The sequence below is a fragment of the Pseudomonas asturiensis genome (genome assembly GCF_900143095.1).
In the GTDB taxonomy this organism is placed as follows: domain Bacteria; phylum Pseudomonadota; class Gammaproteobacteria; order Pseudomonadales; family Pseudomonadaceae; genus Aquipseudomonas; species Aquipseudomonas asturiensis.
Genome location: NZ_FRDA01000019.1, coordinates 31,140 through 73,951, shown reverse-complemented (window position 1 = coordinate 73,951; position 42,812 = coordinate 31,140). Strand labels below are relative to the sequence as shown.

32 protein-coding genes and 1 pseudogene are annotated in these 42,812 nt (G+C 61.3%); 19 read left to right on the top strand and 14 right to left on the bottom strand.

Annotation, left to right across the window (positions count from 1 at the left end):
• Window positions 1-151: 151 nt before the first annotated feature.
• Window positions 152-1,561 carry an MBOAT family O-acyltransferase gene (locus BUB69_RS24485; RefSeq protein WP_024694771.1) on the top strand — a complete coding sequence of 470 codons (1,410 nt, stop codon included), beginning with the start codon at window positions 152-154 and terminating at the stop codon, window positions 1,559-1,561.
• Window positions 1,562-1,581: 20 nt separating this feature from the next.
• Window positions 1,582-2,580, top strand: a complete 999-nt coding sequence (locus BUB69_RS24480) for a hypothetical protein (protein ID WP_245825322.1) — start codon at window positions 1,582-1,584, stop codon at window positions 2,578-2,580.
• A 282-nt stretch (window positions 2,581-2,862) separates the two neighbouring features.
• Here BUB69_RS24480 and BUB69_RS24475 read toward each other — a convergent pair whose 3' ends face one another.
• The 8 genes from BUB69_RS24475 to BUB69_RS24440 all read right to left on the bottom strand — a co-directional run bounded on the left by BUB69_RS24475 (window position 2,863) and on the right by BUB69_RS24440 (window position 12,652).
• Entirely contained in the window at window positions 2,863-4,011 is a 1,149-nt protein-coding gene (locus tag BUB69_RS24475; RefSeq protein WP_073171810.1) for a glycosyltransferase family 4 protein, read from the bottom strand.
• Between the two features lie 74 nt (window positions 4,012-4,085).
• A complete protein-coding gene (locus tag BUB69_RS24470; protein WP_073171807.1) occupies window positions 4,086-5,042 on the bottom strand; it encodes a GDP-mannose 4,6-dehydratase in 957 nt (318 codons plus the stop codon).
• Entirely contained in the window at window positions 5,014-6,147 is a 1,134-nt protein-coding gene (locus BUB69_RS24465; RefSeq protein ID WP_073171803.1) for a glycosyltransferase, read from the bottom strand. Before BUB69_RS24465 ends, BUB69_RS24470 begins: the two co-directional genes overlap by 29 nt.
• On the bottom strand, window positions 6,144-7,721 hold the full coding sequence (locus tag BUB69_RS24460) for a class I SAM-dependent methyltransferase (protein WP_073171800.1): 1,578 nt from the start codon (window positions 7,719-7,721) through the stop codon (window positions 6,144-6,146). Before BUB69_RS24460 ends, BUB69_RS24465 begins: the two co-directional genes overlap by 4 nt.
• Window positions 7,705-8,943, bottom strand: coding sequence for an ABC transporter ATP-binding protein (locus tag BUB69_RS24455; protein ID WP_073171797.1), 1,239 nt, complete (start codon window positions 8,941-8,943; stop codon window positions 7,705-7,707). The genes BUB69_RS24460 and BUB69_RS24455 overlap by 17 nt, the downstream gene beginning before the upstream one ends.
• Before the next feature lie 235 nt (window positions 8,944-9,178).
• Window positions 9,179-11,233, bottom strand: a complete 2,055-nt coding sequence (locus tag BUB69_RS24450; RefSeq protein ID WP_073171793.1) for an ArnT family glycosyltransferase — start codon at window positions 11,231-11,233, stop codon at window positions 9,179-9,181.
• 76 nt (window positions 11,234-11,309) lie between these two features.
• Window positions 11,310-11,666 carry an EamA family transporter gene (locus BUB69_RS24445; RefSeq protein ID WP_024693968.1) on the bottom strand — a complete coding sequence of 119 codons (357 nt, stop codon included), beginning with the start codon at window positions 11,664-11,666 and terminating at the stop codon, window positions 11,310-11,312.
• The gene (locus BUB69_RS24440) at window positions 11,663-12,652 is read right to left on the bottom strand and encodes a glycosyltransferase family 2 protein (RefSeq protein WP_073171789.1); all 990 of its coding nucleotides are present in this window, start codon (window positions 12,650-12,652) and stop codon (window positions 11,663-11,665) included. The genes BUB69_RS24445 and BUB69_RS24440 overlap by 4 nt, the downstream gene beginning before the upstream one ends.
• A 612-nt stretch (window positions 12,653-13,264) precedes the next feature.
• On the opposite strand from BUB69_RS24440, the gene BUB69_RS24435 reads away from it, so the two are divergent.
• A complete protein-coding gene (locus BUB69_RS24435) occupies window positions 13,265-15,604 on the top strand; it encodes a beta strand repeat-containing protein (protein WP_073171786.1) in 2,340 nt (779 codons plus the stop codon).
• Window positions 15,605-15,920: 316 nt separating this feature from the next.
• On the opposite strand, the gene BUB69_RS24430 is transcribed toward BUB69_RS24435, so the two are convergent.
• Together BUB69_RS24430 and BUB69_RS24425 are read right to left on the bottom strand one after the other, a co-directional pair.
• Complete coding sequence (locus tag BUB69_RS24430; protein ID WP_073171783.1) at window positions 15,921-16,805, bottom strand: DUF4214 domain-containing protein; 885 nt, start codon at window positions 16,803-16,805, stop codon at window positions 15,921-15,923.
• Window positions 16,806-16,848: 43 nt separating this feature from the next.
• Window positions 16,849-17,754: a DUF4214 domain-containing protein gene (locus tag BUB69_RS24425; protein WP_073171779.1), complete on the bottom strand. Its 906-nt coding sequence runs from the start codon at window positions 17,752-17,754 to the stop codon at window positions 16,849-16,851.
• Window positions 17,755-18,027: 273 nt separating this feature from the next.
• Between BUB69_RS24425 and BUB69_RS24420 the strand changes: the two genes are divergently transcribed.
• Window positions 18,028-19,446, top strand: a complete 1,419-nt coding sequence (locus BUB69_RS24420) for a mannose-1-phosphate guanylyltransferase/mannose-6-phosphate isomerase (RefSeq protein WP_073171776.1) — start codon at window positions 18,028-18,030, stop codon at window positions 19,444-19,446.
• A 39-nt stretch (window positions 19,447-19,485) separates the two neighbouring features.
• Here the strand turns inward: BUB69_RS24420 and BUB69_RS24415 are convergent, their stop codons facing one another.
• Window positions 19,486-20,238, bottom strand: a complete 753-nt coding sequence (locus tag BUB69_RS24415; RefSeq protein WP_175561844.1) for a class I SAM-dependent methyltransferase — start codon at window positions 20,236-20,238, stop codon at window positions 19,486-19,488.
• A 214-nt stretch (window positions 20,239-20,452) separates the two neighbouring features.
• On the opposite strand from BUB69_RS24415, the pseudogene BUB69_RS29750 reads away from it, so the two are divergent.
• The 3 genes and pseudogenes from BUB69_RS29750 to BUB69_RS24405 all read left to right on the top strand — a co-directional run.
• A pseudogene (locus tag BUB69_RS29750) lies at window positions 20,453-21,337 on the top strand (PAS domain-containing protein); the annotation flags it as partial.
• Window positions 21,320-21,925, top strand: a complete 606-nt coding sequence (locus BUB69_RS29745) for a methyl-accepting chemotaxis protein (protein ID WP_419198405.1) — start codon at window positions 21,320-21,322, stop codon at window positions 21,923-21,925. The pseudogene BUB69_RS29750 and the gene BUB69_RS29745, both read left to right, overlap by 18 nt.
• Window positions 21,926-22,015: 90 nt before the next feature.
• Complete coding sequence (locus BUB69_RS24405) at window positions 22,016-23,266, top strand: TerD family protein (RefSeq protein ID WP_073171773.1); 1,251 nt, start codon at window positions 22,016-22,018, stop codon at window positions 23,264-23,266.
• A gap of 117 nt (window positions 23,267-23,383) precedes the next feature.
• Here BUB69_RS24405 and BUB69_RS24400 read toward each other — a convergent pair whose 3' ends face one another.
• Window positions 23,384-23,857: a Dps family protein gene (locus BUB69_RS24400; RefSeq protein ID WP_073171770.1), complete on the bottom strand. Its 474-nt coding sequence runs from the start codon at window positions 23,855-23,857 to the stop codon at window positions 23,384-23,386.
• 392 nt (window positions 23,858-24,249) lie between these two features.
• Here BUB69_RS24400 and mltA point away from each other — a divergent pair, with 392 nt between their 5' ends.
• The 10 genes from mltA (at window position 24,250) to bcsC (ending at window position 39,849) form a co-directional block, all read left to right on the top strand.
• Window positions 24,250-25,413, top strand: coding sequence for a murein transglycosylase A (gene mltA / locus BUB69_RS24395; RefSeq protein WP_073171766.1), 1,164 nt, complete (start codon window positions 24,250-24,252; stop codon window positions 25,411-25,413).
• 547 nt (window positions 25,414-25,960) lie between these two features.
• On the top strand, window positions 25,961-27,502 hold the full coding sequence (gene bcsE / locus BUB69_RS24390) for a cellulose biosynthesis protein BcsE (protein WP_141121898.1): 1,542 nt from the start codon (window positions 25,961-25,963) through the stop codon (window positions 27,500-27,502).
• Window positions 27,499-27,699 (top strand): cellulose biosynthesis protein BcsF, encoded by a 201-nt coding sequence (gene bcsF, locus BUB69_RS24385; RefSeq protein ID WP_073171763.1) that lies wholly within the window; start codon window positions 27,499-27,501, stop codon window positions 27,697-27,699. Before bcsE ends, bcsF begins: the two co-directional genes overlap by 4 nt.
• A complete protein-coding gene (gene bcsG, locus BUB69_RS24380; RefSeq protein ID WP_073171908.1) occupies window positions 27,680-29,320 on the top strand; it encodes a cellulose biosynthesis protein BcsG in 1,641 nt (546 codons plus the stop codon). The genes bcsF and bcsG overlap by 20 nt, the downstream gene beginning before the upstream one ends.
• Complete coding sequence (bcsR, locus tag BUB69_RS24375) at window positions 29,290-29,553, top strand: cellulose biosynthesis protein BcsR (protein WP_084537172.1); 264 nt, start codon at window positions 29,290-29,292, stop codon at window positions 29,551-29,553. The genes bcsG and bcsR overlap by 31 nt, the downstream gene beginning before the upstream one ends.
• A complete protein-coding gene (gene bcsQ, locus BUB69_RS24370) occupies window positions 29,550-30,272 on the top strand; it encodes a cellulose biosynthesis protein BcsQ (protein ID WP_073171757.1) in 723 nt (240 codons plus the stop codon). The genes bcsR and bcsQ overlap by 4 nt, the downstream gene beginning before the upstream one ends.
• A complete protein-coding gene (gene bcsA, locus BUB69_RS24365; RefSeq protein ID WP_073171904.1) occupies window positions 30,269-32,842 on the top strand; it encodes a UDP-forming cellulose synthase catalytic subunit in 2,574 nt (857 codons plus the stop codon). Before bcsQ ends, bcsA begins: the two co-directional genes overlap by 4 nt.
• A 14-nt stretch (window positions 32,843-32,856) precedes the next feature.
• On the top strand, window positions 32,857-35,178 hold the full coding sequence (bcsB, locus tag BUB69_RS24360) for a cellulose biosynthesis cyclic di-GMP-binding regulatory protein BcsB (RefSeq protein WP_073171752.1): 2,322 nt from the start codon (window positions 32,857-32,859) through the stop codon (window positions 35,176-35,178).
• Window positions 35,168-36,289, top strand: coding sequence for a cellulose synthase complex periplasmic endoglucanase BcsZ (gene bcsZ, locus BUB69_RS24355; protein WP_084537170.1), 1,122 nt, complete (start codon window positions 35,168-35,170; stop codon window positions 36,287-36,289). Before bcsB ends, bcsZ begins: the two co-directional genes overlap by 11 nt.
• Window positions 36,280-39,849: a cellulose synthase complex outer membrane protein BcsC gene (gene bcsC / locus BUB69_RS24350; RefSeq protein WP_073171897.1), complete on the top strand. Its 3,570-nt coding sequence runs from the start codon at window positions 36,280-36,282 to the stop codon at window positions 39,847-39,849. Before bcsZ ends, bcsC begins: the two co-directional genes overlap by 10 nt.
• A 66-nt stretch (window positions 39,850-39,915) precedes the next feature.
• On the opposite strand, the gene BUB69_RS24345 is transcribed toward bcsC, so the two are convergent.
• Together BUB69_RS24345 and parS are read right to left on the bottom strand one after the other, a co-directional pair.
• Complete coding sequence (locus BUB69_RS24345) at window positions 39,916-40,377, bottom strand: RES family NAD+ phosphorylase (protein ID WP_073171749.1); 462 nt, start codon at window positions 40,375-40,377, stop codon at window positions 39,916-39,918.
• Window positions 40,374-40,823: a type II RES/Xre toxin-antitoxin system antitoxin gene (gene parS / locus BUB69_RS24340; RefSeq protein WP_024686784.1), complete on the bottom strand. Its 450-nt coding sequence runs from the start codon at window positions 40,821-40,823 to the stop codon at window positions 40,374-40,376. Before parS ends, BUB69_RS24345 begins: the two co-directional genes overlap by 4 nt.
• 346 nt (window positions 40,824-41,169) lie before the next feature.
• On the opposite strand from parS, the gene BUB69_RS24335 reads away from it, so the two are divergent.
• Together BUB69_RS24335 and BUB69_RS24330 are read left to right on the top strand one after the other, a co-directional pair.
• Window positions 41,170-42,177: a response regulator gene (locus tag BUB69_RS24335; RefSeq protein ID WP_024686783.1), complete on the top strand. Its 1,008-nt coding sequence runs from the start codon at window positions 41,170-41,172 to the stop codon at window positions 42,175-42,177.
• 4 nt (window positions 42,178-42,181) lie between these two features.
• Window positions 42,182-42,661, top strand: coding sequence for a PAS domain-containing protein (locus BUB69_RS24330; protein ID WP_073171746.1), 480 nt, complete (start codon window positions 42,182-42,184; stop codon window positions 42,659-42,661).
• Window positions 42,662-42,812: the final 151 nt, after the last annotated feature.

Sequence of the window (42,812 nt, the reverse complement as noted above, 5' to 3'; positions counted from 1 at the left end):
CGTTTGTCATGCCAACATGTGGGAGCGAGCTTGCTCGCGAAAGGGCCGTTACAGGCGCAGCAGATGGGTTGCCTGACACAACGTCTTCGCGAGCAGGCTCGCCGCCACGGATAACAATAAATTCCATGCCGTCATTACGTAGTGTCGTTCTATGATTTTCAGCTCCTACGCCTTCCTGCTGGTGTTTTTCCCGCTGGTCTATCTGTTGTTTCTGGTGCTGCGGGCCTGGCGGCTGGAGCGGGCGGCGTTGGCGATGCTGGTCGTGGCGTCGCTGGTGTTCTACGGCATGTGGAGCTGGAAGTACCTGGGGCTGCTGCTGGGCCTGATTGTGATCAACTTCGTGCTGGGCAAGCAGCAGGTGCGCCATCGCGCGCAGGCGAAGGTGTGGCTGATCGTGGCGGTGGTGTTCAACCTGTCGGTGCTGGCGTATTTCAAGTACGCCGGGTTCTTCCTCGGGTTTCTGCCCGAGTCGGCCACCTGGCACATCATCCTGCCGCTGGGCATTTCGTTCTTCACCTTCCAGAAGATCGCCTGGCACGTCGATCTCTATCAGCGCCGCCTGCCGGACACCGGCACCGTGCTGCAATACAGCTTTTTCGTGTGTTTCTTCCCGCAACTGATCGCAGGCCCCATCGTGCACGCGCGCACGCTGTTTCCGCAGATTTCGGCCGGCTGGTTCAATCGCCCGCTGACCTGGCAACTGGGCCTGTGCCTGCTGACCCTCGGGCTGATGAAGAAAGTGCTGCTGGCCGATCCGCTGGCGCCGGGCGTGGCGATGCTGTTCGACAGTGCGCAGGCCGGCCACGCCCTGTCAGCGCCTGAAGTGCTGTTGGCAGGCCTCAGTTACGGCCTGCAGCTGTACTTCGATTTCTCCGGTTACGCGGACATGGCCATCGGTCTTGGTCTGATGTTTGGCATCAAGCTGCCTGCCAACTTTCGCTCGCCGTACAAGAGCGCGTCGATTGTCGAATTCTGGCGGCGCTGGCACATCACGCTGTCGGGGTTTCTGCGTGACTACCTGTACATCCCGCTGGGCGGCAATCGCCACGGGCGGCTGCGCGCCAATGGCAACCTGCTGATCACCATGCTGCTGGGCGGCCTGTGGCACGGCGCGGGCTGGCAATTCATTCTGTGGGGCGGGGTGCATGGCGCCTTGCTGGTGATCAACCATTACTGGCGGCACCTGAGCCGCTGGCGTCTGCCGCGGCTGATTGCCGTGCCGCTGACGTTGCTGGTGGTGATGCTGGCGTGGATTCCGTTTCGGGCCGACTCGCTGACCACCAGCCTGCACATGTTCCAGGGCCTGACGGACTGGCGTCTGGGCGGCGCGTTCGACCTGTCGCAGCTACTGACGGAAGTGGCGACCATGCAGGTGGTCAAGACGCTGCCCTGGGTCTGCGCCGCGCTGCTGGTGCTGGTGCTGGTCACGCCGGGCAGTCGTCGCCTGAGCCTCAAGCTGGGGGCGACCGGTCGTGGTGTGCTGGTAGCGGTCGGTCTGTTCATGGTGCTCAAGGCCCTGGCCGGTGCGCCGGACCGCGCCTTTCTGTACTTCAACTTTTGAGCCGGATCATGAAGCGATCAGTGAAAACGACGCGTTTTGTCTGGGGGCTGGTGCTGGGCCTGGTGCTGGTGGTGGGAGCGTGGCTGGCGCTGCTGGCCGGGCAGATCGGTCGCGAAGTACCCAGCACGCAGTGGGTCGAGCAGGCCTACGCGCACAAACTGGCCGTCGCCGACGCCATCCGGCAGCCCAAGCTGGTGGTGGTGGCAGGTTCGGCGTCGATGTTCGGGGTTGATTCAGGCGCGCTGGAGCAGGCGTTCGGCCGGCCGGTGGTGAATCTGGGGGTCAACGCGGGCATTCTGCCGCCGTACATCCAGCAGTACGCGCGGCAGGCGATCAAGCCCGGCGACTGGGTGCTGATGCCGGTCGAGTACCCGATGTACCACGAGCGCTATTCGATCAATCAGTCGTTCATTGATTACTGGTGGACGCACCCTGGCTTTCGGCGTCTGGACGTTAATGTGCCGCAGCTGGCCCAGGTGCTGTGGCTGACGTCGGTGTACCGCGCACTGGCGGGTTATCGCGGCCTGCCGCAGGGTTTTGCCGTCAGCGGGCTGTACGGCCCGCAGAACCTCGATCAGCGCGGCGACCAGGTCAACAGCCAGGCGGCGCAGCAGCAGGTCTGGATGCGTGAGCTGGTCGAGCGCTCGAGCGTGCAGGACTACGGCGCCAATGCGCGCACCTGGAACGCCAACTGGGCGGGCTGGAAGGCCCTGGCCGATCAGGTCACGGCCGCAGGCGGCTGCGCGGTGTTCGTGCCGCCACCCATGCTGGACCGCGAGGCCTATCACCGGGGCGAAGAGTTGCGTTATTACCAGTCGCTGCCTGACGTCGCACGTCAGCAAGGGTTGAACTACATCGGCTCACCTTTGCAGACGATGTACCCCATGGACAGGTTTTTCGACACCAACTACCACCTGAACGCTGAATCCCGCGCGATCTACACCCGGCAGCTGCTGGAATGGACACGCCCGGCGTTCGACGCGTGCCGCTCATCGACCCCGACACGCCCTACCGAATAGTGGGAGATACCGCCGCCTTTTCGGTGCTGCGCGATCTCCCGGCAAACACCAGGTTTGAGTTGCACCCGATAGTTTGGGCAGGGCACCTATCCCGGTGGGAGCGGACTTGTCCGCGAATACGGTGTTTCAGCCGCTGAATAGTTGTCGGATGTACGGCTCCCTTCGCGGACAAGCGGAACGCCGCCCGGTCCGCTCCCACGGGGTTTGTTGCGCGAAAACGCGGTTTCGTGGGAGCGAGCTTGCTCGCGAAGGGGTCAGCGCTGCGTCGGAGATGCCGGAGCCTCAGCGCCCCAGCACGTTGCGATAGATATCCAGCGTCTGCTGGGCGCAGCTGTTCCAGGTGTACTGACGAGCCCTGGCCAGGCCGAGTTCGACGCGTTGCGCACGCAGCGTTTCATCGGCCAGCAGGTCGCGCATGGCCGCACTGATGCTGTCGACGTCGTAGGGATCCACTGCCCAGGCCGCGTTGCCCGTCACTTCCGGCAACGAGCTGCTATTTGAGGTGATCACCGGGCATTGTGCCGCGAACGCTTCAATCACCGGCAGACCGAAGCCTTCGTACAGAGACGGGAACATCAGGGCGCCTGCGCTTTGCAGCAAGGCCATGACCTGCGCCTGGGGCAGGTAGCTGAGCCAGCGGCCTTCGCCACGTGCCTCAAGTGCCTGCAACTGAGGCATCAGGTCTTCGTTATTCCAGCCGTCACGGCCCACGATGATCAGCGGGTGTTCCTTGCGCACGTCGGCCGGCAGCTGCTGAAACGCCTGCAGGATGCGTGGCAGGTTCTTGCGCGGTTGCAGCGTGCCTACAAATAGAAAGAAGCCGGGACGCAGGCCGTGCTGGCTCAGGACGGCTTCACACTGCTGCTCGTCGATGCGTTCGAAGTACACCGGATCCACACCCAGTGGCGTCACGCTGATGCGTTCCTCGGCCAGGCTCAGGTGCTCGATCATGTCGCGCTTGCTGTGCTCGGAAATGGTGATGACGTGGTCGCACTGACGAATGCTGGTGTTGAACAACCAGCTCTTGAGGCTGCGCAGGTCGTTCTTGATCCATTCGGGGTGCAGCATGGGGATCACGTCCATGACCGTGGCCACAGTGGGCACCCCGGCAATGCGCGGAATATGGTGGTCGGTGGCGTGAAACAGGTCCACGTCGCGGCCGATGGCCATCGAGTTGGCCAGGGGCAGTTTGAGGAAGCCGCTCAACAACGCGTGGACCGGAAACCGCACGGCCAACGGTTTGGGGATGCCGCAATCAAGCGCTGGCAGGTCGCGACCAAACGCATAGGGTTTGATGTGCAGGTTGCGCTCGCTGCTGTGCGCCAGGTCGTTCAGACCGTGCCACAGGGCTTTGGAATAGGTGCCGATACCGTCCAGATGCCCGGCGCGTTCGCCACCCGACCAGACGCTACAGCTAAAGCCAATGTTCATTCTTCGTTGCTTCTCGATTCGGCGGAGAGGGAGCGTCGCGGGGCCCGACGTGTCGGGCCTTACTCAGGGTCAGGTCAGGCGCTGTGCAGAACCTGTTGTCGCCAGTAATCGAGCAGTTCACGCAAGGTGTCCTGCAAGGCGATCTGCGGTTGCCAGCCTGTGGTTTCACGCAGCAGACGGGCATTGCCTACGGCCACCGGAATGTCCGACGGGCGCAGGCGTTCAGGGTCCAGTTCGACGTCGATGTGCGCCGTGCTCAACGCCAGCAACTGGTCGAGCATGTCGCGAATCCTGCGCGAGTGGCCGCTGGCAACGTTCAGGCACGCCGGATGGCCGGGCTTATCGGTCAGCTTCAGCAGTTCGAGGTAGGCGCTGCACACGTCCTGTACGTCCAGGAAGTCGCGTATGGCGTCCAGGTTGCCGACCTTGAGCACCGGCGCCTGTTTGCCAGCCTCGATCAGGGCGATCTGGCGGGCGAACGAGGCCGTCACGAAGTCCGCACTCTGTTGGGCGCCGATGTGGTTGAACGGCCGCGCAATGACGCCTTTGACGCCCTGGCGGAAATACTCGCGAAACGCGGTCTCGGCGGCCACCTTGCTGGCTGCGTAGGGGTTCAGCGGCTGCGGCGGGGTGTTTTCGTCCACGCTGTCGGCGGTCTTGAACGCTGCGCCGTAGACTTCCGAGGAGCTGGGAAACAGCACGAAGGCCTCGGGCGCGTGCTGTTTGACGGCCTCAAGCAGGTTCATGCTGCCCATGACGTTGGTCTGCCAGGTCAGCAAAGGGTTCTTGAAGCTGGTGGGCACGTGGGAAACCGCCGCCAGGTGCACAACGTATTCAGGGCGGACCCTGGCCACGGCACTGGCCAGCGCTTCGGTGTCGCGGATGTCGCATTGCAGGTGGTCGTCCGCCGTGCTCTGGGCCGGGCTCGACTGGCCGCTCAGGGCGGTGACGTGGAAGCCTGCCTGTTGCAGACGGCCGGTCAGGATCTTGCCGACAAAGCCGTTAGCACCTGTGAGTAGTAAGGGTCGCATCGAGTTGTACTCCTTCACGGGGCTGTAAAAAATCCAGTTGGGCGAGCCAAAGCACTAACGCCTGCTTCAGGTTCTCGCGCTCGTAGCGCATCAGGTTGCGATGCCCGGCATCGATCAGCTTTTCACGCAGGCCAGGCTCGGTGTTGAGGAAATGGCAGGCCATCGCGAAATCGACCGGGTCGTCGCTTTCCAGCAGTAAGCCGCCTTCACCCAGCGTGTCGGGAATATTGGAACGCGCTTGTGTGACAACAGGCAGTGAGGCGTAGTTGGCTTCCAGCAAGGGCATGCAGAACCCTTCATGGGCACTGGCGCACCAATACTGATGGGCGTTGCTGTACAGCCAGCGCAGCTCGGGCTCCGAGCATTTACCGACCAGCAGCACGTGCTCCTGCAGGCCCAGGTTCAGGATGTGCATCTGCAGGCCGCGGGCGTAGGCTTCGCTGGTTGTGCCGCCGACGATGATCAGGCGCTGCGGCGACTCTTCAGAGGCCTGCTGGTTCTGCAACAAATGATAGAACGCTTCGATCAGCAGGTACTGGCGCTTGTTCTCGGCCAGGCGTCCGACTGCCAGGTAAAAGCGGGTACCGGCGGGCTGGTCGGCCATAAATGCTGGCTGGCTCATCGGGCCTTCCAGGCGACGGGTGTCGACCAGCAGCGGCAGTGTCTTGCTGCGCTCGTACCCGGCCAGCTCCAGCTCGCTCTGGTTGAGCGGCGAGTCGGCCAGGGCGTGAACGAATTCTTCGCGCCAGTCACGCAACTGGGTCAGGCCCAGTTCGGCATAACGGCGCAGGCCGCTGCCTTCGGGGAAAAACGCCGGCGGCGTGATGTTGTGATAGACCAGCGCCTTGGGGCATTGCTGCAGCATCAGCCACGGGCCGTGATCGTGGCCCATGGAGTGGTGGTACATCAGCAGGTCGCAACGCGAGGCGTGGAAGGTGCGGGCAGGCAGCACCTGACCGATCATCTGTTCCGGGATCGAGAAGCTGTAAATGTCCGATTCGTAGCCCAGGTCGTGCAACAGGCTGCGGGTGAACAGCAAACCGTTGGTCACGCCGTCGCCAGCGGCGACGGAGGGTGCAAATTGATCGATCCGCAGTGGTTTCATGACGCGCTCTTGCTCGCCGTGACCGCGTAATCCTGCGGGCCGTAGAACAGCGCGTCGCAACGGCGTGCCACTTCGCTGTCTTCGTTCAGGGCGTATTCGCGCGGAATCGGGTTCAGGCGGTGGATCTGCACGTCACTGAAGCCTTTGAACTGCACCAGAAATTCGGTGAAGGCCGGCGGCAGCGGATGGATGTGGGTCGGGTCGGTGTAGAAGTGCGTGGCCGCAGACACAATGTTTTCCGGGTTCGGCGTTTCGAAGATGATCACACCGCCCGGCGCCAGAACGCGCTGGCACTCGTCGAGCAGGGTGTTGAACTGCTCGAAGCTCAAGTGCTCGATCACGTGGAACGCCGACACTGCTGCGACGCTGTTTTCCGGCTGGTTGGCCAGCCAGACCAGTGCGTCTTGCTGCACGGCCTCTAGACCCTGCTCGATGCACGCTTCGACGTTCATCGAGTTGAGGTCGATGCCGATGCGCGCAAACGGCGTGGGCAGCATGTTCAGCCATTCGCCACGGCCACAGCCGATGTCCACCAGTGGCAGACCGGCGTTGAGCGGGGCCACGCTGTCGAGGATCGGCAGGTAGTAAGACTGACGCTCGCGGATGGTTTCGGCGTCGCCGCGGAAACGGTTTTCGAACGCCAGGTAGAAGCTGTCCGGAATGCTGCTCGGCACGCCCGACGAAGCGGCGGCCGGCACCGTGGCAACCACGCTGGCCTCGGCATTGCTGCTGGCACTGGCGGCCACCTGACGCGGCTGGCGTTCAAGGTGAGCGAGGCGGGCGCGCAGTTCCTGCTGGGTGCTGCGCTCCTGATTCAGCTCGGCTTCGAGGCGCTTGAGTTCCTGTTCTTTGTGTTCGAGGGCGCGCTGGTGCTCATCAAGCAAGGCCCGCTGCGCGTTGACCTTGAATTCATGGGCATCCAGTGAATCCTGCTGGGCCTGCAACGCACGCTGCTGGGATTGCAGGAAGCTGTTGAGCTCGTCCAGGTGCAACTGCTGACCGCGTTGCAGATCCAGTTGCGCATACAGCTGGGCCTGCAGGACGTTGAACTGGTCGCGGCTGGCGAGCAGGCCATCGCTTTGCAGTTTGTTCTGACGGCTGAGCAGGTCCAGACGCGCCACGTAGTAGCGGTTGCGCGACTCGATGGACGCCACGCTGTAGGCACTGAGCAGCAGTTTGCCCAGCACAGGAATGCGGCGCAGGGTGTTCTTGAGTTTGGCGCGGCGCAGGCCGTGCACTTCGGTGTTGTGTGCGTTGCCTTCCGGCGAATAGCGCAGGGCGGCAAGGATTTCGAACTTGTCGAAGCCCGAACGCAGTTGATGCAGGCCGTGCTGGATTTCACTGGCCTCGGCCTTGCGCCCCAACAGGGTCGGGTAGGCGGCACGCATCAGCGCTTCGTCGTCGAGCTGGATCAGCTCCATCCATTGGTACGGACGGTCGTAGACCTCGGCCGGTGACGGGTCGAACGCTGGCAGCGCACGCTCGCGGGTGTCGAGCTTATAACGCTGAACCTCTGCTTCGATGCGACGGTTGAGTTCCTGGAAGTCGAGGTCAGGGTTATTGGGTATGAGCATTGCGTGCAATTCCGTTAGAAATATCTGTTGGCGCGTGCAGTTCTTCCAGCGTGGCTGCCAGGTCGCAGATGCCGCCAAAGAAGGTCCCGGTGATACCGGCCACTTCAAAGCCAATGGCGTTGTCGTGCCAGTGGAAACAGTTGATCGTGTGATCCGCCCCGTCGTGCAAGGCCAGGGTGATGGTGTATTTGCCAGGTGCCAGGCGCATCGGGAAGCGATAACGCAGGGTCTTGCGCTCGCCGGCGAGCATGGCGATCGGATGACCCAGGTAATGGCTGTTGGTGCCGAAGATGTCCTGACCGAAGCGGTCGCGGATCATCAGGCCCAGGGACACGTCGGGCAGGTCGACCTGCGCGGCGACGGTCACTTCCAGGACGCCGGTGTCACCGTTGGCCAGGATCGTGCTCTGCGAGTTCAGGCCCTTGAACACGACGTTTTCCATGGCCGCCTGACGCGAGCCATAGCCATGCTGCTCGACCTGCAGGCGTTCGCTGTAGTCGTCGTCATCGGCGCCGAGCAGCTGGTTGTAGATGTTCACGGCGTCTTCGGGATGGCCGTCGGCAACCACTTTGCCTTCGCTGAGCACGATGGCGCGGTCGCAGATCATCTTCACCGCGTTCAGGTCGTGGGAGACGAAGATGATCGAGCCGCCCTTGGCACGAAACTCCTTGATGCGGCGCATGCACTTCTGCTGGAAGTGACCGTCACCCACCGACAGGGCTTCGTCGATCAGGAAGGTGTCCGGGTCGGCATGGATGGCGATCGAGAACGCCAGGCGCATGTTCATGCCCGAGGAATAGGTGCGGATCGGCTCGTGAATGAACGCGCCCAGCTCCGAGAACTCGACGATCGAGGCGCGACGCTCCTCGATCTGCTGGCGTGTCATGCCCAGTAGCAGGCCGTTGCCGACGATGTTCTGTGCGCCGCTGAGGTTGGGGTCGAAACCGGTGCCCAGCTCCAGCAGGCCCGTGACCCGGCCGGTGATCTTGATCTGGCCGGCGTCGGGCAACAGCACGCCATTGAGCATTTTGAGCAGGGTGGATTTACCCGCACCGTTGCGGCCGAGAATGCCCAGCGTTTCTCCGCTGGCCACGCTGAACGTAATGTTATCCAGCGCCTTGTGGGTGCGGTGGTAACTACGGCGCATGACAATTTCTTTGAGCCGGTGCCAGGGTCTGCTGTAGAGCTTGAACTCCTTACAGACGTTTTCCACTTCAAGCATGCGTACAACTCTTAATTTGGGGTGTGTTGTTCAGAACGAACCTGGCCCGCCGCAGCAGGGGTGGGCGTGGCGACGTGAATCATGGGCGCGAAGCCTAACATGTGTGGCTGTTGTGAGCATTCAAAGTGTGCTTAAGACTCATGCACCGGCGTTTGATTCAACACCCTGTGTATTTAAATACACGGGTGTCAAATCCACGCACTTGAGTGTCAGGCCCGCACAATGACGCACCGCATTAATCGCGCTGTTCTATCGATAAGGTCTGAATACCCAGGCCCAGTTTCCGGTTATCGCCATTCATGCCTAGTTGCGCCGGGCTGACCGCCTGGGGAACCTCGATGATGAGACTGCTTGCCCGTTCCGGGTTATCCAGGTGCAACAGCAGTTCCTGATCCTGTTCGCTCAGGGTGAACGGCACGCGGGTGCTGCCCACACGCAGGATGAAGTCCTTGCCGATGTTGGGCCCGAAGGCGTGAGCGGTCAGGCGCACATCAAAGGTCTCGGGCAGTTGCCGGGCGAACGTCAGCACGACCTCGTCGTCGGTCGACCAGCTGCCCCAGCTCTCGGGCGTGGCCAGGCCCTGCGCCTGGGTGATGACGCCGGGCCATTGGGCGTTGCGCAGGTCAATGATTTCATTGGCGCTGATGCGGGTCAGGGTGAAGCCCGGCATGATGACCTGCGGGCGACCATTGGCCTGCGGTACGTAACTGCCGATGGACAGCAGCCACTTCTTGTTCTCGGGCAGGCCCTTGAAGTCGTAATGATTGCTCTCGTCCACTGGCGCAGGGGACACCTCGGTGTTGTCCAGGTAGAACGAGGCCTTGATCAATCCGCCCAGGTCGGCGCCCATGATTAGCACTTGGGTGCGTTCTTCTGCCGACAGGTACTGGCGCGTGAACAAACCGGCGCGGTCGAAGGTGTCCGGGATCAGGTGCAGGCGCTGTTCTCGGGTGACCCAGTAACTGGTCAGCAGGATAGTCAGCGGCAGCGCCAGGTAGACGAAGAACCTCGCGCCCCAGCGGGTCTGGTAGACCCAAGCGCCCAGCGACAGCACGGCCAGCGCGCTCATGAAGTAGAACGAGCCTGTGTGGAACAAAAAGCCCCGCAGCTCGGGGCTGTCGATGATGCTCGGTTCGAACGGGGCCATGGCCGTGTAGATGGCGTACACCATCGGCAGGCCGATCAAGACGGCCAGCACGGCGCGCCAGCCACGTGCCTGACCTTCTGGCGCGGCATACAGGCGCGAGGCGACCACGATCCAGGTCAGCGGGAAGATGAAGTCGTAATAGCGCATGTGCAGGCGCGTGACCGACTCGTAGACGCTGGTGTTGACCACCGACGCGGTGAACAGGCCGACCACGGCAATCAGGTTGGCGAACAGCAGCGTGGCCAGGATCGCCATCTTTTGCGCGTTGTCAGGTTCACGGCGGGCAAACACAGCCTTGCAGACCGCGTGGATCACCACCGCCATTGGCAGACCGACGATCAGGCACAGGGCGAGCAGGTGACCTCTGACGCTCTCAAGGCCCAGGGTCAGCAACTGGATGATGCGGTCCATCCCGGAGGTCGTGGACGAGGCAATCTTGCTGTACGACGGGCCGAAGAAGGTCAGCCCCGCCGGGCCTGCAATCAAAAAGCTGATCACGAACTTGGCGACCAGCGCGGCCAGCAGAAAAGCCCCCAGGTTGCGCAGGGTCATGCGCAGGCTGCTGTCGCGTGCGGTGGCCGACACGTAGCCGATGTAAATCAGTACCGCAGGCACAAACAACATGGAATGCGGCTTGATGAGCGCCGTGCAGCCCAGCGTGAAACCGGCGATGGCCCAGTCCTGCGCGAACCCCGGCCGGACCCTGAAAATGCTCCACATGAACACCCAGAAGCCCAGGAAATAGAAGGCTTCTGGCATGTAGTTGGTGGTGTAGCTGTTGATCGGCGCGAGCAGCGCGCACACCGTGATGAGCAGGGCTGGCACGGTGTTCATCACCCGCCGCGCGACCAGATACAGGAAGGGCGTGGCGCAGGCAAAGAAGAACGCGTTGAAGATTTTCGCGCAGCCCAGGAAATCGGCCGCGCAGTGGTTGGTCAGGCGATACACCGCCAGGTACAGATACCCCGGAATCATCGAGTCGGACAGCGGAATCAGCCTGGAGTAGCGGCTGTAGGTGTACTCATCGGAGAAGATGAACGGGTACAGGCCGCTGTTTTTCAGCGCCAGGGCAAGGAAGAACGCGATGCCGATGAAAAACAGGATGTAGAGGTTGCTGGGCGATTCCCGGGTGGAGCGATTCATTGCCAATGTCCGTATCAAACGCATTCAAAAATAAAAGAGGTTGCCGACGGCCAGGGCGGCGCAGGGCCGTCAGGTCTCAGGCCCTGTACACCGAGACGCAAACCCCCAGTGCAATCAGTGCCGCGCCGGCGAAGGTGTTCCAGTTCAGGGATTCGCCCAGGAAGAAGTGCGCCAGCAGCGGGACGATGAAGAACGCCATGGCGGTGAAGGGGTAGGCGATGCTCAGCGGCGTGGTCTTGAGCGCGAACAGCCAGAGCACGGTCGCACCGGCGTAGACCACCAGGGCAATGATCAGCTTCACGTTGACCATCGCGCTCCAGAGGCCCGCCATCGAGAACTCGACCGTGGCCGAGGCCAGCTTGAACAGGATCTGACCGGTCGCCAGCGCGATGACGGTCAGGGAGATGAAGACAAATTGCGATAAAGACATCATGGCCTCTTTTCCAGTTGCAGCTGACGGCGCTTCTGGTACTTCTTGTGGATGACGCGATCGGGGACCGAGCTGATGTCATAGGACAGGAACGCCAGCACGAACTGGATACCGATGATGATCGGCAACGCAGAAAACATGATGGTGCCCAACGGCGTCGGCTCGTGGGTGTAGCTGGAACTCGCCCAGTGGTAAAGACCGAACCCGCAACCGAACACGATCATCGCCAGGCCCGTGGGCATCTCGATGGACGCCAGCGACATGTCGCGCAGGTAGTAGTTGTAGAACACCCGCTTGAACGTGTTGCGCGCGTGTTTGCGCAGAAACTCGCCAATGATTTTCGAGATCTTCAGGTTGCTGACCTCGTCTTCGTACTTGGCGTCCATGGGGATATCGACGGCCACGGCACGCAGGGTGTTGAGCCGGAACAGAATGTCGGTCTCGAAAAAGTAGCGCTGGCTGATCTTGTGGAACGGCAGATGGCGCGCCACTTCGCGGTGAATGGCGGTGTAGCCGTTGGTGGGGTCGAACAGGTTCCAGTAACCGGAGGACAGCTTGGTCATGAAGGACAGGACCGCATTGCCGAACAGTCGCATCTTCGGCATGGCGCTGATTTTTTCCAGGTCGTAGAAACGGTTGCCTTTGGTGTAATCGGCTTCGCCGTTGAGAATCGGGTCGACGAAGTTGGTGATCAGCCCCGGGTCCATCTGACCATCGCCGTCGATCTTGACGATGATGTCGACGTTCGCCGCAATGGCTGCCTGATAACCGGTCATCACCGCACCGCCCACACCCTGATTGACCGTGTGGCGCAGAATGACCACGCGTGGATCGATGCAGTGTTCGGCTACGTAATCGCCTGAGCCTTCAGGGCAGCAATCATCGACCACGAAAATGGACGACACCTCCGGGCCGATCTGGGCAATGACCGAGAGAATTTGCTGACGCACCTTGTAGCAGGGGATAACGACGGCGACCTGACCTTGCATGATTACTCCTTTTGCCCTCTGCCCGATTTATCAAGCGACGTTTTATAGAGGGGTATCGCTTTTACGTGTAGGGATATTCCCTATCCTGTGCCAGCAAAAAAGCCACGGATCGTAGCAGATCGCCGAGTTTTTCTTAAATGACTATTTTTATTGTCGGACAATAGGCCTCTTGCAGTTTGTCTGTTTCCAGTATTCGCGGGACAACATCAGAACATCATTGACCGACGCTTATAACCAGGCCGTTTATTTTTTTCAGCATTAAGTTAGTTGAATTTGGTCTAGCGTCGGGTTAGACAACCCGCGCTCATATCGTTAGCGTGGCCCTGTGCAAGTGGGACTTCACGCGCAGACCCTTGAAAAGCCAACCCCCTTTTATAGTCGTAAGGACGTCCGAACTCACCGGATCCTGTTCGATGACTTATGCCTGTCTGAAACACGGCTGATTGCTCGCTATCAGCGATGTGCCGCCTGTTTTCAGAACAACAGGAGACCGTTCGGCGCTTCACGTACATCGTCAGGTGATACCGCGCTGGGCCGTCGTCGATCTGAAATAAAGAACGCGTAATACATCATTAATCACCGCGATTCAGTTGTTCCACTAAGGAGTAGTACATGAGCACGCAAACTGATCTGGCTGAGCTGTACACGACGTTTTTCAACCGCGCACCGGATGCGGGTGGACTGACCTATTGGACGAATGCAATCACGACTGGCCAGTTGACCCTGGCGCAGATCGCTGAGAACTGGACCACCCAGCAGCCCGAAGGGCAGGCTGCCTTTCCTGCGACCCTGACCGATGCTCAGTTCGTCGAAAAGGTTTACGGCAATATTCTGGGCCGCACCTCCGATGCGGACGGTGCCCAGTACTGGCTGGACCAGCTCGGCAACGGCACGCTGAGCCGTGATTCGTTTGCGCTGACCCTGATCAATGGCGCCAAGGCCAATACCTCGGCCCAGGGCGTGCTCGACAACACCCTGATCACCAACAAAGCCACTGTTGGCGTCGCTTACGCCGACAAGGGCCTGAACGATACGACGCTGGGCGCCAAGGTCCTGTCTTCGGTCAGCACCGACGCCGCCAGCGTCTCAGGCACCCTGGCGATTATCTCGTTGATTCCCTCGGCTACCGCCGGCCAGACGGCCGCTGTCCTGGCGTCGGCCAATCAGTTGCTGACCAACCTGGCCACCTTGATCACCACCGCGCCAGGCGAAGTGGCGGATGCCTCGACTTACCTGCAGACCCTGGCCAGCGGCGCGACCAGCAGCACCAACATCGTGACCCTGCTCGACAACGCCAGCACCCTGCTGACCTCCGCCGCCACCAACCCGGCTGCGCTGGACAACCCGGCGGTGCAGGGCAGTGCGGCAGTGGTCGTGGCCACGCCCGGGACGGGCGGTGGCGGTACGCCAACGCCTACTTTCACTGTCACCGAAGACCTCAATGGTGCGCTGACGTTTGGTGGCACGGCAACGGGTGACATCACGTTCACTGTCACGAACGGCGAGGCCACCTTCCTGCGCGGCGGCGTTGCTGCAACGCCAGCCATTGACGTGTCGACGATCACGGACACTGGCGGCGTAGCCGTCAAGCTGGCTGCGAACGTCACAGGCTTGTCGTTTGCAGATGCAACCAAACTGACGTCCCTGACCAATGTCGATCTGAACAACAAAACACTCAGCCTTACGGGTGTGCAAGCGTCTGATGTGGCCGGTGCCCTGGCCCTTACGGGCGTGATTGCCGTCGCTGCCGCGTCCGGCGACGCGGCAACTGCGCTTACACTGAATGCCGAGAGCCTGTCCAAGGTTTCAGGCTTTACCAACATCACACTGGCGGACACCAGTGCGACGATCAATACCAATCTGGCTGCGCTGCTCAGCAATGCAAATGTGCTTGCCATTGATTCGACCGAGAACACGACGGCAATCAACCTCACTGCCGCTCAAGGGGCCCTGACAGCCAATACCGACAAGTTGGCCGCTGGCGATCAGATCACGGTGGTGGACACCTCCGCGAACATCAACAGCAACCTGACCGCACTGCTGGCCGACGCGAAAATCGACAGCATCGATTCGAGCCAGAACACGACGGCACTCAACCTCACCGCCGCTCAAGGGGCTTTGACAGCCAATACTGCCAAGTTGGCCGCTGGCGATCAGATCACGATTGTGGACACCTCCGCGAACATCAACGGCAACCTGACCGTACTGCTGGCCGACGCGAAAATCGACAGCATTGATTCAAGCGAGAACACGACGGCACTCAACCTCACCGCCGCTCAAGGTGCCCTGACAGCCAATACTGCCAAGTTGGCTGCTGGCGATCAGATCACGGTTGTGGACACCTCCGCGAACATCAACAGCAACCTGACCGCACTGCTGGCCGACGCGAAAATCGATAGCATCGATTCGAGCGAGAACACGACAGCAATCAACCTCACCGCCGCTCAAGGGGCTCTGACAGCCAATACTGCCAAGTTGGCTGCTGGCGATCAGATCACGGTTGTGGACACCTCCGCGAACATCAACAGCAACCTGACCGCGCTGCTGGCTGACGCGAAAATCGACAGCATCAACTCCAGTGAAAATACGGTCGCTATCGACCTGACGAAAGCTCAGGCGACCACTGCGAACCTGCTGAAACTGAGTGCTGACGATCTGGTGACATTGAACGCTGCTGGCGGTGACAGCTTCAGCTTTTTGACCAACGTTGACAAAGTGAACACCGGTGCTTCCAACGTGACCGGTGCCGCAAGCACGTCGGCCGCCACCGTCGATGGAACAGCAGGTAACCAATGGTTCTTCGCAGCGAATGTGGGTGGGGTATCGACCGCTGACGAGCTGACGTTCTATAACACCGCTACGTCATCTGCAGAGAAAATAGTACTCAGTGGTGTCACCAGTGTGTCTCTGGACACCGCCGGTGTATTCAACCTGACGCTTGAGGTCGTGTGATAAACAAGAGAGTTATACGGCTGTAAAAGTCACTCTAGATAAATACCCTCACCCTTAATTGGTGGGGGTATTTTTATGTGAGGACATCACTGCTCGGTGATTGATGTATTCAGGGCCGTGTAACGGTTATGGACTCTCCGATTAAAAATAAACCGGCATGGCGGAACACATCTATCTGTCTTTCTGGCCATAGCATCAGGCGCACCACTCCCCGCCTGAGTATTCTGAGCGTCACAGCACATTTACAGGCCCAATAAAAACCCCGCTTTCCAGAAGAAAGCGGGGTTTTTTTACGCCAGCAGATCAGGTGCTGTTGTTACACCAGCCACAGACCGTTGTTCAGGTCGGGGGCCACGTTGGCGATGTTTTCCTGGCTTTCAGAGAACGACACCAGAACTTCAGCCGCCGTCATGCCGCCGCTCATCTGGCCATTCCAGTACTGCAGGCCGCCTGCATCGGCGTCGCGGTGCAGTACGTGCTGGTAGAAGTTGTTGATCAGCGAATTCTGGTCCTGACCCGGGTTCAGAGCCTTGAACTCGGCGCTGTCGACAAAGCCCTTGGCCACTTGCTGCAGGCTGCTGCCTTTGTCCAGATCGTTGATCCAGTATTTGAGGCCGTCGTTGTCCGGCTTGCGGTCGAACGCGGCCTGGTACAGGCGATAACCGGAACCGGCGTTCTGGCCGGCATTGATATCCACTGCCAGGGTGCCGTCGTCGAACTGGACGCGTTCGATGTTGACGAGCGAGTCGGTCTTGCCCAGGCCGTCCAGACTCAGACCGTTGCCGCTGGCCTTGACGACGAAGTCGTTCTTGGACGCGCTGTAGTAGACGGTGTCGGTGCCCGCACCGCCATCGTACTTGTCATTGCCCAGCCAGGCGTTGAACAGGTCGTTGCCGCTGGAACCGATGTACGTGTCATCGCCTTCGTAGAAGGACGTTGGAACCGAGCCCGACAGGTTGTAACCCAGTTCAGAGACGGTCATGTAAGTCGAGCCGTCCTTGGAATAGGAGATCTCGGAGACGCGCCCCATCAGTTGAGTACTGCCGTAGACAAAGATGCCTTTCAGGTCCGCCGAGTAAGAGCCATCGCTGAAGCCGATGTGAGTGCTGGTAGCGTCGGTGACTGTACCGGTCACGCCGACATTGGCGGCTTTGCTCACATCAAAGTTGGTGAACGGCTGATTATAGGTAACGCGTGCCATAAGGATTCCTTATCCTGAAGGTAGAGGTAAAAGTATTGAGGTGTCAGACCAGCCACAGGCCACTGTTGAGTGCCGCGGCGGTGTTGCTGATGTTTTCCTGACTCTCGGAAAACGAAACCAGTACTTCATGTGTGCTCATGCCTTCGGCCATGGCACTTTTCCAATACTGTGCGCCCGCTTCGTCGGCGTCGCGGTGCAGCACGTGCTGGTACAAGTTGTTGATGATCGACGTGGCATCGTTGCTGGGGTTGAGCGTCTTGAATTCGGCGCTGTCGACAAAACCTTGAGCGATTTGTTGAAGGTTGGCGCCTGTGTCCAGTTCGTTGATCCAGTACTTCAATCCACTGGTGTCAGGCTTGCGATCAAACGCGGCCTGATACAGGCGATAGGCCGAACCTGCGTTTTCGCCAGCCTTTACATCCAGCGCCAGAACAGAGCCCGGGCCGAAGTCGATACGCTCGATGTTGTTCAAGGTGTCGGTGCCGCCGTCATGACTGACGGTGTACGTATTACCGCTGGACGGGATCGAGACGTCATGTTTGCCACCGTTGTAATACACGGTGTCGATGCCGGCGCCGCCATCGAACGCATTGTTACCGGCGCCGCCTTTGAGCACATCATTGCCGGCAGAGCCGATAAGGGTGTCGTCGCCTTTGAGTATTTCGGTCAGGGCGCCATTGATGTCGAAGTTACCGATGTATTCGGCCATGACCCCGGCGTCGAGATTCAAACCGCTGACTTCGTAATACGCGCCATTCTGATAAGCGACAGTGGACGTCAACACGCCGCCGGACACTTCGCCATTGCTGAACTGGAAGGAACCGAAGTAATCCTGGGTTCTCACACCGTCAGTGGCTTGTATATGGCCTGCGTCAACAATGGGGAAGGTGCCGTCCCATGCTTGAAGGGCGTTCATGTCGATGGGCTGATAGAGTTTCAGGGTTGCCATTGATCTTCCTTGGTTGAGGCAGACCTTCATGCACGCACCTGGAATACAGTCCCGATGACGCGGCATGGAAGCTGAGGTTGTATCACCGATGATACAAATTGTTTATCAAGTGGGACGTCGGACTTTCTGCGATGGGAATAGTTCCCGAGTAGCGGGGCAATGTTTACCGTTCATCGCGGCGTGTCGCGGGCATCTATCCGTATTGCATCCCCTCTACAGCCCCCGGATAATGCGCCCCTCGCTACGCCCCCGTGGCACAAGAATGGAGCATCTATGTTTACCCCTGTAATCCTGGCCGGTGGCAATGGTTCGCGTCTGTGGCCGCTGTCGCGCCAAAGCTTTCCCAAGCAGTTTCTGGCCCTTGACGGTCAGGATCAGGGAACGATGTTTCAGCGCACACTCGCTCGTCTGCAAGGGCTTGAGCACTCGCCGGCCGTGGTGGTGAGCAACGAGAACCATCGTTTCATCGTCGCCGAGCAACTGCGTGTGGCGAAGATGGCCAGCCGCCGTGTGATCCTTGAGCCACTGGCGCGCAACACGGCTCCTGCCATCGCGCTGGCTGCGCTGGAAGCGACCGCCGACGGCACGGACCCGATCCTGCTGGTGCTGGCCGCCGACCACCACATCCATGACGAAGACGCTTTCCGCCAGGCGGTCCGTGTTGCCCAGGCACATGCCGAGGCCGGTCGTCTGGTGACCTTCGGCATCACACCGACCCACGCCGAAACCGGTTTTGGCTATATCCAGTGCGGTCAGTCCATCGCCCAGGGCGGTTTCGACATTGCCGGCTTCAAGGAAAAACCGTCCCAGCAAATGGCCGAAGAGTATCTGTCTTCGGGTATCTACCTGTGGAACAGCGGCATGTTCATGTTCCGTGCCTCGGTGTTCCTGACCGAACTTGAGCAGCACCGCCCGGATATCCTGGCCGCTTGCCGTGTGGCACTGGAGCATGCCGAGGCGGACAACTACTTCCTGCACGTGCAGGCCGAGCAGTTTGCGCTGTGCGCCGACGAGTCGGTGGACTACGCGGTCATGGAGCACACGGCCGCCGGTCTGGTCGTGCCGCTGGATGCGGGCTGGAACGATCTGGGCAGCTGGGCTGCGATCTGGGACGTGGGCCCGCACGATGCCAACGCCAACCGCCTGGAAGGCGACGTGATGGCCATCGATACCCGCAACTGCCTGGTGCAGTCGCACCACCGCCTGGTGGCCACGGTCGGTGTCGAGAACCTGATCATCATCGAGACCAAGGACGCCATCCTGGTCGCCAACAAGAACGACAGTCAGCAGGTCAAGGACGTGGTCAAGCGTCTGCAGGCCGAAGAGCGTCCGGAGTTTGTCACGCACCCGCTGGTCAACCGTCCGTGGGGCCACTACGACACGATCGACATGGGCGAGCGTTATCAGGTCAAGCGTATCAGCGTGCTGCCGGGCGAATGCCTGTCGCTGCAGATGCACTACCACCGCGCCGAGCACTGGATCGTGGTCTCCGGCACCGCCAAAGTGACGTGCGACGATCAGGAACTGATCCTCTCGGAAAACCAGTCCACCTACATTCCGCTGGGCGTCAAACACTCGCTGGCCAACCCCGGCAAGGTGCCGCTCGAGCTGATCGAAGTGCAGTCCGGCTCTTATCTGGGTGAAGACGACATCGTGCGCTTCGAAGACCGTTACGGGCGTCTGAAGAAGTAATCAGGTGCTGCAACCTGAGCGGACCCTGTCTGCTCAGGCTCAGTCAGGTTGTCGCTGTGCCAGGCAGTAGAAAATATCGCCTGGCAGCAGCCTGAGCATCGGCAGCGCCAGAAGAAGCGCTACATAAGCAGCCTGCTGCGTCAGAGGGCCAAGGCCTTTGACCAGCGCAATGCGGGCATGCAATCCCTTCAGAACCAGCGTAGGCAACCGTCCTCTCTCCATGAGAGTGAACCCCTGCATGCCCAGCAAACGTTCAAGGTTGGCGGGGTTGAAGTAATGCACGTGGGGGGATGGCAGGTCTTTCTGCCAGAGCCTGTTGAATGGACCCTGCATCGAGTGCTGAGCCAGCCATTTTGCCTGTCGGTAGAAGATCCCGTTACTGTTGGGCAGATTCAACACCAGTAATCCGCCTTCGTTCATATGCCGGCGGCAGGTGTCGAGGGTCATCCTGATGTCTGGAATGTGCTCGATCACGTCATTGAAAACGATGACATCGAACGTTTCACCTTCCTCCAGGGCCTGCGGGAAATAGCCGTGCCGCACGGGCAGACGCTTGTCCAGACGTTCAAGCAATTGCTGGTCAGGTTCGATACCCGTCACGTCGAAATCCTGTCGCGCCAGGTCCAGAAACCACCCATGGGCGCAGCCTACTTCCAGCAAGCGACTGCCTTGCTTTTTCAAGGCGTTGATACGGCTGAGCACGGTTTGAAAGTTTCGGGTTCTGAGAGTCTTCAGGCCTGCTTCGCGTTTGCTCTCGTCAATCAGTTCATGAGCAGGGCTGGAGTTGATCACGGGCTCCAGAGTCGAGCCATTCGTAATGGCAGCCCGAACAGGTTAAATGCCAGGTGTAGATACCGCGTTGCAGCGTGGTTTGGCAGACAGGGCATAGTCGTGTGCTCATGGCGGGCGGTCCCTTAAACATGACGATGATGTTTTACAGGTGCATGCACTGCCGAAGTTCGCATGTATGAAGCCTAGTCAGTTGTTTTAGCGCCATGGCAACCCGATGACGAGCGCAACTTGCTGGCGCGCAAACACAGAAGTGTCGCGGGCCCAGGATGCAAATATGTGCACGGTTTCGCAGCGTGCAAATCCCGGACGGACTGCGCTCATCCCGACTATGCTTTTGCCGATAACGTCGTACAACCCACAGATCGGTGCAGTCATGTTCAATACTCGCTTGAAAAAGGAATTACAGGCACAGCAGGCCGAGTTATCGATGTACCGGCAGATGCAGAAGGGGATCGATGCCCGCATGGTGGGGCTGACCCTGGACGCCAGTTACCGGATCACCCACGTCAATGACAACTTCCTCAGGATGCTGGGGTATAGCAGCGATCAATTGCTGGGGCGTGAACTGGACGGGTTGGTGCCGGCTTACGTGAAGCAGCTCGATTGTTATCGCAATCTCAGGGCCGCCGTGCAGAAGGGCGAGTCGGTTATCGATAATTACCGTTTCCTGCGCTCCGACGGCAGTCTGGCGTGGATCCGCGCCATGTGGCAGCCGGTCCTGGACGACAGCGGCAAGCTGATGCACCTGCAGTGTTTTGGTTCTGACATCACTCAAACCGTTGAAACGGCAGCCGAGAACTCGGCGTTCATTCAGGCCTTGCTGCGCTCCACAGCGGTGATCGAGTTCGATCTGGGCGGTCACGTGCTGACCGCCAACGAGCAGTTCCTGCGTGGCATGGGTTACAACCTGGCGCAGATCAAGGGCAAGCACCACAGCCTGTTCTGTGATCCGCAGGAAGTGAGCCAGGCCTCGTACAAGGATTTCTGGGCCACCTTGAACCGTGGCGAGTTCGTGGCCAGCCGGTTCAAACGGGTCGACAGCAGCGGCCGTGATGTGTGGCTCGAGGCGACCTACAACCCCGTGCATGACGCCCAGGGCAAGCTGTACAAGATCGTCAAGTTCGCAACCGTAGTGACCGATCAGGTCGCCCGCGAGGAAGACGTCAGCCAGGCGGCGAGCGTGGCTTTCGAGATTTCCCAACAGACCGACGTCAGCGCCCAGCGCGGCGCGGACGTGGTGCAGAACACCGTGCAGACCATGCGCAAGATCTCCCAGGAAATGGAATCGGCGTCCTCCGGCATCGAGGCGCTGGGCAAGCAGTCATTGCTGATCAGCTCCATCGTGCAGACCATCGGCGGTATCGCTCAGCAGACCAACCTGCTGGCCCTCAACGCGGCCATTGAAGCGGCGCGTGCCGGCGAGCAGGGCAGGGGCTTTGCCGTGGTGGCCGATGAAGTGCGGCAACTGGCTGGCCGTACCAGTGCGGCCACCGAGGAGATCGTCAGCGTGGTGCAGCAGAACCAGGCACTGGCCGACGAGGCCGTACGCGGCATGGCCAACAGCCGCGTCCAGGCCGAACAGGGCTTGCAGCTGGCCAACGAGGCGGGGTCAGTGATTGTCGAGATTCAGGAAGGCGCCAAACAGGTGGTGGGTGCCGTAGGGCGGTTTGCCAATCAATTGAAGTGATGAGCCTGCACCTGGTTTCTGGCAGGGACTTGACCTTCAGGGGGATGAAAAGCCACTGTGGCAGTCCCTACTATGGACAGGCGAACTGACGTGACTCAAGGCCTCAAACCCGGCGAAAACACCACCCTCGACGCGCCCGGTGGGCAGGTCGTGGTCAGCCATGCTGCCGATGCTCATCTGGACGTCAATCTGACGGCTTTTCTGGTGACCGACAGCGGCAAGGTCATTGATGACAGCGGCATGGTTTTTTTCAATGCCCCCGAGCATGCGTCAGGGGCTGCGAGCTTCGCAGCGCCCGTGACGCAAGGCGGCACGGTCAGCCACAGCATCGGTTTCGACCTTTCGCGCCTGCCTGCCTCGATCAGCAAAATCGCGATCACCCTGACTCAGGATGGCGCGGGCGGCGGCTTCGCCCAGGTGCGCGATCTGGTGGGGCGTGTCACGGTCGGCGCGCAGGTTCTGGAGCTGGCGCCCGTGTCCTTCGATCAGGAGACCGGCATCATTGTGCTTGAGTTGTACCTGCGCAATGGCCAGGCCAAAGCCCGCTCCGTGTGGCAGGGTTTCGCCAGTGGGCTGGCCGGGCTGTGCGGCCTGTATGGCATCGAGGTCGAGGAGCAGGCACCCGCACCCGCTGCACCTACGCCGCCTGCCACCCCCGTGAACATCGCCAAATCCATCGTCACGCTCGACAAACCCGGCAGTACGCACAAGGTCACGCTGGAGAAAGGGCCCACCGCACCCCGAGTGATCAAGGTCAGTGCGACCTGGATCGACAATGGTGACGATGAAGACAACGACGACCTGGACCTGCGCATCGGTATCCTGCGCCCTGACGGCCGTATGTCGATCATTCAGGCACCCGACAAGCGTGGCGCTTTCGACCTCGACCCGTTTGTGTTTCACACCGGTGACGTCGTCGTTGCCAGTGCATCGGAACCGGCGATGGAGACCGTCGAGATCAACCCGCAGATTTCCCGGCACATGGGCGGCAAGGTGGCGCTGGTGTGCAGTGTTTATTCGGCGGTCGATAACGGCGATGTTTCCGTGGCGTCGCTCAAGCCCCGCATGCGCATGGAATACGGCAATCAGGTCGTGGAGTGCGCGTTCGAGTTCAAGCCGGGCGCCTATGACGACGAGAGTATCTATACCTATGTCATCGGTTTGATCGAGATCGATCAGGAGTCCATTGTGCTCAGCCCTTCCGGCGTGACCTCCGAAGACTGCAGCGAGGCAACGCCCTGGCTTGCCTGGAACAAAGGCACCCTGAAACTCACGATGGACGGCCCTGAGGTGTTCAAGGGTGAGCCGCTGGTTGCCAGTGACGGCAAGGAATACGTCTAGCGCCGGTTGTCGAGCGCAGTGTGTCTACACCTGCGCTCGATGCGCCACCGATCTTCGCGTGCATGCCAGAGGGTCAATCCGACTCACCGTTCGGACAGACCGTGTGTTGTCTTGCGGTCAATTGCCTTCCAGCAACGTGCGCAACATCCATGCAGCTTTTTCATGGACCTGCATGCGCTGTGTCAGCAGGTCGGCGGTGGGTTCGTCGCTGACCTTGTCCAGCAGCGGGAACAGGCTGCGTGCGGTGCGCACGACCGCTTCCTGACCGTCTACCAATTGCTTGATCATCTCGGCGGCGTCAGGCACGCCGGGCTCTTCCTTGATCGAGGAGAGGCGGGCGTAGGTCGAGTACGTGCCCGGTGCCGGGAAGCCCAGGGCGCGGATACGCTCGGCGATGGAATCGACCGCCGTGGCAAGCTCCGTGTACTGCTCTTCGAACAGCAGGTGCAAGGTACGGAACATTGGGCCGGTGACGTTCCAGTGGAAGTTGTGGGTTTTCAGATACAGCACATAGGTGTCGGACAGCAGGTGCGACAGGCCGTCGACGATCTGTTGGCGATCCTGCTCGTTGATGCCGATTTCAATACGCATGTCAGTCCTCAAGGGTCAGGTGTGTTCAGAAGTTGAGGCCATTCTAGAAAACGCAGATCGCCAGCGGAAATCACCGTTGGCAATGGTCACCATCCAGACAACCTATGGGATGAGTCAGGCGATGACCTGTCCATCAGCCTCTGGGCGCTGTACGAAAAGTGGCTGCGCTCGGTGATGGGGCGTTAAAAACAGGCTCGTGCGCGAGTCCGATCGGAATGCTCATTGACAGCACGTAGAGTCGAACGCGACCCTGGCCGTTCTTCGCCTGTTTTTGCCCTGCCTGACCCTCACTCGCCGACTTTTCGTACAGAGCCTAGGTCGCAGCGCCCGCTTGGGCCACAATGGCGGCTTTTACCCTCAAAGCTGCTGCGGCTGTACAAGGATTCGCGCTGATGACGTTCTCTTTCAAACCCTGGCACCGGCGCCTGGCGCTGGTCCTGCCGCTGGCAGCGATGCTGGCGGCGTGCGACACGTCCGACAAGCCGGTTACCCCGCCCAAACCGCCTCACACCACCTACACCCAGGCCAGTTGGGAAGCACTGCCCACCGTCTCCGATGCTGATCTGCAGGCCGGTTTCAGCGCGTGGCGCAGCGCCTGTACACGTTTGAAGGCAGACGCGGTCTGGGGGCCGACCTGTGCGGCAGCCGCCGGTCTGTCGCCTGCGCCGGACGCAGAACAGATCCGTACCTTTCTGAACAGTCAGCTGCAGGTCTACAGCCTGCGCGCTGAAGGCGGCAGTGCCGATGGTTTGATTACCGGCTATTACGAGCCGGTCTACCCCGGCAGCCTGACGCAGACCGCCACCGCCACTGTGCCGGTGTATGGCGTCCCGGATGATCTGGTTGTGGTTAACCTGGACAGCATCTATCCCGAACTCAAGGGCAAGCGCTTGCGTGGGCGTCTTGAGGGGCGCGTGCTCAAGCCCTATGACGATGCCGCCACCATCGCCGCTCAGGGCCTCAATGCCCCTGTGGTTGCCTGGCTGACCGACCCGATGGACCTGCAGTTTCTGCAGATTCAAGGGTCGGGGCGTGTGCGCCTGGACGATGGCTCGCAGGTGCGCCTTGCGTACGCCGACCAGAACGGTCGCCCCTATAAAGCCATTGGCCGCTGGCTGGTGGAGCAGGGCCAGTTGAAGAAGGAAGAGGTGACCATGGGCGCGATTGCTGACTGGGCCAAGGCCAATCCGCAGCGCGTCCCCGAGCTGCTGGGCAGCAACCCCAGTTATGTGTTTTTCGGCCGCAACCCGGACAGCAATGAAGGCCCGCGTGGTTCGCTCAATGTACCTTTGACGGCGGGTTACAGTGTCGCGATCGACCGCAAGGTCATTCCGCTGGGCAGCCTGCTGTGGCTGTCGACCACGCGTCCGGATGGCAGCAGCGTGGTACGCCCGGTGGCCGCCCAGGACACCGGTGGCGCCATTGCTGGCCAGGTGCGTGCCGACCTGTTCTGGGGAACGGGCGAGGAGGCGGGCAAGCTGGCGGGCGACATGAAACAGAAGGGCAATATCTGGCTGCTGTGGCCCAAGGGAATGGCGTTGCCTGCAACCGAGTGACGCCCTGTCGGTTGCTTATTTAGATAGCTAGATATCTAGCTATCTAAATATTTTCTATTCTCAATACTCTGAATTTAAAAGGGTTTTCTGGCGTGGACTCAGGATCGCTGGTGAGTTGCTGTGGGAAAAAAAGAGAACAGGCCCCGTTTCAGCCTGTCTTTTTCAGCCGCAGGCTCAAGTTTTCAAGCCGGCAGCCGAAAAAGATCGTCAACATTTTAAAGTCAATAAAATGCCGTTATTTTTCATATTAAGCCGCTCATCTAATTGATTGCGTTACTCGTAACAAAATATTGACACAATCAAATTGATATCACACATTAGCGCTGTTTTGCACCGGCCACGGCGCAGATGACCGAACGCACAGACAGGTCAGTGTGCTCAGGTCGTTGAGCCTCCCCCTCTTCGAATACGCCGCTGGCTTTGGCTGGCGCATGTCACTTCGGTCGACCAGGCCAGGCACGGACTGCCGCAGGTAAAAACATCATCTGGCAGTTGCGCAGCGCCCGAACCGGCGCCTGTGTATGTATTCGAATGTATGGGGTAGTACTTGGCTCAGGTCACCTTGGCCATCCAGCAGCTGCGGGATGAGCATATGTCGTTGCGGCAGGGCGGTGTGTATTGGGTGATTGCCGATATCACCAGCGACGCCACCACCCTTGCCCGACAGTTTCTGGCCGCTCTGCCTGAGCCGGTCAATGCTTCGCTGCTGGGGCTGGGCATCGATCCGCACGACGTCATCGACGGCCTGGCCGAAGACTGCGGCCCTGCAGTGCTGCGCCTGTTTTCGACCGAAGCGGATGTGGCGCCCGCCGCCTTCAAAGCCCTGACCGGCGACCTGCACCGTGCTCATACGCCGCCCGGCAGCCAATTGCTGCTGATGGTGCCGTCCTCGAGTCTGGAACCCTTGTCCCTTGCCTACCTGCAACGCTGGTGCGAAAGCACGCGCGAGTGGCTGGGGCAGCGTGATGCAACGCTGCTGATCCTGTGTCACGGGCCCGCTGCGCACCTGCATGAAAAACTGCTGTCGCTCAACGAACACACCTCTGGGCTGGCCCAGCTCTATCGGCGCGACAGTGGCATCTGTTATCAGCTCAATTTCTGGCACAGCGAACTGGGCGTCTGCGCCTCACAGGCGTTCGAGCTGGAAAAGGTCGACAGCGGTTTTGTGCTCAGTGAGTCCTGGAACGCGAGCAATGCCACCGTCCGTGTCGACGACCAGCGCATCTACCTGACCCAGCGTGCCGCGCTTGAAGGTGCCGCACCGCTGTCGGATCAGTGGCGGTTGTTCGAGCGTCGTCAGGATCTCCTGACGCAGGCCGCGCAGGCCCGTGCGGCAACCGTGATCGTGGCGCTGGAAAGCAACAAGGATGTGGAAATCCTGGGCCGTGAATTGCACCAGTTGCGTGAGCAGAGCGGCGTACTGCTGAAGATTGTGGTGCGCGAAACAGAACCCTGCCTGCGCTACCGGGACGAGCGTTTGCTGCTGGCCTGTGGTGCCAACCTGATCGTGCCGTTCAAGACTCAGTTGGCGCATTTTCTCAGCCTGGTCGACAGCACGCAGGGACAGACCTGGCGCTATCGCCAGATGCCGGACATTCAGGCGCTGTTCGACCGCCTGCGACCTCCGACCCAGCGTGGCATGTTGCCGCCCGCCGAGTTCATCACCCTGCTCGAAGACGTCTATCACGGCGCGGCGGGCGAGGTGACTCACCAATTGTTAAGCCTGCGACCGCGCGGTGATCTGGACATCGAGCAGTACATGAGCCAGATCACCCTGCGTCGCTTCGGCGATGTGGCCTGTGTGCTCGACGGCATGTTTTACCTGTTTCTGTTCGCATGCCGGGGTGATGGCCTGGAGCCGGCGCTGGGCAATATCTGTCGTCTGCCGTGGCGCGACCTCTTCAGTGAATGCAAGTCGCTCACGGCAGTGGACGTATTGCCCCGCCAGGCGTTTCTGGCCGCCACCGAACTCACCGGCCTGCCTGCCCTTGCGGTCGAGCAGGTGACGGCCGATTTGGGCGCAGCCATTGGCCGCCACGGCTATGCCCCGCAACGCCTCACCCTGACCCTGTCGGAGCCCTGCCCATGACGTTTATCCAGTTGGTGCAGGTGATGGCGGCCAGCTGCCTGCTGACCATTGCGTCGATGCTGATGCTGCGTCGCTTTCGCCATCACCTGACGCGTTGGCTGGAGCAGCAATTGTCGCCCCGGCATCTCAAGTTTCGAGGCGTGCGCCGTCGAGTGTCTGCCGCTCCTGTCGTGAATGATGCTGATGAACCGAGTTGAACATCCCGCCGCTTCGGCGGCCACGCGTACCTGGCCAGGTCTTGGGCTGTGGAACCTGTACTTCCTCATCAAGCTGGCCCTGCTGTGGGGCGGCTACCTGAACCTGCAGGTCTTGCCCAACCTGCTGTTTGCCGCTGTGCTGCTGGTGCCCCTGCGCAACCGGGCGCTGGCGGTTCTGCGCACGCTGATTGCGATTCCGGTGGGCGTGGCGTTGTTCTACCAGGACACCTGGCTGCCGCCGTTCAGCCGTTTGCTGGACCAGCCGGGCGTGTTGAATTTCACCCGTGAGTACCTGCTGGAACTGGCGGGTCGTTTCATTGACTGGAACGTATGCGCCGCGCTGCTGATTCTGGTGATCGTGTTCTTTTCCGTACGCCAGTGGCTGCGTCTGACGTCCCTGACCCTGGCGAGCCTGGCCTGGCTGGGTGGCTCGGGTCTGTTGGCCATGCAGGCGCCCACGCCTGTAGCGCAGGTGACCGGCAGCCCGGCGAGCGCCACACAGACTGTATCCAGCGCGGAGCCGGACAGCCCGACGCTGGACGCCTACCTGCAACAGTTCTACACCACCGAAGCCGCACGGCAGGTGAAGTTCGAGCCTTCCGATTCAGCCGCGCAGCCTTTCGACCTGCTGCTGATCAACATCTGTTCCATGGCCTGGGACGATCTGGAGGCCGTTGGCCTGAGCGATAACCCCTTGTTGCAGCAAATGGACATGGTGTTCGACAACTTCAACTCCGCCACGGCCTACAGCGGTCCGGCCGCGATTCGCCTGTTGCGCGCCAGTTGCGGGCAGCAGCCGCACAGCAAGCTCTATGGCATGGCGCCGCAGCAGTGCCTGTTGATGGATGACCTGCGCAAGCTCGGTTTCAGCAGCGAAGTCATGCTGAACCACACCGGCAAGTTCGAAGGCTTCATCGATGAGGTCCGCGCCCAGGGCTCCTTGCCAGACCCGCAAGTGAGCACCGCCGACCTGCCGCGCAACCTGGTGGGTTTCGATGGCTCGCCGATCTGGCGTGATCGCGAGGTGCTGGACAAATGGTGGCGGCACCGCATTGCGCAGAGCGATTCGCGGGTGGCCCTGTTTTACAACACCACCACGCTGCACGACGGCAACCGTATCGTGACGGCCGACGGCGGCACTCGCAGCGCCGATTACAAAACCCGTGCGCAAAGCCTGATCGATGACCTGGACGCGTTTCTCAAGCAGCTGGAGAAAAGCGGCCGGCGCGTGGCCGTAGTGATTGTGCCGGAACACGGCGCAGCGCTGCATGGCGACCGCATGCAGATTTCCGGCATGCGAGAGATCCCCAGCCCCTCGATCACCCACGTACCGGTGGGCGTCAAGCTGATCGGCATGGGCAGCAACCCGCGTTCCGGGCCGATCCATGTCAGCGCTTCGAGCAGCTACCTGGCGCTTTCGGAAATCATTTCACGTCTTTACGCCGCACCACCACAGCGCGAAGGGCTGGGCCCGGACTGGCAGGTATTGCTGGCCAACCTGCCGCAGACGCCGGTGGTCTCGGAAAACGCCGGCACCGTGGTCCTGAACTACGACGGCAAGCCTTATGTGCGAATCAAGGAGCAGGGTGCATGGTTGCCTTACCCGCAAAGATTCAAATGAATGATCAGCGTATTTCGCTCAGCAAGCAGGCTGACGACATTGCGCGTCTGAAGATCGAGCTCAACCTGCCGGACCTCGACTACGTCGATATTTCCGCGCAGATGGAAATCAGCCATGCGCTCAAGCGCTGGCCGTTCCTGAAGGAATTCGGCTTCGCCGCCGAGCCTGTCGATGCTCAGTCCCTGCCTGTGACCGAGGGGGTTCGGCAGGGCTCGTTCAGGACCGCTACATGACCTCGCTGAGCCTGATGGGGGTACGCGGGGGGCTGGGCGCCAGCACGCTGCTGGCGGCTATCGGCTATGCGCTGGAAAGTCTGGGCGAGCGTGTGCTGCTGGTCGATATGTGCCCGGAAAACATGCTGCGCCTGCACCTGGGGCTGGACGCCGCGCAGGAAGGTGGCTGGGCACGTGCGATGCTCGATGGCCAGGACTGGTTCCGCCAGGCCTGGAGCCTGACTCCCCATCTGCATCTGTTGCCTTATGGCGCGCTGAGTGCGCGCGAGTCTGCCGACCTTGAGCTGCAACTGCTTGACGAGCCCCTGTTGTGGGCCTGTCGCCAGAGCAGCCTGGCGGCCGATTACGACTGGATACTGTTCGACCTGCCACAGCGTTTGCCGGGGCACGCCAATCCCGGTCCGTGCCTGTTCCCCATTCAATTGATCGAGGCCGATGCGGCCTGTCATATTCTGTTGCAGCAACAGCCTCGCGACACCTTGCTGCTGGTCAACCGTTTCGACCCCGCCAGCCAGTTGCAACGTGACTTGCTGTTGCTGTGGCGCAACCACTGCGCCAACCGCCTGCTGCCCTTGACCATTCATGTCGATGAAGCCGTGCGTGAGGCCCTGGCCTTCAGGCAGCCGTTGGGGCAATACGCGCCGGACAGTCTGGCGGCTCAGGACGTGCTGAGCCTTGCGACCTGGTGCCTGACCCGGCGGCGTGGGGACGTGTCGTGATCACGCGTTGCTTTCCCTACACGTACCTGCGACGCGAGCATGACTGCTATCCGCCGACGGCCTTGTGGCTGGCGTTCTGCACGGCACTGGCCTGGCTGGTGCTGCGTCTGGAGTCACCGCTCTGGCAACAGGTGATCGAACAGCGCCAGCGCTGGTATCCGCACATGGCAGACAAACGTCCAGGCGCCGGGGATCCGTTGCGTATCGTTCTGCAGAGCCTGTGGCTGCTGCTGTTTCGCCCTTGGCCGCAGCGCCGTCGACGTACGCCGCCCACGTGGATGCGCATGACCGGGCAGGCCAACCAAAAGCTCTGGCAGCGTGTGGGGCTGTTTCTCAATGATCTGCCCGAGCAGGTCAGCCAGAGTCAGGTGCTCGAAAGCAGAGCGCGCTGGTGGCAGGGACTGGGGCCGACGATGCGGCACCTGGTCAATCTGCTCTGCGCCGTGGTCGGTCTGCTGCTGGTGGTGATGTGCATCACCGAACCGTTCGGGTATGTGTCGCAGCTGCTGTTCGTGATCCTGCTGTGGGGCGTGGCCATGCTGATTCGGCGGGTGCCGGGGCGGTTTCCGACCCTGCTGCTGATCATGCTGTCGGTGATCATTTCCTGCCGCTACCTGTGGTGGCGCTACACCGCGACGCTGAACTGGGACAGTCCGCTGGATCTGGTGTGCGGCATATTGTTACTGATCGCCGAAACCTATTCCTGGCTGGTGTTGCTGCTGGGCTACCTTCAGACCTGCTGGCCCTTGCATCGCCCGCCGGCACAGCTGCCCCGTGACACCCGGCTATGGCCGACAGTGGATTTGCTGATCCCGACGTACAACGAAAGCCTGTCGGTCGTGCGCGGTACGGTCTACGCCGCGCTGGGCATCGACTGGCCGCATGACAAGTTGCGCATTTCGATTCTCGATGACGGCAAGCGCGAGGAGTTTCGCCTGTTTGCCGAACAGGCCGGCGTGAACTACATCACCCGTTCGGACAATCGACACGCCAAGGCCGGCAACCTCAACCACGCGCTGACCCGGCTTGATGGTGAACTGGTCGCGATCTTCGACTGCGATCACGTGCCGGTACGCTCCTTCCTGCAGATGACGGTCGGCTGGTTTTTACGTGACCCGAAACTGGCCCTGGTACAGACACCGCACCACTTTCTGTCGCCGGATCCGTTCGAGCGCAACCTGGGGACCTTCCGTCGTCGTCCCAATGAAGGCGAGCTGTTCTACGGCCTGGTTCAGGACGGCAACGACATGTGGAACGCCGCGTTTTTCTGCGGCTCGTGCGCAGTGCTGCGCCGTGTCGCTGTCGACGAGATTGGCGGCTTTGCCGTGGAAACCGTCACCGAAGATGCCCATACCGCCTTGCGTCTGCATCGCAAAGGCTGGAACTCGGCCTATGTGCGCATTCCACAGGCCGCCGGGCTTGCGACCGAAAACCTGTCGGCGCACATCGGCCAGCGCATTCGCTGGGCGCGCGGCATGGCGCAGATCTTCCGTACCGACAATCCGCTGTTGGGCAAGGGGCTGACCTTCTTTCAGCGCATCTGTTATGCCAACGCCATGCTGCACTTTCTGGCGGGCCTGCCACGGCTGGTGTTTCTGACCGCGCCCCTGGCGTTCCTGTTGATGCATGCCTACATCATCTATGCCCCGGCCCTGATGATCGTGCTCTATGTGATCCCGCACATGGTCCACGCCAGCCTGACCAACTCGCGGATGCAGGGCGAGCACCGCCTCACGTTCTGGGGCGAGGTGTATGAAACCGTTCTCGCCTGGTACATCGCACGCCCGACCACGGTTGCGCTGTTCAACCCGAAAAAAGGCAAATTCAACGTCACCGCCAAGGGCGGCCTGATGACCGAGAACCAGTTCGACTGGGCCATCGCCCGGCCTTATCTGGTGCTGGCGGTGCTTAACGTTCTGGGCCTCGGGTTTGCAATCTGGCGGCTGTGCTACGGGCCTGCCAACGAAATCGGCACGGTGATCGTCAGCAGTCTGTGGGTGATCTACAACCTGCTGATTGTCGGCGCGGCGGTGGCCATCGCCGCCGAAGTGAAGCAGGTCCGCGAAACCCACCGCGTCCAGTCGCGACTGCCTGCCGCGCTGCGGCTGGCCAACGGGCGTTTCTACCCTGGCATTCTGGTGGACTATTCCGACGGCGGTGCGGCCATCGAGTTGCACATGCCATTGACCGTGCAGATCGGTGATCAGGTGTCGCTGTTGATGCAGCGGGGCGAGCGCGAGTTTCTGTTTCCGGGCATCGTCAGTCGCAACCACAAACACTTCATTGGCGTGGCGCTCAACACGCTGTCTGTGACGCAGAAAATCGATTACGTGCAGTGCACGTTTGCCCGGGCCGACGCCTGGCTGAACTGGAACGAGGACTTCGAGCCTGACCGTCCGCTGCACAGCTTTATCGATGTGCTCAAGCTGGGTGCCTCGGGCTACCAGCGGCTTTATCAGTATCTGCCGGGCTGGAGCCGAACCTTCGCTCGCCCGCTGTTGCGCCTCGTGGCCTGGCTGTTCAGCTATGTCCCAAGGTTTGCCCGACCGCCTTCTTCCCCCTTTTCCTGACCGGATTGCCTCTCATGAATCGCAGTTTCAGTTCCTTGTTGGCCAGCCTGCTGGTGGTGGCCGTGGGGCATGCCCAGGCCCAGCCACAACCACAGCCATCGAAAAGCCAGCTGGCGGCCGCCCCGACACCTGCGGCCATACAGCCTGTGTCGGTGCCCACCTGGGACGTCACGCGTGATTTCGAGCAACTGGGGCGCACCGCTGACAGCCTGTTGCTGGGCACGCACAACAGCGATCAGTTCGAATTCACCATGCGCCGGGACCGCATCGCCACTGACGCGCGGTTGCAGCTGGAGTACACCCCTTCGCCAGCCCTGATTCCGACCCTGTCGCATTTGCGGGTCTACCTCAATGATGTGCTGATGAGTGTGGTGCCGATCGAGAAGGAGCAACTGGGCAAGAAAACCACGCGCCAGCTGGAGCTGGATCCACGCCTGATCAGTGATTTCAATCGGGTGCGCCTGGAGTTCGTCGGGCATTACACGGACATCTGCGAAGAACCGTCCAACAGCGCGCTGTGGGTGAACATCAGCCGCACCAGCCATGTTTCGGTCAGGGAGCAGGCGTTGGCGATCAAGAATGACCTGGCGTATTTCCCGGTGCCGTTCTTTGATGCACGGGGCTACGACACACCGGTGCTGAACATGGTCCTGGCGACATCACCGACCCTGGGCGAGCAGCGTGCGGCCGGGATCCTGGCCTCCTATTTCGGCAGCCAGGCCGGATGGCGCGGCGCGCGCTTTCCGGTGGTGTTCGACCACTTGCCAGCGGCGACGCCGGATAACCCGACCGCCACCTCGATTGTGTTCGCCACCAACGACCATCGCCCTGCGTTTCTGGCCGACCTTGAGCGTTTCCCCGCAGTCGATGCGCCCGTGGTGCAGATGATCGATAACCCTGCCGACCGTTACAGCAAGGTGCTACTGGTGCTGGGCCGTAATGAGGACGACCTGGCCACTGCCGCTCAGGCACTGGCCCTGGGCGGTGATCTGTTTCGTGGTGATCGGGTGGTCATCGACACGCTCAAGCAGATCCAGCCACGCAAGCCCTACGATGCCCCGAACTGGATGCGCACCGACCGTGCGGTGCGCTTCTCCGAACTGATCCAGTACCCCGAGCAATTGCGTGTCAGCGGGCTGCAGCCGTTGCCGATTCTGCTGAACATCAACCTGCCGCCGGATCTGTTCGTCTGGCGTAACCAGGGCATCCCGCTGCAGACCAAATACCGCTACACGCCGCCTGCGACCAACGACGGCTCACGGCTCAACATCAGCCTCAACAACCAGTTCATTACCAGCCTGCCGTTGCTGGTCAACAGCAATGACCGGCTTGAAGAGCTGCGTCTGGCGCTGCTGTCCAGCGAGTCGGCGAACATCAACGAGAAGCTCTCGGTGCCGGCCCTGAAGATCGGCGACCGCAACGTACTGCGCTTCAATTTCAGTTTCGCGACGGCGGCCAGCAGTTCGCAGCGCGACCGCTGCCAGACCACGCTGCCGGTGGACACCCAGGCGGTGATCGACGATCAGTCGAGCATCGACATGTCGGGCTATCACCATTACATCGCCATGCCGGACCTGGCGGCCTTTGCCCGCAGTGGCTTTCCGTTCAGCCGCATGGCTGACCTGTCGGAAACCGTCGTGGTGCTGCCGGCGCAGCCCAGCGCTGTGCAGTTGAGTACGTATCTGGAGGCCATTGCCGGTATTTGCGCACGCTCCGGTCTGCCAGCGTTGAACCTGACGCTTACCCAGCAGTGGGATGACATCGCCAGGCGCGACGCCGACCTGCTGGTGCTGGGCGAGTATGCCGCCGACATGCATGAAAACCCGGACGTGAAACTGTGGCTCAGCCGCTCTCAGGACTGGCTGCTCAAGGCCGGCAACCCACGGCCGGGGCGCGAACCCATGTACAGCGCCGCGGCCAGCGGTCGCGATGAGCCCCATCAGGCGAGCAGCCGCGTGGCGGTGTCCGCACGCGGCCCGATAGCGGCCATCGTGGGCATGCAGTCGCCGTTCCATGCGCAGCGCAGCGTGGTGGCGTTGCTGGCCAATGACGACGCCGACTACCAACTGCTGCGCGACAGCCTCAACGACAGTGGCAAGATGGACGCCATGGCCGGGTCTGTGGTGCTGATCCGCGAAAGTGGCGTGAACGGCCAACTGGTGGGCGATCGTTACTACGTGGGCAACCTGCCCTGGTGGCTGTTGCTCTGGTACAAGCTGTCGGAGCGCCCGCTGGTTCTGGCCCTGGTGGCCGTGACAGGCGTATTGCTCAGTGCCTTCCTGACCTGGCGCGTATTGCAGTGGCTGGCGCGTCGGCGTCTGTCCTATGAAGCGTAATCGGCTCAGTGCTGCCGGTCCCTGGCTGGCGGCTGTGCTTCTGCAAAGCCTGCCGGTGCTGTCGGCAGCGGCGGACATGTGCCACTGGCCCGCCTGGGAGCGCTACCGTCAGCATCTGGTCAGCCAGGACGGACGGGTGATCGATGGCTCATCCGAGCAGCAGGTCACGACCTCGGAAGGGCAGAGTTATGCGCTGTTTTTCGCGCTGGTGGCCAACGACCGGCAGAGCTTCGAACGACTGCTGAACTGGACCCGCAACAACCTGGCCAACGGCGATCTGGAACGCCAGTTACCCGCCTGGCAGTGGGGCCGCGATCAGAGCGGCCGCTGGCAGGTGCTGGACAGCAATAACGCCAGCGATGCCGATCTGTGGATCGCCTACAGCCTGCTGGAAGCCGGACGCCTGTGGAAGCGCTCCGACTACGAAACCCTCGGCCAGCACCTGCTGTGGCGCAGCGCTGCGCAGACGTTGCGCAAGCTGCCGGGCCTTGGGCTGATGCTGATGCCGGGCGACAAGGGCTTCGAATCACCTGAAGGCTGGCGTCTGAACCCCAGCTACCTGCCGCCACAATTGCTGACCCGGTTCGCGTCCCTTGCGCCGATCTGGGCCGAAGTGGCGCGCAACAATCAGCGTCTGCTGCTGGAAGCGACGCCTCAGGGACTGGTGCCTGACTGGTTGATGTGGCGCACCGATCAACGCTGGACGCCAGACCCGGCAGGCCCCAAAGGCAGTTACGACGCGATTCGCGTCTACCTCTGGCTGGGCATGCTGGATGAGGCGACGCCAGGTCGCGGCGAACTGATGGCGCATTTCAAACCCATGCGGCAGGCGATTGCGCAATTGGGGGGTGTGCCCGAGCAAGTCGATACGCTCAGTGGTGCGACACACGGCATCGGCCCGGTAGGTTTCTCGGCGGCGTTGCTGCCGCTGCTCGCCGATGATCCCGCGCTGCGGGACGTGCAGCGGGCGCGCTTGAAGCAGGCGCCACCACTGGCTGACGCGTATTACAACCAGTCGCTGCTGCTGTTTGGTCAGGGCTGGGACGAACAGCGTTATCGCTTTGACAGCAAGGGGCTGCTGCAGCCCGGATGGGTGGCGGCATGCCAGTGAAAAACAGGCTCAAATGGCCGGGCGCGCTGCTGTTGGGCTGCCTCTGCACGCCGGTCGCGGCCAGTGCCGCGCCACCGGCGGCGCAGGATCAGCAACAGTGGTTGCTGCAGCAGATGCGTGTGGGCGAAGCCTTGTACCGCGAAGACCTGGTCCGCGATTCGCTGGCGCGTCTGGAATTGATCGCGCCGGATCATCCCCAGGTGCTGGTGGGCGAGATTCGTCAGGTATTGGCCGAGCCGCAGGACAACCATCGGCAGGTGCGCCTCGACCGATTGTTGGCTCGCCTGCAGGCTGTGGCGCCGGGATCGGTGGCGTTGCGTCAGGCTCAGGCCCTGGTCCGGCTCAAGACCCCTGACGGCGTACGTCAGTTGCAACAGGCACGCTTGCTGGCCGCGGCCGGGCGTTTCGAAGAAGCCACGGCTGCGTTCGAGCAACTGTTCGGCCAGGAGCCTGCCGACCTGGCGTCGGCGCTGGAGTACCTGTCGGCCCGCAGTCGGGTTCCCGGTCAGCGCACGGTCGTGATCGAGCAGTTGCGGCTGCTCGATCAGGCCTACCCGGGCAACGCCACACTTGGGCAACTACGGGTAGGCCTGTATTTCGCCGAAAATCGCAATGACGAAGCGCTGGCCATACTGCACCAGCTGGCGGCCGATCCACAGGCCAGCACCAACGCTGCGGAGCGGGAATACAACTACCTGGTGAAGCTGCCGGTCGGCCCCGAATCGGTCCGGGCCTGGCAGACGTTCGTGCAGGTTTACCCCTATTCGCCGTATGCCGCCGAGGCGTCTGCGCTGCTCGCCAAACAGCGCCAGTTGCTTGCCGACCCGGCCTGGCAGGCGGGCGTCAGGGCACGTTCGATGCTCGATCAGAACCGGGACAGTGCCGGTGCCGAAGCGTTGTTGCGGCGAGCCTTGAAAGGCTACCCGCAGGAGCCTGCCTTGTACGGCGCGCTGGGAACGGCGCTGATGCGTCAGGACAAATACCCGGCTGCTTTCGACGCGTTCACCCAGGCTCTGGCCAAGGAACAGGACACCGACTACATCAGCAAATGGCAGGACCTGCAGGCTGCCACGCGCAACTGGATGATCCTGCAAAAAGCCGATCAGGCCCTGCTGCGTCAGGACTACACGGCCGCGCGCCAGGGTTATCAGCAAGCCCGCACGCTGCGCCCGGACAACGCCGCTGCCTTGATAGGTCTGGCTGATGTGGCCCAGGCCGAGCACGACGATATTCAGGCCGAAGCCCTGTTGCTCAAGGCCCGCAAGGTCGAGCCTGCGAGTGGCAGCGTCGTTCGTGCCCTTGTGCGGCTGTATCAACGCCAATCCAGTGACCGCGCTGAAGCCTTTCTCGACAGCCTGCCCATGAGCAATCAGGCAGCGTTCGCTGGCCTGCGCCGCAGTCTCGAGCTTGAGCGCCTCAACCTGCAGGCCGATGCGGCCGAGCAGCGCGCCGACTGGCCACAACTGGTCGTGCTGCTGCAGAAGATTCGTGCGCTGGATGCCGATAATCCCTGGCTCACCTACCGCCTGGCCAATGCTGAGGTGATGCTCGGCCGGCCTCGCGAAGCGGACGATGCGTTCGTCGTGTTATTGGCCAGGCAAGGCCGCGACCCTCAGGCGCGCTATGCCCATGGGCTGTTTCTGGCAAGCGCCGGACGTGATGCCGACGTGCTGAAGACGCTGGGCCAGATCCCTGCTGCCGCCTGGACCGACAACATGCGCGAGCTGGCGGGGCGGATCAAACGTCGTCAATTGCTTGCCGAAGCCGACAGGTTGAGGGCGCGCGGGGAGGAGCCGGCCGCCATCGCGCTGTTGATGCGCGACCCGACGCTCGAGGACCTGGGCACGGTCGCTGATTGGGCCGCACAACGCGGCGATCAGCGTCAGGCTGAGAGCGGCTACCGCGCAGTGCTCAAGCGCGAGCCGGGCAATACCGAAGCGCAGATCGGGCTGATTGAAGCGCTGGTCGCCACAGGACGAGGGCCTCAGGCGCGTCAGGCCTTGCAGCGTTTTGCGCCGAAACAGCCTCTGGTGCCGGGACAGCAGCGTCGTCTGGCCAATGCCTGGGCGGCGACCGGGGATACCGACAAGGCCAATGCCCTGTTCACTGAGTTGTTGAAAACCCCGCAGCGCGATCCCCTGATTTACCGTGACGCTGCCCGCCTGATTGCCAGGGATCACCCGCAGCAGGCGCTGGATCATTACGCCAGCAGCATGGCGGCAGCCGGTTTGACGGCATCCCGTTCCACGGGAGCCGATCCTGGCGTTCGTGATGACGGCGCGATGACCCAGGCCAGCCGTCCCACCGACAGCGATGACTGGCTGCCGCGCAGCATTCGCGCAGACGTGGAGCAGCTGTATCAGGCGCAAAACCCGACGCTCAATCTCTACCGCGACTTCGCCTGGCGCACGGACAACACCTCGCCCGGCATTTCCGATCTCACCACCCAGACCACGATCCTGCGTCTTGACGCCCCCGTGGCGCAGGGGCAGGGCTTTGTGCAGGCCGAGCAGGTAGACCTGCAGGTCAGTGATTTCGACACCGATGCCGATGGCCTGCACCGCGAGCGTTTCGGCACCTGTGCCGTGCAGTTGCGCGACCGTACCACTGGCGCAGCCCTCGCCAATGGCTGTCGCAGCCGTTCCCAAAGCATCAGCGGACCCAGCCTTGCCGCAGGCTGGAAGAACGAGCAGTGGAACGTCGATCTGGGCCATACCCCGGAAGGCTTCGAGGTGGGCAACTGGCTGGGCGGCATCGGTTACAGCAGCGACTGGAAATCCATCGGCTGGACGCTGACGGCGTCGCGCAGGCCCATGAGCAATTCGGTGGTGTCCTACGCCGGTGCCGTCGATCCTGTCACCGGCATACGCTGGGGCGGCGTGACCAGCAATGGTCTGACCTTGAGCCTGAGCCACGATGAAGGCGGTGTCGATGGCGTCTGGGCCAGCCTTGGCCAGCACTGGCTGGTGGGCCGTAATGTGGTCGACAACCAGCGGCGCAGCGCCATGGGCGGTTATTACTACCGCCTGGTCGAACGCGCCGATGAGCGCATGCGCACAGGCCTGACGCTGATGTACTGGAGTTACGACAAGGACCTGAGCGAATACACCCTGGGTCAGGGCGGGTATTACAGCCCCCAGCAGTATTACTCGATCGGCGTACCGTTCAGTTACGCCTGGAGGACGGCGGACTGGTCCGTGCAACTGGAAAGCTCATTGGGCTGGTCGTTCTCCAAAAGCGACAGCAGCGACCTCTACCCGCTGGACGGCCCGGCCGGAAAATACTTCGCCAGCGCAGCGGCCGCCGGGCAGGACATTGATGACACCACCACCCTGACCACCGCGGCCAGCAGCAGTACCGGCGTCAGCGTGGGGCTTCGCGGCTTGCTGGAGCGGCGCTTGTCGGACCACTGGGTGGTCGGCTCCGGTGTGACCTGGCAGCACAGCGAAGGCTATGCACCCAGCCGCGCCGTGCTGTACCTGCGTTACACCTTCGACCTGTGGCGCGGCAGCCTGCCCATGCCCATCGAGCCCGTCACGCCTTATGCGGACAGGCGCTGATGCGTTTGGCCAGATTTTTTGGCTATATAAAAAGCTAGCTATATAGCTATAGGAATGGCCTGTAATTTATAGCAGGCGCGCATCCACGACAAACTCCAGCTCGCGTGCCGTCGCTACGGCTGCTTTGAAGGCGGTGTGCCGCACGTTCAGCAGGTAGTTGGATTCGCGCGGGATGATTACGCTGGGCACGGCCAGTGCCAGGCTTTGACCGGACAACAGCCAGGCATCGCCGAAGGAGGCGGTGGCCGGTGGGGCGGGTTCTTCGCGCCAATCGGGCGGCAAGGTGTCAGGGCGGGCGTTGAGGATGTGCTCTTCGGCGATCTGCAGTTCGAGCATGGCGTAATGCTGGGCCACCGCCGCATTGCCCAGATGAACCAGTACTTCCAGCAACGCCAGTGATTCACTGCCGGCGCAGTACACACAGGCGTTGCCTTTGCTGTTCCAGCGCCCACCGTAGAGCTTGGCGCCTTCCCCGTCGAATGCCTGGGCCAGCCACTTGCGCTTGACCAGACGATAGACAGGGATCAAGCCACGACCCCGTGCTCAAGCCGACCGATCAGGTCCAGCACCGCCTGCGCTTCGGCGGACGTGGCGAGCATTTCCAGCGGACGACGATTGCCAAGGCCGTATACCGGGTTGGCCAGCCAGCGGCGGGTGGCTTCGGCGTCGTCCTCGAACAGGTCCAGTGTCGCCTTGTAGACCGCTGCCAGGCGAAACAGGCGATCGCTTTCTTCGGCATTGAACTGGCGCACCTTCAAACGACGCTGCAGGGTCGCGGGGGCAATCCCCAGGTGCTCGGCCAGGGTCGAGCGGTTCAAGTCGGTGTACTGCGCAAGCCGCTCGAATATTTCATACGGCAAGCCGTTGCGCAGCGCCGAATACAGGCGGTCGCCACGGGGCGGAATGCCCAGTAACTGCCAGAAATCCTGCTTCTGTATCGTCGCCGGGTGGTAATCGCGGATGGCGAGAGACATGGCACACCTCTACTATCGAATGATCATCTATAAATCTATCACTTGATAATAGGCCTATTGCACGTGCAGCGGTAGCCGCCTGAAAAAGAAATACACCAGGCCGGTCAATGGCCAATGCCGGCAACGATCGATTTCAATACGTGACGGCCTATGAAACTCTTCTAGTATGAACAGGCCAGCGGCACACCCGCCGACGGCGTCGGAAAGTGGCAGGAGTGATGTCAATATGATATGTGTTTGTCGTGACTGAAGTTGCCGGGACCTGACGCGTGGCTGTCGCAGCCCTGTTACCGTACCCATGCTATCTGCCTCTGGCAGCCTGATTTTTTGCAGTGAGAACTACACGATGTCCACTCTTGCGCTATTGATATGCGACGACTCCAACATGGCGCGCAAACAGTTGATGCGGGCGTTGCCCCCCGACTGGGATGTTTCGGTGACGATGGCCACACAGGGCCAGGAGGGCCTGGAAGCGATTCGCAGCGGTCTGGGCAAGGTCGTGCTGCTGGATTTGACCATGCCGGTTATGGATGGCTACCAGACACTGGCCGCCATTCGTGACGAGCAACTGGATACCCAGGTCATCGTGGTCTCCGGCGACGTGCAGGACGAAGCTGTCCGACGCGTCATGGAGCTGGGTGCGCTGGCGTTTCTGAAAAAGCCCGCCGACCCGGACGAGCTCAAAAGCACCCTCGAGCGTCTGGGCCTGCTGGGCAAGCCTTCGGCCTTGCCTGTCGCGGTTGCCACACCTCAGGTACCGGGACAGGGGATCATCAGTTTCCAGGATGCGTTCCGCGAAACCGTGAACGTGGCCATGGGCCGCGCCGCCGCCCTGCTGGCCAAGGTGCTGGGGGTGTTCGTGCAACTGCCGGTGCCCAACGTGAATATGCTCGAAGTGGGCGAGTTGCATATGGCGCTGGCCGACGCACACAGTGACCAGCGTCTGACGGCGGTCTGCCAGGGCTATATCGGTGGCGGAATCGCCGGCGAAGCGCTGTTGATCTTTCATGACTCGGAAATTTCCGGCGTGTCGAAGCTCATGGGCGGCAATTCCCCTGACTCCTCCGACATGGAGATGCTCCTGGACCTGTCCACGATCCTGATCGGTGCCTGCCTGAGCGGCATTGCCGAGCAGATCGACATTGCCTTTTCTCAGGGCCATCCACAATTGCTGGGCGCCCAGGGCGGCATTGACGAGCTGATCCGCATCAATCGTCAGCGCTGGAAAAAGACCCTGGCGGTGGAAATCAGCTACAGCCTGGAAGGCCACAACATTCACTTTGATCTGCTGATGCTGTTCACCGAAGACTCGGTCGATCTGCTGACCAAAAAACTTGCCTACCTGATGAGCTGACCCCATGAGCAACGCTATCGAAATCAACGAGCTGCATTGGTTGCTGGCCGTCACGCAAAACATCGACGTGGGCATCGTGGTGCTCGACCTCAACTACCAGGTGTCGGTCTGGAACACCTTCATGGAGAACCGCTCAGGCGTTGTGCCTTACGTGGCCATCGGCAAGACCTTCTTCGAGCTGTTCCCCGAGGTGAACCAGCCGTGGTTCAGCAAGAAGATCGACAACGTCGTGACCCTGGGCACGCCAGCGTTCACCATCTGGGAGCAGCGGCCTTATCTGGTGCGGTTCAAGAACTACCAGCCCATCACCGGGCAGGAAGAATTCATGTACCAGAACACCACGCTGTTCCCGCTGCGCTCGACCACGGGAGAGATCAGCCACGTGTGCCTGGTGGTCTATGACGTTACGGACGTGGCGACCAACCGTCATCAATTGCAGGCAGCCAACACCCAGTTGCAGAAGCTGTCTGGCGGGCAGGGCTGAGGCCTTGCCTGTTTGCTTTATCAAGTACCCCGTCAACGCATGATTTTTACGGGAGCTTGCTCGCGAAGGGGCTCGTACATCCGATAAATATTCAGCGACTGGAGCACCGTATTCGCGGACAAGTCCGCTCCCACCAGGATAAGTGCCCTGC

Coding starts and splice junctions, on each gene's coding strand:
- BUB69_RS24430 (WP_073171783.1), bottom strand. CDS start 16,805: ATGGCACGCGTTACCTATAATCAGCCGTTCACCAACTTTGATGTGAGC.
- bcsB (WP_073171752.1), top strand. CDS start 32,857: ATGAATCGCAGTTTCAGTTCCTTGTTGGCCAGCCTGCTGGTGGTGGCC.
- BUB69_RS24440 (WP_073171789.1), bottom strand. CDS start 12,652: ATGCAAGGTCAGGTCGCCGTCGTTATCCCCTGCTACAAGGTGCGTCAG.
- BUB69_RS24460 (WP_073171800.1), bottom strand. CDS start 7,721: ATGCTCATACCCAATAACCCTGACCTCGACTTCCAGGAACTCAACCGT.
- BUB69_RS24470 (WP_073171807.1), bottom strand. CDS start 5,042: ATGCGACCCTTACTACTCACAGGTGCTAACGGCTTTGTCGGCAAGATC.
- BUB69_RS24330 (WP_073171746.1), top strand. CDS start 42,182: ATGAGCAACGCTATCGAAATCAACGAGCTGCATTGGTTGCTGGCCGTC.
- mltA (WP_073171766.1), top strand. CDS start 24,250: ATGACGTTCTCTTTCAAACCCTGGCACCGGCGCCTGGCGCTGGTCCTG.
- BUB69_RS24475 (WP_073171810.1), bottom strand. CDS start 4,011: ATGAACATTGGCTTTAGCTGTAGCGTCTGGTCGGGTGGCGAACGCGCC.
- BUB69_RS24485 (WP_024694771.1), top strand. CDS start 152: ATGATTTTCAGCTCCTACGCCTTCCTGCTGGTGTTTTTCCCGCTGGTC.
- BUB69_RS24425 (WP_073171779.1), bottom strand. CDS start 17,754: ATGGCAACCCTGAAACTCTATCAGCCCATCGACATGAACGCCCTTCAA.
- BUB69_RS24450 (WP_073171793.1), bottom strand. CDS start 11,233: ATGAATCGCTCCACCCGGGAATCGCCCAGCAACCTCTACATCCTGTTT.
- BUB69_RS24335 (WP_024686783.1), top strand. CDS start 41,170: ATGTCCACTCTTGCGCTATTGATATGCGACGACTCCAACATGGCGCGC.
- BUB69_RS24445 (WP_024693968.1), bottom strand. CDS start 11,666: ATGATGTCTTTATCGCAATTTGTCTTCATCTCCCTGACCGTCATCGCG.
- BUB69_RS24400 (WP_073171770.1), bottom strand. CDS start 23,857: ATGCGTATTGAAATCGGCATCAACGAGCAGGATCGCCAACAGATCGTC.
- bcsR (WP_084537172.1), top strand. CDS start 29,290: ATGGTTGCCTTACCCGCAAAGATTCAAATGAATGATCAGCGTATTTCG.
- bcsF (WP_073171763.1), top strand. CDS start 27,499: ATGACGTTTATCCAGTTGGTGCAGGTGATGGCGGCCAGCTGCCTGCTG.
- parS (WP_024686784.1), bottom strand. CDS start 40,823: ATGTCTCTCGCCATCCGCGATTACCACCCGGCGACGATACAGAAGCAG.
- bcsG (WP_073171908.1), top strand. CDS start 27,680: ATGCTGATGAACCGAGTTGAACATCCCGCCGCTTCGGCGGCCACGCGT.
- BUB69_RS24435 (WP_073171786.1), top strand. CDS start 13,265: ATGAGCACGCAAACTGATCTGGCTGAGCTGTACACGACGTTTTTCAAC.
- BUB69_RS24455 (WP_073171797.1), bottom strand. CDS start 8,943: ATGCTTGAAGTGGAAAACGTCTGTAAGGAGTTCAAGCTCTACAGCAGA.
- BUB69_RS24465 (WP_073171803.1), bottom strand. CDS start 6,147: ATGAAACCACTGCGGATCGATCAATTTGCACCCTCCGTCGCCGCTGGC.
- bcsZ (WP_084537170.1), top strand. CDS start 35,168: ATGAAGCGTAATCGGCTCAGTGCTGCCGGTCCCTGGCTGGCGGCTGTG.
- BUB69_RS24420 (WP_073171776.1), top strand. CDS start 18,028: ATGTTTACCCCTGTAATCCTGGCCGGTGGCAATGGTTCGCGTCTGTGG.
- bcsC (WP_073171897.1), top strand. CDS start 36,280: ATGCCAGTGAAAAACAGGCTCAAATGGCCGGGCGCGCTGCTGTTGGGC.
- bcsQ (WP_073171757.1), top strand. CDS start 29,550: ATGACCTCGCTGAGCCTGATGGGGGTACGCGGGGGGCTGGGCGCCAGC.